General features: G+C 65.9%; 31 protein-coding genes and 3 pseudogenes (2 of these 34 running past the window's edge). 22 read left to right on the forward strand and 12 right to left on the reverse strand.

From position 1 onward, the window contains the following. The 3 genes in view from AB0J29_RS03295 to AB0J29_RS03305 are tightly spaced (at most 5 nt apart) and all read left to right on the forward strand, a layout consistent with a single transcriptional unit that may run on beyond the window. Positions 1 to 755, forward strand: the 3' portion of a protein-coding gene (locus tag AB0J29_RS03295) for a polyprenyl synthetase family protein (protein WP_364778400.1). 262 nt of this gene lie to the left of the window's left edge; the window shows 755 of its 1,017 coding nt (coding positions 263-1,017); its start codon lies off the left edge, out of view; its stop codon occupies positions 753 to 755. Next, entirely contained in the window at positions 752 to 2,128 is a 1,377-nt protein-coding gene (locus tag AB0J29_RS03300; RefSeq protein ID WP_364778403.1) for a cytochrome P450, read from the forward strand. Before AB0J29_RS03295 ends, AB0J29_RS03300 begins: the two co-directional genes overlap by 4 nt. Positions 2,129 to 2,133: 5 nt before the next feature. Continuing rightward, positions 2,134 to 3,042, forward strand: coding sequence for a UbiA family prenyltransferase (locus AB0J29_RS03305; RefSeq protein WP_364778406.1), 909 nt, complete (start codon positions 2,134 to 2,136; stop codon positions 3,040 to 3,042). A 121-nt stretch (positions 3,043 to 3,163) separates the two neighbouring features. Here the strand turns inward: AB0J29_RS03305 and AB0J29_RS03310 are convergent, their stop codons facing one another. Then, positions 3,164 to 4,426 carry a hypothetical protein gene (locus tag AB0J29_RS03310; RefSeq protein ID WP_364778409.1) on the reverse strand — a complete coding sequence of 421 codons (1,263 nt, stop codon included), beginning with the start codon at positions 4,424 to 4,426 and terminating at the stop codon, positions 3,164 to 3,166. Between the two features lie 1,630 nt (positions 4,427 to 6,056). Here AB0J29_RS03310 and AB0J29_RS03315 point away from each other — a divergent pair. The 5 genes and pseudogenes from AB0J29_RS03315 to AB0J29_RS03335 form a co-directional block, all read left to right on the forward strand. Continuing rightward, positions 6,057 to 6,195: pseudogene (locus AB0J29_RS03315) on the forward strand (helix-turn-helix domain-containing protein); the annotation flags it as partial. Between the two features lie 86 nt (positions 6,196 to 6,281). Next, positions 6,282 to 6,455: pseudogene (locus AB0J29_RS03320) on the forward strand (hypothetical protein); the annotation flags it as partial. A 144-nt stretch (positions 6,456 to 6,599) separates the two neighbouring features. Further along, positions 6,600 to 8,027: an aspartate ammonia-lyase gene (locus AB0J29_RS03325; RefSeq protein ID WP_364778412.1), complete on the forward strand. Its 1,428-nt coding sequence runs from the start codon at positions 6,600 to 6,602 to the stop codon at positions 8,025 to 8,027. A 677-nt stretch (positions 8,028 to 8,704) separates the two neighbouring features. Beyond that, positions 8,705 to 9,619, forward strand: a complete 915-nt coding sequence (locus tag AB0J29_RS03330) for an undecaprenyl-diphosphate phosphatase (protein WP_364778415.1) — start codon at positions 8,705 to 8,707, stop codon at positions 9,617 to 9,619. A gap of 95 nt (positions 9,620 to 9,714) precedes the next feature. After that, positions 9,715 to 9,843, forward strand: coding sequence for a hypothetical protein (locus tag AB0J29_RS03335; RefSeq protein ID WP_364778418.1), 129 nt, complete (start codon positions 9,715 to 9,717; stop codon positions 9,841 to 9,843). A 10-nt stretch (positions 9,844 to 9,853) separates the two neighbouring features. Here the strand turns inward: AB0J29_RS03335 and AB0J29_RS03340 are convergent, their stop codons facing one another. Together AB0J29_RS03340 and AB0J29_RS03345 are read right to left on the reverse strand one after the other, a co-directional pair. Further along, positions 9,854 to 10,819 (reverse strand): serine/threonine-protein kinase, encoded by a 966-nt coding sequence (locus AB0J29_RS03340; protein WP_364778421.1) that lies wholly within the window; start codon positions 10,817 to 10,819, stop codon positions 9,854 to 9,856. A 127-nt stretch (positions 10,820 to 10,946) separates the two neighbouring features. Then, on the reverse strand, positions 10,947 to 12,164 hold the full coding sequence (locus AB0J29_RS03345) for an MFS transporter (protein ID WP_364778424.1): 1,218 nt from the start codon (positions 12,162 to 12,164) through the stop codon (positions 10,947 to 10,949). A 20-nt stretch (positions 12,165 to 12,184) separates the two neighbouring features. Between AB0J29_RS03345 and AB0J29_RS03350 the strand changes: the two genes are divergently transcribed. Both AB0J29_RS03350 and AB0J29_RS03355 read left to right on the forward strand, forming a co-directional pair. After that, positions 12,185 to 12,583, forward strand: coding sequence for a MerR family transcriptional regulator (locus AB0J29_RS03350; protein WP_364778427.1), 399 nt, complete (start codon positions 12,185 to 12,187; stop codon positions 12,581 to 12,583). 547 nt (positions 12,584 to 13,130) lie between these two features. Continuing rightward, a complete protein-coding gene (locus AB0J29_RS03355; RefSeq protein WP_364778431.1) occupies positions 13,131 to 14,285 on the forward strand; it encodes a serine hydrolase domain-containing protein in 1,155 nt (384 codons plus the stop codon). Between the two features lie 155 nt (positions 14,286 to 14,440). On the opposite strand, the gene AB0J29_RS03360 is transcribed toward AB0J29_RS03355, so the two are convergent. Together AB0J29_RS03360 and AB0J29_RS03365 are read right to left on the reverse strand one after the other, a co-directional pair. Beyond that, positions 14,441 to 14,599 (reverse strand): hypothetical protein, encoded by a 159-nt coding sequence (locus AB0J29_RS03360; protein WP_364778434.1) that lies wholly within the window; start codon positions 14,597 to 14,599, stop codon positions 14,441 to 14,443. A gap of 111 nt (positions 14,600 to 14,710) precedes the next feature. After that, the gene (locus AB0J29_RS03365; protein WP_364778945.1) at positions 14,711 to 16,162 is read right to left on the reverse strand and encodes an FAD-dependent monooxygenase; all 1,452 of its coding nucleotides are present in this window, start codon (positions 16,160 to 16,162) and stop codon (positions 14,711 to 14,713) included. A 341-nt stretch (positions 16,163 to 16,503) separates the two neighbouring features. On the opposite strand from AB0J29_RS03365, the gene AB0J29_RS03370 reads away from it, so the two are divergent. Then, positions 16,504 to 16,920, forward strand: a complete 417-nt coding sequence (locus tag AB0J29_RS03370) for a Rid family hydrolase (RefSeq protein ID WP_364778438.1) — start codon at positions 16,504 to 16,506, stop codon at positions 16,918 to 16,920. A 327-nt stretch (positions 16,921 to 17,247) separates the two neighbouring features. On the opposite strand, the gene AB0J29_RS03375 is transcribed toward AB0J29_RS03370, so the two are convergent. Continuing rightward, positions 17,248 to 18,060 (reverse strand): ParA family protein, encoded by an 813-nt coding sequence (locus tag AB0J29_RS03375; RefSeq protein ID WP_364778441.1) that lies wholly within the window; start codon positions 18,058 to 18,060, stop codon positions 17,248 to 17,250. Positions 18,061 to 18,488: 428 nt separating this feature from the next. Between AB0J29_RS03375 and AB0J29_RS03380 the strand changes: the two genes are divergently transcribed. Next, positions 18,489 to 18,824, forward strand: a complete 336-nt coding sequence (locus AB0J29_RS03380) for an Lsr2 family protein (protein ID WP_364502784.1) — start codon at positions 18,489 to 18,491, stop codon at positions 18,822 to 18,824. 494 nt (positions 18,825 to 19,318) lie between these two features. Here AB0J29_RS03380 and AB0J29_RS03385 read toward each other — a convergent pair whose 3' ends face one another. Continuing rightward, on the reverse strand, positions 19,319 to 20,785 hold the full coding sequence (locus tag AB0J29_RS03385; protein WP_364778444.1) for an MDR family MFS transporter: 1,467 nt from the start codon (positions 20,783 to 20,785) through the stop codon (positions 19,319 to 19,321). Positions 20,786 to 21,210: 425 nt separating this feature from the next. Between AB0J29_RS03385 and AB0J29_RS03390 the strand changes: the two genes are divergently transcribed. From AB0J29_RS03390 to AB0J29_RS03410, 5 genes are all read left to right on the forward strand, one after another. Next, positions 21,211 to 22,032 (forward strand): hypothetical protein, encoded by an 822-nt coding sequence (locus AB0J29_RS03390; protein WP_364778447.1) that lies wholly within the window; start codon positions 21,211 to 21,213, stop codon positions 22,030 to 22,032. Between the two features lie 385 nt (positions 22,033 to 22,417). Beyond that, positions 22,418 to 23,602, forward strand: coding sequence for an FAD-dependent oxidoreductase (locus AB0J29_RS03395; protein WP_364778450.1), 1,185 nt, complete (start codon positions 22,418 to 22,420; stop codon positions 23,600 to 23,602). After that, a complete protein-coding gene (sigJ, locus tag AB0J29_RS03400) occupies positions 23,599 to 24,495 on the forward strand; it encodes an RNA polymerase sigma factor SigJ (RefSeq protein ID WP_364778453.1) in 897 nt (298 codons plus the stop codon). The genes AB0J29_RS03395 and sigJ overlap by 4 nt, the downstream gene beginning before the upstream one ends. 24 nt (positions 24,496 to 24,519) lie before the next feature. Beyond that, a complete protein-coding gene (locus AB0J29_RS03405) occupies positions 24,520 to 24,954 on the forward strand; it encodes an ester cyclase (protein ID WP_364778456.1) in 435 nt (144 codons plus the stop codon). A 314-nt stretch (positions 24,955 to 25,268) separates the two neighbouring features. Continuing rightward, complete coding sequence (locus tag AB0J29_RS03410; RefSeq protein ID WP_364778459.1) at positions 25,269 to 26,372, forward strand: CapA family protein; 1,104 nt, start codon at positions 25,269 to 25,271, stop codon at positions 26,370 to 26,372. On the opposite strand, the pseudogene AB0J29_RS03415 reads toward AB0J29_RS03410, so the two are convergent. The 3 genes and pseudogenes from AB0J29_RS03415 to AB0J29_RS03425 all read right to left on the reverse strand — a co-directional run. Continuing rightward, positions 26,353 to 26,949: pseudogene (locus AB0J29_RS03415) on the reverse strand (phosphoribosyltransferase); the annotation flags it as partial. The gene AB0J29_RS03410 and the pseudogene AB0J29_RS03415 overlap by 20 nt on opposite strands. Positions 26,950 to 27,286: 337 nt before the next feature. Next, positions 27,287 to 27,931 (reverse strand): cutinase family protein, encoded by a 645-nt coding sequence (locus tag AB0J29_RS03420; protein ID WP_364778462.1) that lies wholly within the window; start codon positions 27,929 to 27,931, stop codon positions 27,287 to 27,289. 188 nt (positions 27,932 to 28,119) lie between these two features. Further along, positions 28,120 to 33,582 carry a carboxyl transferase domain-containing protein gene (locus AB0J29_RS03425; RefSeq protein ID WP_364778465.1) on the reverse strand — a complete coding sequence of 1,821 codons (5,463 nt, stop codon included), beginning with the start codon at positions 33,580 to 33,582 and terminating at the stop codon, positions 28,120 to 28,122. A 225-nt stretch (positions 33,583 to 33,807) separates the two neighbouring features. On the opposite strand from AB0J29_RS03425, the gene AB0J29_RS03430 reads away from it, so the two are divergent. Then, positions 33,808 to 34,287, forward strand: a complete 480-nt coding sequence (locus tag AB0J29_RS03430) for a hypothetical protein (RefSeq protein WP_364778468.1) — start codon at positions 33,808 to 33,810, stop codon at positions 34,285 to 34,287. 17 nt (positions 34,288 to 34,304) lie between these two features. Here the strand turns inward: AB0J29_RS03430 and AB0J29_RS03435 are convergent, their stop codons facing one another. After that, positions 34,305 to 34,607 (reverse strand): hypothetical protein, encoded by a 303-nt coding sequence (locus tag AB0J29_RS03435; protein WP_364778471.1) that lies wholly within the window; start codon positions 34,605 to 34,607, stop codon positions 34,305 to 34,307. Positions 34,608 to 34,921: 314 nt separating this feature from the next. Further along, the gene (locus AB0J29_RS03440) at positions 34,922 to 35,101 is read right to left on the reverse strand and encodes a hypothetical protein (protein WP_364778474.1); all 180 of its coding nucleotides are present in this window, start codon (positions 35,099 to 35,101) and stop codon (positions 34,922 to 34,924) included. 160 nt (positions 35,102 to 35,261) lie between these two features. Between AB0J29_RS03440 and AB0J29_RS03445 the strand changes: the two genes are divergently transcribed. The 4 genes from AB0J29_RS03445 to AB0J29_RS03460 form a co-directional block, all read left to right on the forward strand. Next, the gene (locus AB0J29_RS03445; protein WP_364778477.1) at positions 35,262 to 36,695 is read left to right on the forward strand and encodes a CYTH and CHAD domain-containing protein; all 1,434 of its coding nucleotides are present in this window, start codon (positions 35,262 to 35,264) and stop codon (positions 36,693 to 36,695) included. Positions 36,696 to 37,208: 513 nt separating this feature from the next. Then, the gene (locus AB0J29_RS03450; RefSeq protein ID WP_364778480.1) at positions 37,209 to 53,690 is read left to right on the forward strand and encodes an amino acid adenylation domain-containing protein; all 16,482 of its coding nucleotides are present in this window, start codon (positions 37,209 to 37,211) and stop codon (positions 53,688 to 53,690) included. 1,695 nt (positions 53,691 to 55,385) lie between these two features. Further along, on the forward strand, positions 55,386 to 57,173 hold the full coding sequence (locus AB0J29_RS03455; protein WP_364778483.1) for a hypothetical protein: 1,788 nt from the start codon (positions 55,386 to 55,388) through the stop codon (positions 57,171 to 57,173). A 262-nt stretch (positions 57,174 to 57,435) separates the two neighbouring features. Then, positions 57,436 to 57,671, forward strand: partial view of a cytochrome P450 gene (locus AB0J29_RS03460; RefSeq protein WP_364778486.1) — the start only. Its footprint extends 1,000 nt past the window's final position; the window shows 236 of its 1,236 coding nt (coding positions 1-236); the start codon lies at positions 57,436 to 57,438; its stop codon lies off the right edge, out of view.

Genomic DNA, 57,671 nt, shown 5'->3' on the forward strand with positions numbered 1-57,671 from the left:
CCGTCGCGGTCGAACTCATACACGATTTTTCCTTGCTGCACGACGATGTGGTGGGCGGCGACGAGCAGTGGTGCAACCGCCGATCGGCCTGGTCGGTCTTCGGCGAACGCGGCGCCCAACTCGCGGGAGATGCGCTACTCGCCATGGCGATCAACGAGATGACCGACCGCCCCGGCATCACGCTCCTGTCGAAAGCCCTTGCCGCCCTGTGCAATGGACCGTCCGCGGCGATCGAGTCCGAACACGGCGAGCCCGTCGGGCTCGACGAATCGTTGGCCACGATCGAGTCGAAGACCGCCGCGTTGTTGTCCTGTGCCTGCGAGATGGGCGCGATCGCGGGTGGAGCCGACCCCGAACAAGCCAGAGCGCTGTCCGAATTCGGACGCCATCTCGGCATCGCCTTCCAATTGATCAATGACGTACTCGGCATCTGGGGCAATCCGAGCGTGACCGGCAAACCGCTCTACCCCGATCTCGCCAGCCGCAAAAAGTCCCCGCCGATCGCGCGCGCGCTGGATTCGACCGGTCCCACCGCGGATCTGCTGCGCGAGTTGTATCGCGATGTCGGACGAGATCACGAAACGCTGCACCGGATCGCCTGTCTGATCGAACTCACCGGAGCACGCGGGTGGGCCGAACGGGAAGCCGATCGGCAGCTCGATGCCGCGCTGGACTGCCTGACGAGCGTATCCGCCGACGAAGCCACCGAGGATCTTCGACTACTTGCCGCGATGATGACGAGCAGGACCGCATGAAAAACCCGATCGAGTCGATCCCGCTAGCTCCTGACGCTGTACCGCTTCTCGGTCACGGCCTGCGTTTTCTCACCGACCCGATCGGATTTCTGTCGACACTGCCCCGCCATGGGCGCCTCAACCGAGTCCAATTGGGTCCGCTGCCGGTCGTGGTGGTCTGCGATCCCGAATTGGCCCGGGTGGTACTTCTCGACGATCGCACCTTCGACCGCGGCGGACCACTCTACGATCGCTCCCGCGAGGTCGCGGGCGACGGCATCGGAACCTGCCCGCACAGCAGACACCGCCGCCAACGCCGCCTGAGCCAACCCGCATTCCAACCGGGACGTTTGCCCGGATACGCCGAGGCCATGATCGACTCGATCGAAGACGTCGTCGGTTCCTGGCAGGACGGACAGCGGATCCAGCTCGGCGCGGAAATGTCGAAACTGACTGTCCGGGTGGCGGTTCGGACAATGTTCTCCGCATCGTTTCCGGAGGACTCGGTTCAGCAGGTCGCCGATGATTTCGCGACCATCGCCGAAAACATATTCCGGCGGATGGTGCTGCCACCGGTTGTCAATCGGCTGCCGACACCGGCGAACCGGCGCTACTACCAGGCCCGGAACCGGCTGCGGACGGTGGCCGCCCAACTCATCGAACAGCGGCGGACCGACAATCGTGACCACGGTGACCTGCTGTCCTCGCTGATGCGTGCCCGCGATCCGGACTCCACCGGCGCGCAGGTGGCGATGAACGACGAGGAACTGATCGACCAGGTATTCACATTTCTGTTCGCGGGTGCGGAAACCACCGCGAGCACCTTGACGTGGGCACTGTATCTACTCGGACGAAATCCGGACATGCTCGAGCAGGTTCAGCACGAAGTCGATACCGTGCTGAGCGATGACACGGCCCGCTACCAGGACCTGCCGAATCTGCCGGTCGTCAATCGGGTGGTGACCGAAACGCTGCGGTTGTATCCGGCCGGATGGTTGCTCACCCGGGTGGTTTCGGCGGATACCACCCTTGACGGCGTCCGGCTCCCGGCGGGCACAACCGTGGCGGTCAGTCCGCACGTTATTCATCGGCGCGCGGAAATCTACGAGCGCGCAGACGAATTCAGGCCCGATCGATGGATCGGCGCGGAGCCGGACCGAATGCTGTTCATCCCCTTCGGCGCTGGTGCCCGTCGCTGCATCGGTGACCAATTCGGACTGGTCGAGGCCAGTTTGGCATTGGCGACGATCGCGGCGCGTTGGCGCGTCGCTCCGCTGTCGACTCGGCCCGTATCCGTATCGCTCGCGCAGCTGCCCGCACCGACGAAACTCGGCATGCGGGTGTGGCGTCGAGATCCGGCGGCCTTCGAAGCCGCGACGTCGAAGCCAGGGTAGCGGACATGGCCGCCCCCGCCGACGCGCCTGCGTGCCGCAGGGTCGGCGAGCTGACCAGTGGCTTACTGCGTGAACTCCACATCTGCTGGTCGTTCAGCGCAGGTGATCTCACGGCGACCGTCGTGCCCGCGACGACCTTCGCCGTCGCGGCTTGGACGAGCACTCATGCGAGTGTCGCGTCACTACCGCGGATGTTGGCCGAATGTCTGACCTATTTCTGGCTTTACATCTACACCTTCAACCTGTCCAACCAATTGACCGGGATCGAGGAGGATCGCCGCAACAAGCCGCACCGCCCGCTCGTCGTCGGACTCGTCACCCCGCGAGGTGCCAAGTGGCGGCTCGTCTGGGCCACTGCCGCCTTCCTCGCGCTGGGTGCGGTGCTGCGGGTCCTGGAATGGACGGTGCTCTGGATAGTGGCGTGGGCCTTCCACAATCTCTTCGGCGGTGCCCGCACACTGTGGGGCAAGAATGCCGCAATGGTCGCGGGTACGATCGCCCAGCTCGCGGCCGCCTGGCAAATCGTGACTCCCCTGACGCCTGCGGCCTGGACCTGGATCGCGGCGATCGCCATACCACTGAGCGTGCTCGTATCCCTGCAAGATCTGCGCGATATCGACGGGGATATGGCAGTCGGAAGACGCACCGCCGCAGTGGTTTTCGGCGAGATAGCCTGCCGGCGGTTCTTCGGGGCCGCCTTCGCTAGCTATCCGATCGCCATGTATTTTCTCGTCTATCAGAACGCACCGGCCCCCGCCGCGTTGCTCGGTCTGGTTGCGGCGCTGCTCTCCTACGTCATCGCCTACCGCGTGCTGCGGTGCCGGGATCGCCGCGCCGATCACACCACCTACCTCCTCTACACCTACTGGTACTGCCTGACTTTGGCCAGTGCGGTCTTCGCCTTCGGAACGTGACCCGTCTGCCGAATCCAGAGCATCGACAGTTCAGCGCGACTCCATCAACACACAAGCCGACCGGCACCATCTTGTGAACCGGCCCGAGTTGGGGCGGCGGGTGCTCACCCCGTGACCCCGATCAGGCCGACAGATCGGTCGACTCGGCTCGCGCCATTTTCACCAGCATGTCGTGCAACTCCTTTGCCAACTTTCCCGCACGATCCCCGTGCAGCGCGACATCGGTGAAGGCATCGAGCAGGGCAAGACTCGGATCCAGCGGGTTGTAGGCGAGATTCGCACTGCCAAGCAAGGATTCGGTTATCAGTCGGCGCTGCGCCTCGTGCCGGGCACGAAAGTCGCCCGCGACATCGAGCGCACAACCGAATTCGCGCACGACCGCGGCATACACCGGCCGGTCGGCATTGCGCCGGCGGCGCAGCCATCTCCGTGGCCGCGCGCTCTCGGCCGACGAAACCAGGGTCGCCAAGGCCCCGCCATCGAGCACCATCCAAATCGCCGAAGCATCCGATTGCGGTAGCGCCGGACACGACCCGCGCACCGCGGGCGCACTATCGTCCGGATCGGCAATCCGTATGCCACGCAAGGCGATCGGATACCTGGTCAGCATGTCGTCGACCGCTGCGGTGATCTCCCGAACTACATACGTATCCACATTCGGCCCATCGAACCCGACAATGTCCAGCCCGTGCTGTGCCGCCAACTCGACAGCCGTCCGAGGTGTCACCGAATCGGCGGAATCCCCACGAGAGCGCGGCATCTCCCGATCGGGGAACCCCGGAGGTTGTACGGTCTCGGATTCCTGAACGTATACCGGCAGCGGTACCGTCTCCGGCTCCAGTTCCTCCGCCGACGGCCCCACCACTGCGGGTTCTCGAACATAGCCGGGCAGCGGTACCGACTCGGGTCGGCGCACGTAGACCAGCCCCGACGCCGGCTCAGGCTGTTGCGCATAAACCGGCGGCGGAGCCGCCTCGAACTCTTCGACATCCGCCGGCACCGGCACTGCCTCCGGCACCCGAACATCTTCCGGTAGCGGCACCGCCTCGCGCGCTCCAACATCCACCGGCAGGTGTAGCAACCCGATGCCGTCCATGTAGACCGACACCGACGCCAACCCAGGCTGTTGCGCAGAAACCGACAGCGGAGCCGCATCGAACTCCTCGACATCCGCCGGCACCGCCCTTGCCTCCGGCACCCGAACATCTTCCGGTAGCGGCACCGCCTCGCGCGCTCCAACATCCACCAGCGGGCGCGCCGTATCCGGCGAAGCGTGGGCCGGGAGCGGCACTGCCTCCGGCTTCGGAAGATCGACCGGCAGCGCCGCGGCTTCCCGAACATCCGCCTCCGCTTCGGGCTCCGCACCATCCGCCGATACCGACACCCTTACATCCATCGACAGTTGCATTGCCTCGGGTTCGCGAGCATCCCCCGGTTGCGACACTGCCTCCGGCTCGAGGACATTCACCGGCGGCGACAGTTCCCCCGGCTCCCGAACATCTGCCGTTAACGGCACTGCCCGCGGCTCACGAGCATCTGCCGGTGGTGCCACCGCCATGGGCTCCGCAGCATCCGCTGGCAACGGCACCGCCGCAGGCGGCTCCGGATCCACTGGCGCACTTGCCGTCTCGGGTTGTGGAACATCGGCGGATTGCCGGCCCGCCGCCGGCTCCCGCAGAGCCATCGGCAGCGGCTTACCCTCCGGCTCACCAACACCCACGGGCTGCTGCCGTGCCATGTCGGATTCCCGAACATCGGCCGGCGGAGGTGGAGTCGGACGTGGCCCAACATCTATCGGCACCGCGATGTGCTCCGCAACATCTGCCGACAGCGGCAGAGGAGGATCTGGTGGCCGAACATCCACTGGTGGCGAAACTACCTTGGGCGCTTCAATATTTGTCGTCTGTCGGATCGTTTCCGGCTTCGTGATCTTGCCCAGTGGACCATTCGGTGCCGACACTACGGCGTCGGGTCCCGCGAAGACCGGGGTAGCTTGGCGCGGTGCGGTCGGTTGAGCAACCGGTGCGGCTGGCAATGGAATCGCTTGCGGTGCAGGGAATGCGGAGACTTCGGTGGACACGTTCGGCCGCGCCGGGCGCGGCCGGACCGTACGTTGTGACCACGGAGTGTCCACCACCCTACGACGGGACCACGGGGTCGGTGCGGGCTCGCGCACGGGCGGGTGGTGGCTTCTTGCCTCTGCCGCCGGTTGACCTGACACGATATCCGGCCGCACCACTGCAGATGTGACATCCAACTGCACCGCCGCGGCTGCCACGTGTGACCGGGCCGCCGCAGCTGCCCCGATCGACTGCGCCCTCGGAGCTGCGCCGACCGAATGCACCCCCGCAGATCCGACGACCGAATGCACTTCCGTGGATGCGCCAACCGAATGCGCCGCTCCGGATGTCACGTCGGAGGGCGTCTCCACGGATACCAGGTCCGACGGCACCTCCACGGATACCGCGTCCGAACCCAGCTCTCCGGGTACCGCGACCGAATGCACCTCCGCAAATTCGATCGCGGCCTTCAGCTCCATGACGGTTCGGTTCGCTTCGGCGATGACGCGTTCCAGCCTCGTGACCATCGCCCGCAGTTCGCCCGGGTCGAGCCGCGACCGCTGATTCACCGAGGTCTCCTGCTGTGTCGTTACCGCGGTCAAGTGCAACCGGGTGTGCTGCCCCGTAACCACGGTCCGCGTCGCATGGCCCGCGACGGACAGTGGCACAGTCAATCTTCACTCAAATCGTCAAACCTCTCGAGATTGGGAAGTCCGCACCTTGCTCGGCTCGAACGATTCGTGCAGGCTTTTCATCGATCGACTCTGAAGACCGCTTTGCGCTGTCGATCCTGATCGAGGCATCTGTCGTCGGCCAGTAGATCGGCCACTTGCACCGCACTCTCGAACTGATGAGCAACGGCACGGCGCGGGTGAGGTTCGACGGATCCACCGGAATCGCCTTGCTCCCAGCCCGTAACCGACTGGCCGAGCGCATCACCCGACTGCTGACCAACCCCATCTGCCGGAGGCGTTGGAAGCACATCTGCACCACGGCTCCGACCGCAAAGCCGGCGGCCGCAGGACTTCATGTGCACCCCAACACCTTCAGCTATCGACTGCGCCGCATCACCGAACTCGCCGGCATCGATCCCACCATCGCGGCCCGGGGCGCGACCATGGTGACCCGAACAACTCGCGCCTGCTCGCCGCATCACTCACCATCGAGCGCACGCTACCACTGCATGGTTCGGCAACGGTCGAGGCCATCCGTGCGGCGACCGCACGTGGGACAACCGTGGTCGTCATCACCCACTGCGCCAGCGGCACAATCGATCTCGACCGTCATCAACCCGGCCGGGCAATGCGCGCTGCCGGTGTCATCGGTGGCACCGATATGATCGGGGAGGCCGCGCTCGCGAAAACTCGGCTACCTAGTCGACACCGGCCTGCCCGGTGGCGAGCCGCGCCGGTGGATGACCACGAACCTACTCGGCTAACTCTCGAATCACCCCGCGACACAGCCGATCCCGCATGCACCCAATTGAACAGGAATCCGATGACCGAAAGCACTCGCACCGAACGCGATTCCCTCGGCACCCGCGCGGTACCACGCGCGGCCTACTGGGGCGTCCACACCGCCCGCGCGCTGGACAATTTCGCCATCACGGGCGACCGCATAGGCAATTACCCGGCCCTGATCTCCGCGATCGCCGCGGTCAAACAGGCCGCCTGCCGCGCCAACCGGGACCTCGGCCTGCTCGATACACACCGTGCCGACGCCATCGATGCGGCCTGCGACGAGATCCGCGGCGGCGCATTGCACGACCAGTTCCCCATCGATCCGGTCCAGGGCGGGGCCGGTACCTCGACGAATATGAATGCCAACGAGGTCATCGCCAACCGCGCACTGGAGTTGCTGGGCCACGATCGCGGCGACTACACCGAACTGGACCCGCTCGACCAGGTAAATCTGGGTCAATCCACCAACGACGTGTATCCGACCGCCGTGAAACTCGCCATCGTGCACCACATCCACGATCTGGTCGCCGCACTGGGTCGACTGGCGACCGAATTCGACAGCAAAGCAATCGAATTCGGTGACGTCATCAAGATGGGCCGCACCCAGCTCCAAGACGCCGTGCCCATGACACTCGGGCAGGAGTTCGGCACTTTCGCGATCATGGTGCGCGAGGACTGCGCCCGCCTCGACGAGGGCACCGCACTACTGCGCGAATGCAATCTCGGTGGCACCGCGATCGGCACCAGGATCAACGGCCATCCGGATTATCCGGCGCTGGCCTGCACCCACCTCGCCGATATCACTGGGATTCCGGTGATCTCGGCCGCCGACCTCATCGAAGCCACCCAGGACTGTGGGGCGTTCGTGCAGATCTCCGGCATCGTCAAACGCGTCGCGGTCAAACTGTCCAAGATCTGCAACGACCTGCGGCTCATGTCCTCGGGGCCGACGACCGGTCTGGGGGAAATCTCCCTTCCCCCAGTGCAAGCCGGATCATCCATCATGCCCGGCAAAGTCAATCCGGTCATCCCGGAGGTCGTCAACCAGGTCGCTTTCGCGGCCATCGGTAACGATATGACCGTGACCATGGCCGCCGAGGCGGGCCAACTCCAGCTCAATGCCTTCGAGCCGATCATCGCCTACAGCCTGCTGCGCACCACCGCCCACCTCACCGCCGCCATCGACACCCTGGCAACCAGATGCGTCGCGGGGATCACCCCCCACCGCGACCACCTGGAACAGGGTGTGCGCCGCTCCATCGGCATCGTCACCGCGCTCACCCCCCACATCGGTTACGCCGCCAGCGCCCAAATCGCCAAGCAGGCCTTGCACACCGGCCGCCCCGTCGAGGAAATCGCCACCGAACTCGGCCTGCTACCCGCCGAAACGGTGAAATCCCTACTGGCACCGCACCGGCTCGCGGGACTGCCCGCCCCGGAAGCCGAACCTGCTGCGGCGCAGTAGTTACCGCGGACTGTCGGCTTCCTACCTCGGGGTAGGCGGGCTGGTCCAGCAGCACAGAGGCCGTCCACTATTTGCATCAACCACAGGCCCACCTCGGCTAGTGCGTCACCCCAGCCGATCTACGCTTCGATTACCCCGCAGTCGGCGTGGCTACCCGGCATTTGCGGGCCGGTTGGGCTAGCATGGCAGCGCTGCGCGACGTGGCGGCGTATGCGCAGCGAACGGGGAAGGGACCTGCCCGGCGAGACACGGTGTCGCCGGGCAGGTCAACAAATCCCCCACCGCATGGCCCCTGTTCCCGATCCAGTGGCGCACTGCGAAATCACCGCATTCCTCCCGGACATCGGTAATTCGAAACCTTCTCCGCTCGAGGACACCTCGCGGAATGAACCAGTGAGCGGAGTTCGCCCGACGCTCGCCGACGAATTGCTGAGCACCGCAGGACTTTCCGTGCCCGATGTCCCCGGCGGGCTTCGCCGGCACGACACAGCGGGTCTCCAGTCGGGCCGACCACCGATGGAGCAGCGCAGAGCCGGGCGACCGCCAGACGGCGATGTCGCACGGGTGATTCAGCAGAAGCCACTCCCGAAAGATGCTGCGGCAAAGGGGATTCGGACAAATCGGCACATGCTACTCCCGGCCGGAAGGACAGTCGCGCACGTGCAACAATCGTCGCGATGATCACCTACCTCGAAGCGACTGTCATCGGTGTGGTGCAAGGGGTCACCGAGCTGTTCCCGATCTCCAGCCTCGGTCACTCCGTGCTGATCGCCGCATGGGTAGGCGGTGATTGGCGGAAGTTGTTGGTCCAGAACGACTCCGGCGCGGGCAATCCCTACCTGGCGTTCGTGGTCGCGCTACACGTGGCGACAGCCGTGGCGTTGCTCGGGTATTACTGGCGCGACTGGTGCGCGATTGTCGTCGGTTTCGTCACAACGCTGCGCACCAGGCGGCTCGATACCGTACCGCAGCGATTGGCGTGGCTGATCGTGATCGCATCCACACCGGTCGCCATCCTCGGACCGCTGCTCGTCCATCCGCTGCATGCACTGTTCGAGGGCCCCATCGATGCGGCCGTCTTCCTGACTCTCAATGGCGTCGTATTGGTAATCGGCGAAGGGTTGCGTCGACGCAACGAGCCCACGCTGGCGGAATACGGACGACGTTTCGCCCTCAGCGCCGCATCGCATCCGTCGCGCCAACCCGACCGGCCGCTCGCCGCGCTCGGGGCGCGCGACGCGGTCGGCATCGGATTCACCCAGGCCGGCGCCCTGCTGACCGGGTTCAGCCGTGCGGGCCTGACCATGGTCGGCGGATTGTGGCGCGGTCTCGAACACACGCACGCGGCCAAATTCGCCTTCCTGCTTGCGACTCCGGCGATCCTGGGCGCGGGGATCGTGGAGATACCGGAATTGTTCGGACCGGAAACCGACGGCATCCGAGGGCCGGTACTCGTCGGCGCCATCGTGTCCGGGACATCGTCCTGGTTGGCCGTGCGCTACTTGGAGCGGCACTTCCGAACTCGCACCCTGCTACCGTTCGCAATGTACTCGCTGATCGTCGGACTGCTGTCGATCATCCACTTCAGCTGAAATCTTCGACAAACAGGGTTTCGATCTCGGATGACAATACCGGTCTATGAGGAATTCGGACTGTTCGCCGAGAAATGCAGCCGAGGCCGGTCGACGTGGTCCGGTCCGCCACAGGTGCCGACACACAGGTCGCGGTCGTCGACGGCGCCGGACACTCGGTCCAAGGCGACCGCGCCCTCGATCTCACCGCACTCATCCGTGGCTTCGCCGCCCAACCCGAATGATCGAATGGCGCTAGTGCCGATCAATTCCGCGGAAATCGTGACCGGAGGTATTGCGCCCGAAGGTGGTTCGCAGTAGCGGCGATCGAGTGAACGCAGCGTTCAAACGCTTCAGGAAGGGAGCGTGCGCGTGCGGGTCGGCGTCGTGTAGGGCCTCGGTGAGTAGGGCGACGGGTTCGGTGCAGGTGGTGTAGCGAGCGCTCGGATCCTTTGCGAGTGCACGGTGCAGGATCGTGTCGACCTCGGGTGGGATCCAGTGTCGGCGTGCGGAGATTTCCGGGGGCGGGTCGTGCAGCTGCGCCTGCGCGGTGGCCATGAGATTTCCGCGGGGGAACGGCGGGCGACCGGTGAGCAGTTCGATGGCAGTGGAGATCAGCGCGTACTGGTCTGTCGCCGGGCATACCGCGCCGGCCTGGAGCAACTCGGGCGCGGCATACGGCACCGAAACGACGACGAAACCGTTGGTGGCCAAGGGCGGTTCGGGCCGATGCAGCCATCGGGCTTGATCGAAATCCGAAAGCTTCACCGTCACGGGGTCGTCCGCACCCACCAAGAGATTCGCCGGTTTGACGTCGAGATGGACTATGTCGTTGGCGTGCACGAAATCCAAACCCGCCGCGACCCGGGCCAACACGTGCAGCACCCGCCGCAGGTCCGGATCTCGGTGCGGAGCCGGCACCAAGGTCGCCCCCGTTGCACCAGCCACGTACTCGTGCACCGACCACAGCCTGCCGTCGGTTTCACCGTGCGTGTACATCCGCACGATATTGGGATGCCGCAGCACAGACAGGATGTCGAACTCGTGCACGAATCGCGCACGCGCCTCGGGTGACCGGCTGTCGTCGGGCCCGAGAATCTTCAGCGATACCTGCCGTGCCCGTTCCGGATCCTCGGCCAGATACACATCACTGCTACCGCCATGACCAAGCCGAGCCTGCACAACGAATCCAGCAAACCGGTCATTCGGTTCCAGTACCACCGCCACACCGTAGTTCGCCGACGCCCGGCATCGGTGGCGCAAACTTCTCGCTGCTGGGAAATCGGCGGTCGATGCGAACAGCGCGCAGCACAGATCTCCTGTCACAGAAGTTGACGAGTCGTGCGGTTCACGCGGCAGAAACGAGTTCCGGCTCTGCGATTTTCGCTGTCGCGCGCGGCACGGCCAGATAGGACAGGCCCAGCCCGGCCAGGCTCAGCAGCGCGGCGACGAAGCCGGTCCAGCGCAGCCCACCCGCAGCGACGATCGCGCCGCCGAGCATCGATCCGGCGGCGGCACCGAGGTTGAACGCACCCACGTTCACCGCGACCGCCAATGTCGGTGCACCACCAGCGTGCTGGAGGATCACCCCTTGCAACGGCGCGATCATCGCGGTGGCCAGCAATCCCAGCGCCAGCACCGCCAGCACTGCCGAGGGCCGCCAGACGATCGCGATCGGGAACATCGCCAGCACCCCGATCAACCCGCCGAACACCCCGCGCACCGTCGCGCTCAGCGACCGATCGGTCAGCCGCCCCGCGGCCAGGTTCCCAACGAAGCTGCCCGCACCGTAGGCCAGCAGCAGCACCGACACCAGCCACGCGGAGAACCCGCCGACCTCGGTCAGTAGCGGCGCGATATAGGTGAATACCGTGGCCACACCGGCGAATCCGACCGCTGTGGTCGCCGCCGTCAACAGCACCGGCCGCCGGGTCACCACTCGCAGTTCGTCTCGGATGCTGGCTTGCGGGGCCGGCTGCTTCGGGAACACCATCACCAGCAGCGCGGTCGCCGCGACCGCCAGCACCGTCAACACGAGAAACGGTGTCCGCCACCCGGCGCGCTCACCTAGCAACGCGCCCAACGGAACACCCAACAGCGTCGCCACGGTGAAACCCGAAGCCACCGTCGCGATCGCGCGCCCGATCCGCTCGGGCGGCACCACCTGGGTGGCGGTCACCAACGCGACCGCCAGGAACGCCGCATGACTCAGCGACGACACCACCCGGCCCACCAGCAGCACCGAAAACGCCGGAGCCCACGCGCTGATCGCGCTGCCGGCGGCGAACAACAGCATCAACCCCAACGCCAAGCCCTTGCGAGGCAGTCGCGCGGTCGTCATCGCCATCAACGGACCACCGATCACCACCCCCAGTGCGTATGCGGTCACGGCCTGACCGGCGGTGCCAACCGAAACACCCAGCGAAGCACCCACTTGCGGCAGCAAACCGGCGATCAAATACTCGGAGGTGCCGACAACGAACACCCCAGCGCACAACGCCGCCAGGATCAGGTAACTCTTCCTCATGACCAGGACGCTAAACTCTGACATGAATGTCAGAGTCAAGGTCGGATGATCGAGGTCACATGCGAATCGGTGAACTGTCCCGTCGCACCGGAGTGCACGAACGACTATTGCGCTACTACGAACAACAAGGACTCCTCCACCCCGAACGCCGCCCCAGCGGCTATCGCGAATACACCGACACCGACATCGCCACCGTCCGCCGGATCCGCAACCTACTCGCCGCCGGTCTCAACACCACCACCATCGCCACGGTCCTGCCCTGCCTCCGCGAAGACGACCAACGCCTCGTCCCCACCTGCTCGGACCTCGTCACCGAACTCTGCCAAGAACGCGACCGCATCACGACAGCCATCAACGAACTCCAAACCTCACGCGCCATGCTCGACACCGTCATCGCCGCCGCCCCCAACGACGTCGCCATGCGCGCCCGCAACAACCTCGCCGCACCACAGAACTGATCCCGCCACGGAAGCCGACCACCCCGAGCCGGGGAAATCTGTTGTCCGTCAGTGTGTTGAGTCACGTGTCTGCCGCAGGGGAGATTCACCTATCCACTAACAGAATATGTACTCATGGATGGACAATCCCGCCGCGTAGACGACATCGGGCTGGTCCTGACACATCGCACGGCGTGTAGCTACTACTCATACTGCCTGTTTATCGGCTCTGATATTTCAGGCGGCGGCAACGGCAGCGCGGCCGGCTCGAGCAGGCCACCACGTTATGGTCCCGCCGGACACCTCGAACCGTCGTTGCACGCCACGCGCGGACGCACTGTGGAAGCCGGTGCCGAAGACCGAATCGAATGCCATGCCGCCGACATACGTTAGGCGGCAGGCGATCTGCGCGATCGGCAATACGACATCGCCCTCCTACACAACCTCGTGTTCCGAGTCGGACCTGGAGTGGCCAGACGGAAGCGCTCAACGACTACGGACCGCGCCAAATGCTGCTCCGTCATCAGCACCCTACCGTCAAAAACTAGAACGTGTTCTAATTTGTGGCGTGGTAGATCAGGTATCGGGTCGGGTCGACTCTGCATTTCGAGCAGTTCGAGATCGTTTCGAGGCGAGCTTTGCGGACGGGCAGAATCTGGGTGCCGGTGTTGCCGTCTACGTGGGCGGGCGACTGGTGGTCGATCTGTGGGGTGGGACGGCCGACGCGACGACTGGGCGTGCATGGGAACGTGAAACGCCGTGTGTCACGTTCTCCTGCACCAAGGCGGTAACGGCAACGGCGGCGCTGCGGGTCGGTGCCCATGCCGGCGTGTCGATGAATGCCCCTGTTGCTTCCTGGTGGCCCGAGTATGCCTGTGCCGGTAAAGAATCCACGACCACCGCGGACCTGCTCGCACACACGGCCGGGCTACCGGCCTTCGATCGGCCGATCTCCCCGCGCGAGGCTGCCGATCCGGAACTGATGGCATCCATCCTTGCCACCCAGACCGCGGTCTGGGAACCGGGCACCCGGCACGGCTACCACGCCCTCACCTTCGGCTGGCTCGCCGGCGAATTCGTCCGCCGCCACGCCGGAACGACGGTCGGCGAGTACACCCGCCGCCATCTCAACGCGGACCTCCACATCGGCCCGGCCGGGCCCGTCTTGGAACAGACCGCCCGTCTGGCATCCCCACCGGCAGTCGAAGCGAAATGGACCGGAGACTCCGCACCTATCGACAGCGAGACGGTGACACGGATGGCGCGCGCATACGCAGACCCCAATTCGCTCATCATGCGCTCCACCACGAATCCCCGCGGCTCCTACAACAAGCCGGAGGTCCTCACCGGGGGATGGCCGGCCGCCGGACTGGTCACCACGGCCGGCGCCTTCGCCAGCTTCTATCGTGACCTGATCGCCGGTGCACTGCTACCGCCACACATCCTCGATGACGCGATCAGCGAACGCGTCCGCGGCCGCGACGAGGTGCTCCTGCTCGAATCGGCCTACGGTCTCGGGTATGCCCGCGCGTCCCAGAACATGCCCCTGCCGCCCGCCGCCCGGGAAACTGCCTTCGGCCATCCGGGGGCGGGCGGCTCGATCGCGATCGGTGACATCGACCATCAGGTGGCCTTCGCCTTCGTCCCGAACCTCCGCCGAGATTGGCTGTCGGGCGACCGCCGCGCATACCGGCTGATCGAGGCGGTATACGCAGCCCTGTGAGGGGCCAGCGAATAAGACCGCATGTCGGCCCTGTGCGCATTCCGCTGGCATCGGCTCGCATCTCGCCGAATTGCTACGTGCCCCTTGTTCTGACTCTAACGTGTTCCGCTCCTGGGGTTTTCGAGCTGGCGGGCCGACATCCCGTGCCGGCACCCTCAGCCGGTCGAGGTGCCGAGCGCGGACGCCACGATCTGCATGCCGATTCCGTACTCCTCATGTGCGCCTTCGCGCCCTGGTCGGCCGGACAACTGTCCCAGGTCGCCGTGGGGCCCATGGAGACCGGGGACAGTGCAGGTGCTCGTGCGATGCCGCATGGCAGCGCTCGTTCCTCTTCGCTACGCATACAACACGTTTCGTGCAGGGATTTGGTCGTGATGTCGCGCTGCGGTTCGTGAACGCGCAACTGCCGCACGTCGGCAAGCGCTCTAACGGCTCGCCGTGCCGCACCAGGTGGTCAGCGCCTCGGTGAGCCCCTCAGCTGAGTCCTCGCCGACCCACGCCACGTGGCCGTCGGGGCGCACCAGGACGGCCGTGGGCGCGGCCACCTCGCCCACCACCGGCAGCTCCCACGCGCCGCTGTAGGTCGCCGACACGTGCTGGACCCGGTCGGTCCAGGCCGCGTCCAGCCGCGGCCCGCCGAACTCCAGCAGCACCGGCCGGGCCTGGTGCGACAGCTCGAACACGCGCACAGGGCCATCGGGGGTGATGATGTCGAGGTCCGGCATCCGGCGTCCGAGCAGCGGGTGTCCCACACCCAGGTCGTAGGCCACGTCAAGCCCGGTGATCAGCGCCGCGACCAGTGTGCCCGCGCCGTCGTCGCGGCCGAGTACCTCGTCGAGCAGATCGCGCAACGCCTCCTGCCTCGGGTCGGCCTTTTGGAACAGCGACTGCGCCATCGTGTACTTCAGCGCCCGCGCCCCGGCCGGGTGCCGCTCCGCGTGATAGGTGTCGAGCAGTTTCTCGCCAGAGACGCCTCGCACTACTTGCCCAAGCTTCCAGCCGAGGTTGACGGCGTCTTGCACCCCGAGGCCGATACCGAGTCCGCCCGTGGGCGAGTGCACGTGCGCTGCGTCGCCGGCCAGCAGCACCCGGCCCTCGCGATAGGACGCTGCCTGCCGCGTGGCGTCGGTGAACCGCGACAACCACGTGGGGCTGTGCACGCCGAAGTCTGTGCCGAACACCCCGATCAACCCTCGCCGCAGCTCTTCCAGCGTCGGCTCCGTAGTCGGACCCAGCTCGGCCTCGGTCAGCACCACCCGCACCGTGCCGTCGCCCATCGGGTGCAGCCCGTGGATGCCGCGCTCGTCGACCTTCCCGGTCTGCGGCAGCTCCTCGGTCACCTCCACCTCGGCGATCAGGCTGCTGCGCGTCGCGTCCGGGCCCACGAACTCGATGCCGGCCTCGCGCCGCACGACGCTGCGCCCACCGTCCGCGCCCACCACATACCGAGCCCGTAGCGATCCGCTGGAGGCAAGCTGAACGTCGACGCCCTCGTCGTCCGGCACGATGCCGGTGACCTCCGTGCTGCGCCGGATCGGCACCCCCAGCTCCTCGACCCACCGGAGCAGCAGCCGCTCGATGTGGTTCTGGAACAGCGCCAGTGTGTACGGATGGCGCGTGGGCAGGCCGCTCAGATCGAGCCTCGTGCCGCCGAACGTGGCCGCGTGCATCGTTGTGCCCTCGGCGAGGAACCGGTCGGCGATTCCGCGCTGGTCGAGCAGCTCAATCGTGCGGGCGTGGATTCCGCCACCGCGCGAGCCCGCCAGGCCCTGCGACTCGCGCCGCTCGAGAACGACGACGTCCACCCCCGCCAGCCGTAGCTCGCCAGCCAGCATCATCCCCGTCGGCCCACTCCCGACGATTACCACATCGTGCATCTCGACCTCGCTCACTTCGGCACCGGACGGGCAGTATGAGGCACGTGGGGGGCCTTGCCGCAAGCCCCCCTCTGGGCTGTACGTTGGAAGTGGCAAGGAGATGCATGGCCCTTGCGAGAGAGGCTCGGGCCCAAGGTATTTCCCCCGCTCGGACGAGAACGTCAGCCACGGTCACCAACGGTTGTGCCACACCGAAGCAACCGGGTGGCCCACAGCGTTGGAGCCGACACGGGTGGAGGTAACTTGCGTGCGGTTCCTGCGCAAGATCGGTGGGCGCATCTCTGCATCGCCGCAGCTTCCGCTGTTCGGCGAGGACCAACCACTGAAAGGTCGTGCGCGCTATGCCGCGGGCAGTAACCCTGATCCGATCGAATGCGTTGTCCGATGTGGCCGAGTACGCCTATGCTGCCACGGCCCCCGCCGACTCGAGGTTGATCTTCCTCGCCGGCGCCTGCCCGCTGAACGCCGACGGCACGACCGCAGCGATCGGCGACTTCGCCGGGCAAGCCAGCAAGGCGGTCGAGAACATGCGCATCGCTCTAGCGGAAGCAGGTGCCTCCCTCGAGGATGTGATCAGCACCCGCGTTCTGGTGGCCTCGGCGGCCCAGGCGGATCTCGTATCGGCCTGGGAGGTCGTGCGAGATGCCTTCGGCGCGCACGATGTTCCGAGCACACTACTCGGTGTGACCGTACTCGGCTACGATGACCAGCTCGTCGAGATCGAGGCCGTAGCCGCTGTCCGCGATACCCGGGACTGAGCAGCCCGCCGCGGCCCCACACCATCGATCCCTGGTGGATAGTGCTGGCCTGCAACAACTCGTTCGGTCGATGTTCCCCGACATCGAAGAGGCAGATGATCGGTTCCCGGTATGACTGTTCGGTCCCATCGCACAGTCGGTCCTCGCCGATCGGCCGACAGAAGCCGCGTGCTTCGTCGCGTACATCAAGCCCGCATTCGACCGCTACCGAGACTCCCCACCAGCCCACCATCTGATGCGACAATCAGGACGGCACAAGGCATTCCAGAGCCTGTGGACCTCGAGCATCCACGTCACCTACGTCGCATGCACCTCGTAGCAGTGGCCTCAGCGGCCGGACCGATGGATGACCTCGCGGGCCAAAGCCCGGTATTGCTCGGCGCCGGCGGATCGGGGTGCCCAGGTGGTGATGGGTTCACCGGCAACGCTGGCGTCGGGAAAGCGGACCGTCCGCGAGATCACCGTGTCGTAGACCCGGTCGCCGAAAACCTGGGCGACCCGGGCCAATACCTGACGCGAGTGCAGCAGGCGCTGATCGAACATCGTGACGACGATTCCGAACAGGCTCAGCCGCGGGTTCAGCCGGTCCCGAACCTTGTCCATGGTGTCGGTGAGCAATGCGACCCCGCGCAGCGAGAAGAACTCGCACTCCATCGGGACGATCACTCCGTCCGCGCAGGCCAGCGCGTTCACGGTGAGCAGGCTCAAAGACGGCTGACAGTCGATGAGTATGTAGTCGTAGCGGTCCCGAATCGGGTCGAGTACCCGCCGCAGCGAATGTTCCCGGCCGACCTCGTGTACCAACCGAATCTCCGCCGCGGACAAGTCGATATTGCTCGGCAAGAGATCGACGTTGTCGACGCGAGTCTTGATCAGCACCTCGTCGATCTGCGATGCCGACCCTCCGAGCAGGTCATATACCGTCGATCGCAAGTCATTCAGCACCGCGCCCAACCCTGCGGACAACGCGCCCTGTGGATCGAGGTCGACCAGCAGCACCCGCCGCCCGCATTCCGCGAGCGCAGCACCCAGATTGATGGTCGAGGTGGTTTTGCCGACGCCGCCTTTCTGATTGCACAGGGCAATGATCTGTGCTTCAGTGCGGGGCGCCGAGGGTTCGAAGGCGTTGACCGCACTCACGATTGGCAAACGCTTCGGCTTGTCTCCACCCCGGAGCCACTCCGATTGCCAGGCAGGTCAACTCGCCGCAGGTCGTTTGCCACCATGTCGCCAGGCTAGCGGTTTCGGCGGGTATTGAGCAATAAACCCCGAATGATCCCTCGCTCACCAGCGATCAAGATGTGGATCGCTGACAATTCACTGAACCGACCGTTTGGTCGAAACCGTTTCGTCTGGAACGAATCCCGACAAGTGCGCACATTCGGGTTGGGCAGTTTGTCCGCTACCGCCGGGACACCATGCCGCACCGACACCACCGCGACGCATCCGAACAACCGGTTGCGATCGCCGATTCGGGGCAGCGTCGATCGTTGTGCGGACGCTCGTTATGATCACGATCCTCTGCTCACAATCCTCTGCCCGCTGTCCACTCACGAAAAGGAATGCCCATGGCACGCAAGGTCGTTGTGACGCTCGTCGATGACTACGACGGCAAATCCCCTGCCGAGGAAACAGTGACCTTCGCCCTCGACGGCGTCGAATACGAAATCGACCTATCCACCGACAATGCCGGCCAACTGCGCGACATCTTCGAGCCATGGACCTCGAACGCGCGCAAAATCGGCCGCGCGGCTCGGGGCAAGAGCCAGCCCGCGCGCACGGCGAACGACCGCGCCCGCACCGTCGCCATCCGCGACTGGGCCCGCGCGAAAGGCATCGCGGTATCGGCCCGCGGCCGGATTTCAGCAGAAGTAGCCCAGGCGTACGAGAAGGCCAACGCCTAGGAAGGCGTCTGAGCACCTTGTCGGTGCCCGCTGGCAGGCTACCGTCTATTCGGGGCACTGCCTCGGGTCCGGGGCCCTGAGCGCGGCCCCGGTAACCAATGTCCGTGGACGCCAACGGCACTGGCCGGAAACCCAGGTGCGCACTCTCGTGGTGCGCACGGAGGACATCCGAGAAGGCTGGTGCCCGGGAATGCTGAATGGGTTTTCAGGCACGTTGTAACCGCGTCCGCGACGCCGGAAGGTGAGGCCTCGCACCGCTCGTCGAGCACTGCCAGCGAATCGGGTTGCCGCGAGCAACAACCGGCTTCCGCGTCTGTGGGCTGTATTCCGAACCGAACTCAACTGCGGAAATCGTGCATGCATCGTCGTGCCGGTTCAGATACCGCCAAACCAGGGCGACGAGCGGATTGGCGAGAACCGATCGGCGTTCGTTCAGAGACACCAAACCCCTGGCCCCGCGAATGCAGCCAGGGGTTCGTCGTGCCGAATTGTGGTCAGCTCTTGACCAATTCGGGGATTGCGGTGTCGAGTTCGTCGGTCTCCTCCGGAACGGCGGGCGCCCGGCTCGGCAGGAGCACCGCCGCGGCGATCACGATCAGTGCCAGGGCAGCGGAGACCAGGAAGGCCAGGCGCATGCCGTCGAGGTGCGCGGTGATCGGGTCGATGCCGTCGGCAACGAGTCCGGAGCTGCGGGCCGACATCACCGTCACCACCAGGGCGGTGCCGAACGCTGCCGCGACCTGCTGCAGGGTGCCGAGCATGGAGCTGCCGTGCGAGTACAGCTGCCGCGGGAGCGCACCGAGGCCGAGGGTGAAGACCGGGGTGAAGGTCGTGGCCAGCGACACCATCAGCAGGATATGCAGGGCAAGCAGCTGCCAGTACGGCATGGACATCGAGATCTGGGTGAATCCGGCCAGCGCCGCGGCGATCCCGACCGATCCGGGAATCACCAGTACGCGCCCGCCGAACCGGTCGAACAGGCGGCCGACCATCGGTCCGAGCAGACCCATCGCCAACCCACCCGGCATCACCAGCAGGCCGGTCTGCAACGGGTTCAGACCACGGATGTTCTGCAGGTACAGCGGCAACAGCATCATCGAACCGAGCATCGACATGAACGCGATCGACATCAACACCAGCGCCTTCGCGTAGGTGCCGGACAGCAAGACCCGCAGATCCAGCAGCGGGGTGCCGTTGCGCTGCAGGCGCAGCTGACGGAATACGAACAGCGCGATGAGGGCCGAACCCGCCCCGGCGATCAGGGCCGGGCTGGTGAGGTCGTCGCTCTCGAACCGGCTGAGCCCGAACACCAGCCCACCGAATCCGAGCGCGGCCAGTATCACACTCGACCAGTCGATCGCCCCGGCTTGCGGTTCACCGATATTCTCCAGCCGACGCAGGCCCAGCCAGGTGACGCCCGCCGTGATCGGCAGTACCAGCACGAAAAGCCAACGCCACGAACCGATCTGCAGCACCATCCCGGAGACCACCGGGCCGAGGGCGGGCGCGACCGAAATGGCCAGGGTGACGTTGCCCATCACCCGGCCGCGATCCTGCTCGGGCACCACGGTCATGAGTGTGGTCATCAGCAGCGGCATCATTACCGCGGTGCCGCCGGCCTGGATGATCCGTCCGAGCAGCAGCACGGCAAACGACGGTGCGACGGCCGACAGTGCGGTACCGGCCAGGAAGACCCCCATCGCCACGGCATAGGCCCGTCTGGTCGAAACCCGTTGCAGGAACCAGCCGGTGGTTGGAATCACTGCGGCCATCGTCAACATGAATGCGGTGGAGACCCACTGTGCCGCCCGCTCGGTGACCTCGAGATCCGCCATCAGACGCGGGATCGCATTGATCATGATGGTCTCGTTCAGGATCACCACGAAGGTGGCGAGTACCAGTACCCGGATGACGGTCGGCGTCCGCCCTCCCGAAGCGGGGGCGGATAGTTCGGCTGACATCGGGTATACCTCCAGAGTATGTCGACAGGAATAGGTGCGGCACGTTGTCAAGTCATCGGATCGCGCCACAGTGATTCAGACGGGACCGGCGGCTCGAATTCATCGGCACGTGACAGTATTGCGGACGCCACCGACAAGTTCGGCCGCTCTTCCCCCCATCGACATGCGCCCACCGCACGCGCACCGAAGAGAACATGCCTCTCATGAAGAAGAATGGTTCTTCTGATGCTGCGCAAACGGTGCACCACCGGCCGCGGACGAGCCCCGAACCGCTGGTCGGCACCACCGCATCGATCAGCGCCAACCGGATCGTCCGGGATTTCTTCCAGGCCCATCCATGTACCGGCCCCCTCCGATGAATTTCATCGTGCGGCGATGCACGCGTTCGGACCGCTTCGGAGAACAACCTGGTTCGCGGTGCCTTGATGAAGTACGGTCAGGCCATGTCCGAGGACTGTGTAGAGCGATCCGAGGTAGCGCAATCCAACACCTATAGCTGGGAGATTGTCGGCAGCGGTCCAGCCGGGGAATCCATTGTCGACTCCGGTGACGGCGAATTCGGAACTCCCGATGACTGCACCGGCCGCACATGCAGTAACCACGTCGAGGTCGGTACCGCGGTGCTCGACCGGGTCGTCGCCGACATCATGATCGAATACCGAAACGCGGTGCTCGACGCCCGGCTCGAGGACGAACCCGACCCTGCCCCGCCGCTGGACCAGGTCACCATGCAGGTCCGTGACGGCAACGGCACCGAAAAGCTCTCGGCGACAGCAACGTTGACCTTTCCCCTAGTCACCGTCGCGGACACCGAAACCTACCGTGACCAAGTGGCGTTGGCCGAGAAACGGGAGCGGCGGCGGCGCGAACGCCGCGATAAGGCCATCGCCGCGGGCACCGCTGCCCCACGGTCGGGACCGGCCGATCCCCGACTGGCCGGACTCATCCTCAACCTGCGCGTCGAAGCCGACACCGTGCGCGAGGAAGTCCCCGACGCCGACCACTGCCGCGAACAATTGGCCTTGGCCCAGAACACCGTCCAAGCCGCCACCGAGGCAGCGGCGCGTGCACGAATAAGCGGCACCCGGGGCGAGTTCGAACATGCCCACGCCTTCATCCAACGCTGGACGCCACGCATCAACCGGTGGGCCGCATTCCTCGAGCTGACCACCGAGGCGTACGCCGACGCGGACGCCGTCGACGCCCTCGCTGACCGCATCAGCCTGCAACCCCCCGCCGACACGTAGCTACTCGGCACGGAGCACACGGATATCGACGGCGGGCGAAAAGACGCGAGTCCCTGTGCTCATGTTGTCGCCCAACATGTCCGGCATCACCATCGCACCGGGAGTAATCCCGATCCCGATGGGGACCTCGCGGTCGAATACCCTGCCGAAGCACTGAGGCACGGCACCCCGGCCGGACGATCCGGCCGCCCCCGACACCATCGCGGCCGCCGCCACCTACCTCGCCTCCGACGATGCGGACTCGTCCATGGAACGGTCATCGATGTCAACGGCGGCCGCACCGGGGTCGCCGACATCGCTGATACTGGGTCATTCCACCAGCAGCCAGTGACGCACGTCACGTCGTATCGTGTCATATTTCGGCGAGCAGCGGTGTCTTGAGGGCATGACCGAACACCACACGCGCCACAGAGTCGTAGTCATCGGCGGTGGTTACGCTGGCACACTCGCGGCCAACCATCTGCGGATGCGCACCGATATCGACATCACGCTGGTCAATCCCCGCCCGAATTTCATCGATCGAATCCGGTTGCACCAGTTCGTCGCCGGCACCGGCGACGCGATGGTCGACTACGACACGCTGCTCGGCGAGGGCATCCAGTTGCTCGTCGACAGTGCCACCCGCATCGACACCGCGACCCGTAGGGTGCGGCTGGCGTCGGGTCGCACACTGGATTACGACCATGTCATCTACGCGGTCGGCAGCACCGCGGCGATACCATCCGTGCCCGGCGCGGCCGAGTTCGCCTTCCCCATCGCCGAATTCGAGTCCGCGCAGCGGCTGCGCGCCCGGCTGGATGAGTTGCCCCTCGATGCTCCGGTCACCGTGGTCGGCGGCGGACCGACCGGCATCGAGACCGCCGCCGAACTGGCCGAACAAGGACGAACGGTCACGCTGGTGTGCGGCGCAACCCTGATGCCGTCACTCAGCACGCCGGGACGCAAGTACGTCGCCACATGGCTGTCCCGGCACGGTGTTGCCGTGTTCGAGAGCGATGTGGTGACCGAGGTCCGGTCGGACGCGATCGTCCTCGCCGCCGGTAGGGTGCGTCCGAGCGCACTCACCGTCTGGACAACAGGTTTCGGCGTACCGCGATTGGCCGCCGAGAGCGGGCTGCGGACCGACGTGCTCGGCCGGCTACTCACCGACGAGACCCTGACCAGTATCGACGACGACCGCATCGTGGCGACGGGCGACGCTGCCGCGCCGTCGGGACAGCCGCTGCGGATGAGTAGTCAGGCCGCCGGGGCACTCGGGGCTCAGGCTGCCAACACCGTGCTCAGCCACATCGCAGGGACCGAACCCGCAGTGATCAACCTTGCCATCATCGGGTCGTGCATCAGCCTCGGTCGGCGTGTCGGCATCCGACAGCTCGCCCGCAAAGACGACACTTCGGTCAACGTCTATATCGGCGGCCGCATGGGCGCGCGGATCAAGGAGGTGACCTGCAAGATCGGGTTAGGAAAGATCCGCCGCGAGGCCCGCAAGCCGGGTTCCCTGATCTGGCCCAAGGGCGGCCCGCGCCCCGCGCAGCCGACCTCCGCGACACCGGTGGTCACGGCCACATGACGACCGACGAGCATGCCGACCGGTTCACCGTCCTGCGACCGCCTCTGTTCACCATCGTCTACGAAATCCTCGGCTCGGCAACCGAATCCGACGACGTGCTGCAGGACAGCTATCTGCGGTGGGCCGAGGTGGACCTGACGACGGTGCGCGATACCAAGTCGTATCTGGCCCGGCTGGTGACCCGTCAGGCGCTCAACACAGCGCGGGCCGGCGCGCGCCGGCGCGAGGACTACATCGGCCCGTGGCTGCCCGAGCCGCTGCTGATCGACGAGCACGACGCGTCGGCTGACGTCGTGCTCGCCGAATCGGTGTCGATGGCGATGCTCGTGCTGCTGGAAACACTCACTCCCGACGAGCGTGCGGTATTCGTGCTGCGCGAGGTGTTCGGCTTCGACTACGCCGATATCGCCGCAGCGGTGGGCAAATCCGTGATGACGGTGCGTCAGGTGGCGCACCGTGCCCGCGAGCACGTGCAGGCGCGGCGTAGACGCTTCGAGCCCGTCGACGCGCCGAAGATCACGCAGATCACCGAGCAGTTCATGACAGCGGCGGCCACCGGTGACACGGAGGGATTGCTCTCGCTCCTCGCTCCGAACGCCACCTGGACCGCCGACAGCGGCGGCAAGGCCGTCGCGGTGCGCCGGCCGGTGGTGGGCGCGGAGAACGTGGCCCGATGCGTCATAGAGCTGTTCCACAAGGCGAGCAGGACGCCGAACCTGCGGACCGAGATGGTCAACTGCAACAACACGCCCGCGATGGCCGTCTACGGCGGCGACCAGCTGGCAGGCGTCTTCCTGATCGAAATCAGCGACGACAAGATCACCAACTTCTACGCCATCCGCAACCCGGACAAACTCGTCACGGTGGCGGTTCCGCGCCGGATCAGCAGGTAGATCGACAGGTAGAGGAGAAATCACATGTCAACGGATCCAGCAACAAGCAACAAAGCGGCGTTCAGCCGCATCCACGATGCCGTCAACAGCGGCGATGCGGAGGTCATCGCGAGGACGATCGACGAGGTCGTCGAGCCGGACTTCCTGTTCCACGCACCAGTGCCGATGGGCGCGACGGGGGCACAGGCATTGAAGAATGTGTGGGCGGTGCTCCTTCGCGCCTTCCCCGACATCCACGTCACGGTCGAGGATGTGATCGCCGAGGGCGACAAGGTCGTCTTCCGAAACACGGTCACCGGAACCCACCAGGGCGAGTACCGCGGCCTGTCACCGACCGGCAAATCCGTCACCTACAACGAGATCTTCATCGTCCGCTTCGCCAACAGTCGAATCGCCGAGATCTGGGGCGTCGTCGACGTCTTCGCACAGCTGAAACAGCTCGGCGCCATCCCCACCTAGTCGGCGCGGCCGATTCGTGCGGGTCTCCAACTCGACAGCGGCCACGGTCGCAGGACGAAATGTGCTGAGCTGCGGGATAATTCGCGTCTATCACGGCACGGACAGTGGCGCGAAATTCTGGGTGACAGTCCTGCGTGCCCATCGGCCTGCAGTACCTGTTGGACGGTGAAAGCGTCGGTCGGGCGTGCGGCTTGCGCACCGTCCGCCGACGCGACCTGCGGCGTCCAGCGGCACACCCCGCCCGTTGCAGCCACACCACAGAAGTGCGACGCCACACAGTCAACGATGTGGCGGAAATGATCGACAATGGGTGTATGGCGACACTGCTGCTGGGCGGCGACGTCATGCTCGGCCGGGGTGTGGATCAGATCCTCCCGCACCCCGGTGATCCGACGCTGCACGAACGGTATGTCGAAGATGCGCGGACGTATGCGGAGCTCGCGGAGCGAATGAACGGTGAATTCACCCGTCCGGTGGACTTCCGTCATCCGTGGGGCGAGGTCCTGCCGATTCTTGCTCAGCTCGCTCCGCAGGTGCGACTGATCAATCTGGAAACCGCGATCACCGCCGATGGCGCGTTCGCGCCCGGCAAGGGCATCCACTACCGCATGCACCCGGACAATGTGCCGGTGTTGACCGCGATCGCGCCGGTCGTCTGCGCGCTGGCCAATAATCACGTTCTCGATTTCGGTATCCAGGGGCTGGCCGACACCGTGACAGCACTCGATACCGCGGGCATCCAGCGTGCCGGGGCAGGCGCGGATTTCGACGACGCCCGAGCCTCGGCGATATCGGAACTCGATGACGGACGGCGAGTGGTCATCGTCTCGGTCGGTGCGGGATCGAGTGGGGTTCCACATCATTGGGCGGCTCGCCACGATCGGCCGGGGCTCTGGTGGATCGGCGATGCACCGAATATTCGCGCCGCCGACGAGGTGGCCGCAGAAGTACTGGCGCACAAGCGCACTGACGATATCGCGATCGTCTCCGTGCACTGGGGGCCCAACTGGGGCTACAGCGTGCCGCTGAGCGAAAGGCAATTCGCACATCGACTGATCGACGCCGGAATCGACCTCGTGCACGGACATTCCGCACACCATCCGCGGCCGATCGAGATCTATCGGGACAAACCGATTCTGTACGGGTGCGGGGACGTCATCGATGATTATGAGGGCATTCGCGGCTATGAGCGGTACCGCCCGGATCTTCGCCTGCTATATCTGGTGTCCATCGAACCCGGCGCGATGCGGACGCGACTGATTCCACTGCGGATCCGGCATATGCGTCTGGAATCGGCCGCGCGCAACGAATCTCGATGGCTATGCGAAATGATCGAGCACACCAGTCAGGACTTCGGTACCCGGGTCGCACCGCAGCCCGACGACCTGCCGGTGGTGTTCAAGACCGCACAACGCTGAGATGGCGCAGGAACCAGTCGCGGGCCAGATCCGCCACTTGCTCGAGCGCACCGGGCTCCTCGAACAGGTGCGTCGCACCGGGCACGACATCGATCTCGCTCGGACACGGCATCCGCAGCTGGGCCGCGCGATTGAGCTCCAGCACCTGCCGATCGTTACCGCCGACAATGAGCAGCGTCGGCGCGCGGACGTGCGCCAACCGCGGACCGGCCAGATCGGGGCGGCCGCCACGGGAGACGATGGCCGCGATCTCGGTGCCGGGTTCGGTCGCCGCCCACAGTGCGGCACCGGCACCGGTGCTGGCCCCGAAGTATCCGGTCGGAAGCCCGCTCAGCGCCGATCGCGTGCGCAGCCCGCGGGTCACCGCGACGAGACGATCGGCGAGCAGCTCGATATCGAAAACGCGGGCGCGGTCACCCTCCTCGGCGGCGTCCAGCAGATCGACCAGCATGGTCGCGAGTCCCGCCCGATTCAGTACATCGGCGACCAGCCGATTCCGCGGACTGTGTCGGCCGCTACCGCTGCCATGCGCGAAGACGACCAGACCGCTGGAGGTCTCCGGGACGGCCAGTATCCCCGTCAGCCGGATGGACTCCGACGACACGATAGTCTCTTCTGTCCGCATCAAGGGATCGGATGCGGAGGCCGACATCGAACACCTCCTGATATCCGGAGTACCCGCCCGCTCGGTCATGTGCAAGCGCCGGTCAGGCCGGTGCTCCGTTGAGCACTTCCACTCGCCGGTGTCGAGGTTGCGGGAGGCGCTCCTGCTATCGAATTCGGAAACGGTCCCGTTGGCAAGGTCGACGCCGACTTCCTTTCCGGGCCAACGCCGGTCGCACCATTCGTCACCCCATCGGCGGAACTCGCAACCGAGAAGGCCGAATTCGCCGCCACGCGGGCTCGGCGCTGGTTCAAGACACATGCTCGGCGCTGAATCCCACTGCGGCACTGATGAAATCATCGTATCGAGCGTGGGCACTCGGATTGATTCCGCCGCCACAAACCGGGTCACCGGCCGCGCAGAAATCGGCGGTGCGGGCCAGGTACTGGTCGGGAACACGCCACCCGATCGAGCGCAGCGGGTCACCGAAGAGCAGGACGACGGCCACTCGGTCGGCAAGATCGCCCGGCAATTGCACCATGCCCGGCAGTCCGGCGACGATACCGGTGCCGAGTGCGGCGTGTACCACACCCGCGCCCAGCGAGTAGCCGGCCAGGATGAACTCTTCGTCCGGACAGGCCGCGGCCTGAGCAGCGACGTGTGCGACCAGATCAGCGCTACCCGTACCCACATCCGTGAGATTCGCAGGGTAGTTCACCGGATACGCTTGCACGCTCATCGGCAATGCGTGCCGCATCGCGTCGTACAGCGGATCACCGACGAAGGTTCCGAGGTACCCGGGTTCCTGGGTCCCCCTGGCCACCACCAGATCCACCGCGGCGCATGATTGTGCCGTCGCATGCGGACCGAGCACGGCACTCGCCACGATCAGCAAGACCGCGAATGCCGATACGATCGGCCACCTTGTGCGCAGAACCACCTTTCGGTCGCCCATTTCCTCACCTCTCACGCCGTTGTGAGAAGTGCTTCCTCAGCCCTCACGTCATTGTGAGGCGTCGAGTGACACTTGTCAGAGACAAGTTTCAATGGTACTCCGCCACCGAGGCACGGGGGCAATGAAAATCGGCCGTCTCGGGGCCCGATAGGCGCCGAGACGGCCGATTATTTCAGCAATCCAGAGGGTCAGCCGGGCAGGCCGGCCTCGATGGCTTCGATGATGCGGGGGCGCAGTTCGGCGGCACGGACGATGGCATCGACCGAACCGACCTCGACGGCCCGCTGGATATTGTGCACGCGGTCGAATTCCGCTGCGACCTCGCCGAGTTTCTCCGTGCGAACCGACGACCGGACCTCGTCACGTTCCGCGGTCAGTGCCGCACGGTCGGCGCCGACCGCAGTCGCGGCGAGCGCCTCGAGATCCCGCACCCGCGGATCGGCCGCCGTACGCGCGTCGACCTCACCGGAGAACACCACCGCGGCCGCAGGGGCGCCGCCGAGCACCGAGGCGAACGAGCCCTCCAGCGCGAGCACGGTCATATTCGGGTTGAGCAGCTTCGAGAACACCACGAACGCACCACCGTGATACCGCGAGATCACGCAGAACACGATGGGGCCCTCGAAATTCACGATCGCCCTGCCGATCTCGGCACCGTATTCGAGCTGCAACTTCCGCATCGATTCCGGCGAGCCGTCGAAGCCCGACAGGTTCGCCAGCACGACGAGCGGCCGGTTGCCGCTGGCCCCATTGATCGCCCGCGCGGCCTTCTTCGAGGACTGCGGGAACAACGTGCCTGCCGTGTAGGTGTCCGGGCCGTCGGTGGACGGATAGCCGCGGCGCGGCACTCCCCTGGACTCGATACCAAGCAGGCACACCGGGATACCACCGAGCCGCGCATCCTGCACAACGGCGGTCTCGGCGTCGGCCATCCCCGCCCAGCGTTCCAGCACCGGATGGTCCTGATCGGCCACCGCCCGCATCACCGTCCGGATGTCGAACGGCTTCTTGCGGTCCGGATTGGCGGTGGCGGAGAAGATCTCGCCGACCGTGGTGAAGTCACTGCCCGCCACGACATGCGGGAAATCGGAGATGTCGCGATCGACCGGGTCGCTGGTACCCGAGCGTCGCGGCGACTGCTCACCGGGCGCCACATAGGTGTGGTCGTAGTGCGACATCAACACGTCCCGCGCGGCCAGCAGGTTCGGCGCCCAGTACTGCGCCTGCCCGTTCGGGCCCATCACCCGGTCGTAACCGCCGATACCGAAGTTGTCCTCGGCCGACACGCCACCGGAGAAGTCCAGTGCCTGCTTGCCGGTGAGCACCATCGCCGAATCCGGCGTCATCACCAGCACGCCCTTGGTGTGCATGAGCATGGTGGCCTCGGCGTTCCAGTACGGCTGCGCACCGACATTGATGCCCGAGACCACGATATTGATCTCGCCGCCGTCCTGGGTGAATTCGACGATCCGCTTCAGCGCCGCCGCCACCCAGTCCATGTTCTCCGTGCCCGACTGCATCGAGATCCGGGCGCCGGAGGACAGCGCGTACCACTCGAGTGGCACCTGCATCCGTTCGGCCAGGTCCAGCGCGGCGATTACCCGACGGCACTCCGGTTCCGAGAGCGCGCCGAGGGATTTCGTCGGATCACCGAGCAGCACCACCCTGGTGACACCGTCCGGATACTGCTCGGTCGGTGTGGTGACCACGCCCGCGACGATCGCGGCCTTATTACGTCCCTTCGGCCGGTCGACCGGTACGAGCGTGTGGCCAGCGTCGAGGTCGTACTCGGCGAACTCACCGAGCAGACCGGTCAGCTCGTAGGGGTACACGGTGTTGCGGCTGCTGGCCCGCAGCACCTTCTGCCGGTACTCGTCGAGCGGCTCGACCACCTCGTCGGACCGCTCGCCGATGGTCACCTCGGTGCCGCCGGTGGCGTCGAAGGCGATACGCACGGCGACCTTGATCAGCTCACCGGTCTTCCGGTCCCGGTGGCGTGCGATGAGCAGGATCTCCTCCAGCCCCGCGCCCGCGGTCGTCGGCCGCACCCGATCGACGATCATCTCCAGTTCGGCGCGGGTCATCTCGACCGGCGGCCAGATGTACATCACGATCCGGTTGGTGTGGAACCGCTTGGCCGACGGCCGCTGCGACTGTGCCCGGCGGATCGAGTCGAGGCAGGTGGCGATGGTGCTCTCGGCCGTCGGCAGCGCCAGCAACCGGCCGTCGTGCTCACGCAGCGCGGCCAGGTCACGCACCTGCGCGAACGCGACCAGACGCTCGTCGGACGCGTTCTCCTTCGCGATGCAGCGGAACAGGTAGATCTCCTCATCCGAGGACGGGAGCCGAGTGAGATCGAACTTGCGCAACCGCTTCATCTGCATCCGCTCCGCGATGTACGGATGCAGGCCGCGGATCAACCGCTCCTCGACCATGCCGGTGGCGGATGGGCGGAAAGTGAAGTGATGGTGCATCACCGCACCGCCGCTGCCCGCGACGGTCGCGGTGATGCGGTGGATCTGGTTCGGCAACCGCCGCGCACCGAGCCGTTCCTGCAACGCCGCCGCCATCGCGTCGAAGTCCTCCGGCTGTTTCTCCCAGCTCAGGTAGATATCGACCTCGATGGACGCGGCCACACTCGCCAGTTCGGTGAGACCACGCAGCACGGTGTCGAGCGCATCGAAACTCACCGCCGCCGACACCAGGCTCAGGCCCCGGCGCTCAGCGATCACAAAGGTGCACCCACCGGCCTCCCGGGTGTGCACACCGGTCAGACCCTTGTTTCCGTAGTACCGACGGGTCAGCACCTCGAGCATGGCGGTGTTGTCCGCACGGCCGCGCACCAGCCGCTGACCGAGCAGCCGCACCAGCGGCTCGGTGCTGCGCACCATCTCGGAGATGCGATCGGCGCGATCGGGCGTTTCCGGATGTGCGTCGAGGTGGCTCAGCTGCTTACGGACATTGGTGTAGACACGGGCACGGTTGCGCCGCAGCAGCGGCTGGCCGAACCAGGAATACACCAGGCCGCGGGTGAGATCGGCGATCACGGGGAATCGCACCTGCGTCGCGGCCACCAGCCGCTCCAGCGCCAGACCGACCGGCTCGCGCAGCGCCCGGTCCGGCACCGGCTCGCGCAGCCACTCGCGCAGCAGGGTGGTGATGACCGTGACGGTGTCGGACGGCCGCTGCTGGGCGAGGAAGATCCGGAAGACCGCTGCCTCGAGCTCAGGGGAACGATCCAGCTCGGCGACACCGTAATGCCCGAGCGCCTTTGCGAGTTTGGCCTGATACGACTCCGGCAGACCCGCCCGCTCGACATCGAGGCTCTGCAGGTAGGTGTGGAAGTACTCGCGGGCGCTGTGGACATGGCCCTGGCTGCCGTCCTCGTCCGAGGAGCGGTTGTGGCTCAGTTCGGACAGGTCGGAGAACACCTGCACGAGTTCGATTTCGTCGGCGAGCGGGCGGCGGTTGTCCGCCATGGCCGCCCGGCGCACGGCGAGGTAGTGGTCGAGCACTCGGCGCTCGTCATGCGGGTCGACGTCGAAGCCGAGCAGCAAACTGCGCAGGTCCTGCAGGCTGCGGGCCGGACCCTCGTGCGGCCGGACCGGTGCGGGCTCGCCCGGCAGGTCCAGCTCGACAGACTCGACCGCCGCGGCGTCCTCGGCCTCGTCGTCCTCGGCCAGCGGTTCCAGCCGCATCAGCGGCGCGCCGGTCTCGACCTGAGTGCCGACCGAAACGGCGCATTCCTTCAACCGAGCCCGGAACGGCGCGCGCAGCACCGTTTCCATCTTCATGCTCTCCAGCACCAGAACCGGCGCGCCCGCCTCGACCTCGGCACCGACCTCCAGTGGCGTGGCAACGACCAGCGCGGGCGCGGGCGAGCGGACGACACCGCCCTCATCCCGGCTGATCCGATGCGTCACACCGTCGACATCGACCAGATGAATCGGCCCGTGCGTGCCAGTGATCACGCGGTAGCGGGTGCCGTTGACCACGATCTGCCCGGTATGGCGGTCGAAGCGCTCGAGATCGACATCGGCCGCGCGCATATCGCCGCCCGCCTCGATGCCGATGCGGAACCGATGCGCACCGATCCGCGCGACACGGACCCGGTAGCCGACGCCGCGCAACTTGAGCTCGTGCGGTCGGCCGCTCTCGTGCTGCACCTGGGGACGGCCACCGGCCGCCGTGGAAAGCAGCCGGTGCCGCTCGACGCGCTCCTCCTCTTCATAGGCATCGATGGCGGCGACAGCCACCGCGATCGCGGAGTGGCGATGCGATACCAGGCGCCCCTCAGCGCGAACGCGGTCGATCCAGCCGGTGTCGGCGCTGGCGTCGATCACCTCGGGCTGGTTCAGCAGGTCGAGCACGAAGCTCTTGTTGGTCGCGCCGCCCTCGATGACGACCCTGGTCTGCGCCACTGCCCGGCGCAGCCGGCCCAGCGCTTCGTCGCGGTCGCGACCGTAGGCGATGATCTTGGCGATCATCGAGTCGAAGTCGGCGGGAATCGTGTCGCCCTCGCTGACGCCGGTGTCGACTCGAATGCCCGGCCCGGCGGGCAGATCCAGCCGCGCGATGCGGCCCGGCGCGGGCGCGAAGTCGCGGTCCGGATCCTCGGCGTTGAGCCTGGCCTCGATCGCGTGTCCGCGCTCGGCCGGCGGTTCACCCTCGAGCTTGCCGCCCGATGCCACCAGCAACTGCGCCCGAACCAGGTCGAAACCGGTGGTGTACTCGGTGATCGGGTGTTCGACCTGCAGACGGGTGTTGACCTCGAGGAAGGCGAACAGCTCGTCGCCCGGGTGGTACAGGAACTCGACAGTCGCGGCGCCGCGATACTCGACCGCGATCGCCAACCGCTCGGCCGACGCCTTGAGTTCGGCCGTCTGCTCGGGACGCAGCACGGGTGACGCCGACTCCTCGATGACCTTCTGATTGCGCCGTTGCACCGAGCAGTCGCGGACGCCGAGCGCCCATGCGGTCCCCTGGCCGTCCGCGATCACCTGGACCTCGACATGGCGGGCGCCGGTGACCAGCCGTTCCAGGAAGACCACGCCACTGCCGAAGGCGCGCGCGGCCTCCTGACGGGTGCGCTCATAAGCATCGACGAGCTCGGCCTCGTTCGTGATCACCCGGATACCCCGGCCACCACCACCTGCGGTCGCCTTCAGCATCAGCGGGTAGCCGATCTCGGCGGCGGCCGCGCGGGCCGCGTCCACGGTTTCGACCGCGCCGCGGCTCCACGGCGCGACGGGCACGCCGACTTCCTCCGCGATCAGCTTCGCACCGATCTTGTCACCGAGTTTGCGCATGGCCTCCGGGCTCGGGCCGATGAAGGTGACGCCGATCTCCTCGCAGAGTTCCGCGAACGCCGGATCCTCCGCGACGAAACCCCAACCGACCCATGCGGCATCAGCCTTGGTCGTCACCAGAGCGAGCTCGAGCGCCTTCAGATCCAGATACGGGCGCGCGGACGCCGGACCGAGGTCGTACGCGATATCGGCCTCGCGCACGAATGTCGCGTTCCGATCGACGTCGGTGTGCAACGCGACGGTTTCGATCGGTCGCCCGGTCTCCGCGGCCAGATCTCGGACGGCATGGATGAGCCGCATAGCGGCCTCTCCCCGGTTCACGATGGCGATGCGGCTGAACACTCGCCCAACTCCTTCCACTCCATAGCACTGGCCCGGTCGGGCGACGGTTTGCGACTGCCGGTCCCGCGTAGTCTGCACCTCGATCGCGCGTAGGTACACAACGTCAGGTGGTTACCCGCGCGTATCGTGGGAAATTCCTTCTCTGCGCCTATGACACTAGTGGCGGAATTCCTCGGTGGGCCGGCTTCCAGTACCGTACCCATGATCGGGTCGTAGTCGACTTGCGTGTCGATCAAAACAATCGAACGAGCGGGAGCGTCGATTCGCGTCCGATCCCTGCCGGATGCGTTGACCTGCAACCTTTCTCTTGTTTCGGGCGCGGTGTGGGAGGTGATCCGGGTGGCCGACATTCTCGATGTACTGCACGCGCGCTGCGCCGAGGTCGCTGGCGAGGCGATCCTCTCCGGCGAGCAGCACCCGACCCTCACCCTGACCACCCGTGAGGTCGCCGACCTGCTCAACCACGTCGCCGACCTACGCCGCCGCTGCCACGACATCGACCTCGCTTACCGCGAACTCGACCACCGGCACGCCGTGCTCCGCCGAGCTACCAGCGATGCCACCGCATCGCTGGATCGGATCCGGGCCACGCTGGAGCAGCGCACCGCACACCCGGAAGCTCACACCCGCCAGGCCTGCACTATCGCCCGTTTCGCCGCCGAGCACCTCACCGCCGCGCGCCGGAACACCGAGCAGGCGAATTGAGAAGCTGACAGGTCGAGCTACGACAGCAGACGTCCGGCTGCGTCGACGACGGGCGTTTCAGCCGCCGCAGGTCGCAGTAGCTCGTCCGCACTGTGCAGCCACGGTTTGGTTGCGCTGAAGAAGATCGAGGTGTTGATGACCACCAGCAGCAGGCACAGCGGCGGAACGACGGCTATGGCTGTTTTCACGGCCAGCGAAGGCTCGGCGGGATCCGTTGCGTTGAAAGCGTTTCCGAAGACACCGGCGGCGACGCCGCCCAGCAGCAGAACCCCGAAGTACGGTCGGACGATTCCGGTCCGGTACGGCAATGTTCCAACCATCACGTAGCAGTACGCGATCTGAAAGACGGTGCAGCCCAGACAATCGGCCAGAGCCATGCGATGGCCGAGGGCGTTCCGGCCAACCGTGCCAGATGGTGTCCGAATATGAAGGACGCGACCGCCGCAAGTGCCATCAGGACCGAGGCGGACGCGACAGCGACTCTGTTGACGGACAGCCGCGCGGTCCATGGATTCATCCGTTCCTCCAGTGTGCGAAAGCTCGAGAACAGCCAGGCGGATCGTGCGCAGGTAGCGAGTATCTATCGATGGCGCACGGCTGGGGCTACCAGTCACGGGTCGGCGCCGAACCGTGCTCACGAGCGGTGGTGCGCGGCTTCGAAAGTGTCAGAGCACTCGCTCCGGCCGCTGGGCCACCCGTGCTCGGCGAGCTGTGTCAATAGCTGCGCGCGTTGAATTTTCGACGCGTCTGCCGCCGCATGGATGTGGCGTTGTTCGGCGATTTCGGCAACACGAGCGACGAACACGCTGGTCACGACGGCCCCTTCGGGTCTTGTCTTTCTCGGTGCAGCTATGGCCCGACCAGTATGCCCTCGGCTTCGAACCGACACGCGGAATAACGGGTGCGATTGCCCGGCAACTGCCTCGGGGTGATGCCCGCTGTTTCAGGTGCGGTGGGCCGGGAACGCGCAATACATGGAGGAAGCACTGGAACGCGAGACAAAATGGGAGGTCGACGAGGTTTTTACGCTTCCGGCATTGGAAAACCTCGTCTCCGGCAGTCGGATCGAAAAGACGTCGGTCGAATTGACCAGCACCTATTTCGACACCCCCGAGCTGGATCTGCTCGCTCACAATCTCACCCTGCGCCGCCGGGAAGGAACCGACGAATCCGGTTGGCAGTTGAAAGTTCCCCATCCGAGCGGTCGCACCGAATTGCATGCCCCGCTCTCGGCGGAACTGCCGCACGAGTTCGTCGAGGTAGTCGTCGGCGCGGCGCTGGGTAAACAACTGCACGCGGTCGCCACGATTCGCACGCTGCGCCATCGCCACCGCGTACTCGGGCCGGACGGCGAATTGATAGTCGAAGTCGACGACGACATCGTCGACACGACAGCGGCGGACGGAAGTTCCGCCGCCTGGCACGAGGTCGAGGTCGAACTCGGCCCGCGGATCGACGCGGTCCCCGCGGCGCTGGTGGACAGCCTCGCCGAGGCGGGTGCACGCCGGTCGGAGTTTGCCTCCAAGCTGTCTCGCGTGCTACCCGCGCAGCCCGAGCCGGTCACGGAGACCGCGGCGGAACGCGCCATCCGCGCATACCTGTCCCCGCAGATCGACATGATCTTCGCCGGTGACGTCGCTCTGCGTCGCGGCGAGGATCCGATCCACGACACTCGGGTCGCGACGCGGCGCCTGCGTAGCACGCTGCGCGTATTCGGAAAGCTGTTGGACCGCTGCGCCATCAGTGCTGTCGAGGACGAATTGCAGTGGTACGCAGGGGCGCTCGGCGATGTGCGCGACTGCCACGTCCAACATCGCCGTCTGGCCGACCAGATGAACAAACTGCCACCCGAACTCGTCCTCGGTCCGGTCGCCGCGCGCATCGACGCGACGCTCCTGGCCCGACAGGTGCCCAGCCGCAACGCACTCACCGAGGCCATGGACTCGACTCGTTACCTGGGGTTGCTCGCGACCCTGCATACCTGGCAATCGCACCCGCCGTTCAACGGGCGACTTCGCAGACGTGAACTCGTGCAGCGGGCTCGCGCGGCCGCGCGCAAAGCCGATCGTCGGCTCGCGACCGCGCTACACGACCAACGACACGAGTCATTGCACCGCGCCCGCAAGGCCGCCAAACGAGCCCGCTACGCCGCCGAACTACTCGAGCTCGCCGGAAAGCGCAGGCAAGCGAAGCCGAACATCAAGTACTACAAGAAGATTCAACGCGTGCTCGGCGACTACAACGACGGCATCGTATCGTCACGATTCCTGTGGCGCACCGCGACGACCGCGGGCACCGCAGCGGGCGAGAACGGCTTCACCTACGGCCTGCTGTACGCAAACGAACGGCATGCCGCCGACGACGCCCGCCGTAAGGCCGCCGCAATCGCCGCGAACCGATACTCGTGACCCACACCCCGGCGTTGACCGATGCGATCGCGACAATGCGACGACTGCGCACCTCCGAATAGCGGAGCTGTGCGGTATCGACCGCCTGCGCCGCCGCACTGCACCTGATCGCGCGGACGGGGCGCGTACTCGATGCACTGTCCGTCGACGGGGGCAAGCCAGCTATCTTCCCAGACTTCGGGAAGTACGTACCCCAGTGGCGCGTGCGGCGGTTCCGACGGACTCAGCTATTGATCCAGCAACCTGTGAGCGTCCCGCGTCGGCTGGAAGATGTGACACGTCATTATTCCGGCAGCTGTGCTTTGATAGGGCGAAAATGCTCAGAAATCGATTCCTTCTCGCTTAGTTCGACACTGGTCCACCCAACGGTGTGCCGGGATCCAGCCGGGTTCGTGGGTTTCGGCAACACCTGTGGGCTCGACGCGAGAGGACTGTAGTACTCGAATGGATAGGGTTCGTCGTACCGTTCGGGGTCGAAATCGCCGCAGATCGAGTAGCCCGCTCTTCATACAGTTGCTGGCCGCAGCGGTCGAATCCGCAGCCGACTCGATCGCGATCAGCTACAACCCGACCGGCGAACCGAATGATCAGCGCGAACTCACCTACACGGAGCTGGACGAGTCGTCATCGCGACTGGCACGGGAACTGATCGAACAGGGCGTGGGCCCTGGCGACATCGTCGCCGTCGGCTTCACCCGCTCGATCGAATCGGTGCTGGCCGTATGGGCCATTGCCAAGACCGGTGCGGCCTACGTGCCGGTCGATCCCACCCTTCCGCCGGAGCGCATCGCATATATCGTCACCGACTCCCGGGCGGTGCTGGGACTCACCGACTCGACGCATCGCTCGCGGCTCGGCACCGAGATCCACTGGCTCGACATCGATGATCCGCGGCATCGGGAGCGGATCGCGGCACGACCCGCACATCCGATCTCCTACGTCGATCGGGTGGGCACACCGACCGAACAGCATGCGGCCTACGTCATCTACACCTCCGGCTCCACCGGTCGCCCGAAGGGCGTCGTGGTGACCCACGCGGGTCTTGCGATGCTGGTCAACGCGCAGCGGGAGCGCTACGCGGTCGATGGCGATTCGCGAGTACTGCACGTTTGTTCGCCCAACTTCGACGTATCGGTGCTCGAGCTGCTGCTCGCCTTCAGTTCCGGCGCGACGCTTGTGGTATCCCCGCCAACGGTGTTCGGCGGCAACGAACTCGCCGACCTGTTACGTCGTGAGCGTGTCACGCACATGCTGATCACGCCCGCGGCGCTGGAGTCGGTCGATCCGGTCGGACTCGACGCGTTGCGGGTCGTGGTCGTCGCGGGTGACGCGTTCGGTCCCGGGCTGGTCGAGCGGTGGGCTGTCGCCGGGCGGTCTTTCTACAACGCGTACGGGCCGACCGAGGTCACCATTCTCGCCACGGGTAGCGCCGAGTTGGTGCCTCGGCAGCCGATCACCATCGGTACCGCCCTGCCGGGTGTCGGCGCGGTGGTGTTGGATTCGCGGTTGCGGCCGGTACCAGCCGACGTGATCGGCGAACTCTACCTTTCCGGTCCCGCGCTGGCGCAGGGCTACCTGGGGCGGGCGGCGCTCACAGCGGAGCGATTCGTGGCGAATCCGTTCGGTGCGGAAGCCGGTACCCCGGGCACGCGGATGTATCGCACCGGCGATCTGGTGCGGCGCCGCGTGGCCGATGGCGCAATCGAGTATGTGGGCCGCTCGGATTTCCAGGTCAAGATCCGCGGCTTCCGTATCGAGCTCGGTGAGATCGACGCCGCACTGACCGATCACCCCGATATCGAATACGCCGCGACTCTCGGCAAGGTCGCACCATCGGGCGCGACCTTACTTGTCTCCTATGTGCTGCCGCGGACCGGCATTTCCATCGATACCGGAGAACTCCTGGGCTTCGTGGGAACCTCATTGCCCGGCCACATGGTGCCCACGGCGATTGTTGTACTCGACGCGATCCCCTTGTCCGCCAACGGAAAGCTCGATCGGCAGGCGTTACCCGAGCCGGTGTTCGATGCGGCGGTGTCGCGTGCCCCGGTAGGCGCCGTGGAGTCTCGACTCGCCGAGTTGTATGCCCAAGTACTCGGTGTGCAGGTCGGGGCGGAGGACTCGTTCTTCGCCGCCGGTGGCGACAGCATCCTGTCGATCCAGCTGGTGTCGCGAGCCCGTGCGGCCGGGATTGTGTTCACCCCCCAGGATGTGTTCGAGCAGCGCACGGTGGCCGGGTTGGCGCGGGTCGCGGTGGTCGATGCCGAGCCGGTGCCGAGGCTCGCGGAATTGCCCGGCGGGGGCGTCGGGGAGATTCCGCTGACACCGGTGCTGGCCGCGCACCTCGTCGGCGGGAGGTCGTTCGGCCGGTTCACCCAGCAGATGGTGCTGGCCCTACCCGAGCACATCGATCGGGCGGGTTTGGTGGCCACACTCACCGCGGTACTGGACCACCACGACATGCTGCGCGCCCGGGTGTGGGCTGCCGACGGGCGATGGCAGCTGGAAACTCTTGCGCCGGGTGCGGTGAACGCGGACGCGCTGCTCACGCGTATCGACGTGCCCGCGGGTCTGGACATCGATGAACTGCGCGGAACCGCCAGTGCGGCAATGGATTCCGCCCTCGACACGCTCGACCCCGCGGCAGCCCGGATGATCGCCTGCACCTGGTTGTCACGACCGGACGGCCCGGACGCGTTGATCATCGCCGCCAACCACTACGTGATCGATGGCGTATCGTGGCGCATTCTGATCTCGGACTTGGTGACCGCGTGGGCGCAACGCGATGCTGGGCACCGGATCGCCCTGCCCGGCGTCGGCACGTCGTTCCGGCGATGGGCGCACGGTCTGGCCGAGGCGGCGACCACCGCGGACCATGCCAGCGAGCTGCCGTACTGGCGGCAGGTTCTGACCGTCGCTGATCCGCTATTGGGCGCGCGGGCACTCGACCCGGTCGTCGACACCACGGCAACGGTGCGGCATTTCACCGTCGCAGTGCCTGCCGAGGTCACCCATGCGGTATTGACCGAGTTGCCGACGCTCTATCGGAGCGGGGTCAACGACGGTCTGCTCGCGGCGTTGGCACTGGCGGTGCGCTCGTGGCGGGCGAAAAGAGGGGTCGATGTCGCGGCAACGCGAATCCGGCTCGAGGGGCACGGTCGTGAAGAAAACACCGTCGCCGGTGCCGACCTGAACCGCACTGTCGGCTGGTTCACCAGCATGTATCCGGTGGTGCTCGACCTGTCCGGCATCGACGTCGATGCGGTGTGGCACAAGGCCGATGCGACCGCGTCGATGCTCAAGACGGTGAAGGAGCAACTGCTCGCGGTGCCGGATAAGGGCATCGGTTTCGGCATCCTGCGTTATCTCGACACCGATTCCGCGGGCGAACTCGGCGGTGCGCTCGGCCAGATCGGCTTCAACTATCTCGGTCGGGTTTCCGCGGGCGACGTGCCGGAGGGGCTCACGGATCGGAGTTGGCTGCCGACCACCGACTGGGGCGCCCCGCAGGCCGACCAAGATCGCGCGATGCCCGCGGCCGCCGTGGTGGATATCAACGCGATCGTGACCGATACCGACGCGGGCGCCCAACTGAATGCGTCGTTCGCGTACGCGTCCGAGATCCTCGACGATGCCTGTGTGCGGGAGCTGGCCGAGTACTGGGTGGCCGCACTGACCATGCTCGCCGGACATGTACACGATCCGGCGGCCGGCGGCCTGACTCCGGCGGATGTCCCGCTTGTGCGGATCACCCAGGGTGAACTCGATATCTGGCAGCGCGAGCATCCGGGTCTGGTCGATGTCCTGCCGCTGGCGCCCTTGCAGCTCGGATTGCTTTTCCTGGCACAGCTTTCGGACGATTCGGCAGATCCGTATCTGTTGCAGTCGGCGGTGGAATTGTCCGGCGCGATAGATCTGGATCGCCTGCGGCGGGCGGCGCAGGCGGTGCTGGGTCGGCATATGATCCTGCGGGCCGCGTTCCGAACTTCGGCCGAGGGCACCCCGGTTCAGATCATTGCCGAGGGGCTGGCGGTCCCGTGGCGGATCGTCGACACATCGGACAACGATCCGGCGTCGCTGCTGGCCGCCGAAGCGCGCCTCGGATTCGATCCGACGGTGGCGCCACTGCTGCGATTCACGGTGTACCGCACGGACTCCGGACGCGTACATCTGGTGTTGACCGCACATCACATCCTGTTGGACGGCTGGTCGATGCCGTTGCTGATGAAGGAACTGCTGATTTCCTATGCGGCCGACGGCGATTCGGCGGCGCTACCGCGAGTCAGGCCGTATCGGGACTATCTCGCCTGGTTGGCGCGGTACGACCGGGACGCAACCAGACAGATGTGGCGTGAAGCGCTGGCCGGTCCGACGCCGACTCGGCTGGCCGCGACCCTGCCGCCGCCCGGGACGGCCGCGGACGGCCATGGGGTTTGCGGTGCCGATCTGTCACCCGATGAGACAGCGGAGCTGCTGACATTCGCCGCCGCAACCGAGGTCACCGTCAATACGGTGGTTCAGGCAGCGTGGGGTCTGGTGCTCGCGGCCTGTGCCGAAGCCGATGATGTCGTATTCGGCGCGGTGGTTTCCGGGCGACCGCCGCAGGTCGACGGGGTCGACGAAATGGTCGGCCTGTTCGCGAACACCGTCCCGGTTCGAGTTCGGTTCGACTCCGATGCGCCGGTGCGGCATCTGCTGATTCGGCTTCAGTCCGAACAGGTTTCGCTGCTCGATTGTCATCACCTCGGGTTGGCCGATATTCAGCGCGCCGTTGGTGCGGGTGAGTTGTTCGATTCTCTTGTGGCCTTCGAGTCGTACCCCGTCGACACCGATGGTTTGCGACAGGCCCACGGGACGATCGACGGGTTGGAAGTCGTCGATCTCCAAGGTCGCAACTTCACCCACTATCCGGTGGCTGTCCAGGTCGAGTTGGGCACCCAACTGCATGTGCAGGTGCTGCACCGGCGCGACATGATCAGCACGGCGACCGCGCAGGCGCTCGCCGACCGGTTGCGGGTGCTGATCGGTGCATTCGTTGCGACGCCGGAGCGCACGCCGGCGGAAATCAATCGAATCCTCGATGAACGCGGCGATCTGATTTCGCAGATGCGCTACTGGCGCACCGCGCTCCAGGGGCTGCCGGATGAGCTGAACCTGCCAACGGATCATCCACGGCCTGCGGTGTCCTCTCTTGCGGAAGCCTGCGTAGAGTTCGAGATCGGTGCGGATCTGCAGCACCGGCTACACCAGGTCGCGCGGACCCGCGACACGACGGTGTTCACCGTTGTCCACGCGACTTTCGCGGTACTGCTCGCGCGACTGTCAGGTACCGATGACATCGCGATCGGCACTCCCGCCGAAACAGGTGGATCGGTCAACACGGTGGTACTGCGCACCAGGGTGTCGGGCGAAATCTCTTTCGACGACCTGCTTGTGCAGGCGAAAGATGTTGCCCTACAGGCATTCACACGAGCCGACCTGCCCTTCGACGGATTGGTGGCATTGCTGGATCCGGCCCGGTCGCTGGTACACGTGATGTTGTCCGCCGGCGCTCAGGCCCCCGTCGCGCGCAGAGCGTTCGATCTGTCCCTGCACATTCGGGAGAGCCGAGACAGCGCGGGCATCGCCGCGAACCTCTCTTTCACGCCCGATCTGTTCGACCGGCGCACCGTGGAGGTCTTCGCCGAGCGATTCCTCCGGCTGTTGGCGGCCGCGATGGACCGCCCCGAGGCCCCGATCGGTGACCTACCGCTGCTCGGCGACGCCGAACTGGCCTTGTTGACCCAAGTCCACGACGATGACATGCGGGCAACCCGGTTGCTGCCAGATCTGCTGACCCGTGGCGTCGCCCTGGGGCGGGATCGGGTCGCGGTGCGCTATCAGGGTCGGTCGATCAGCTATGGCGAACTCGACGAACAGTCCTCGCGGTTGGCGAGGGTCTTGATCGATCGACGTCTCGGTCCCGAACGGCCGGTCGCGGTGGCACTGCCGCGTTCCTACGACATGGTGCTTGCGGCAATCGCGATCGCCAAGGCCGGTGCTGCGTACCTGCCGGTCGACCCCACGTATCCCGCGGATCGAGTGCGGCACATGGTGACGGACTCCGGTGCGGCCCTGGGCATTACCGGGTCCGACTATGTCGACCGGCTACCCGATGGGGTGGATTGGCTGACGCTCGATGCACCGACGACCGCGCTGTTGTGCGCCGGCAAATCCGCCGACACGGTAACCGACGCCGACCGGATTGCGCCGTTACGGACGCGACATCCGGCCTACGTGATCTACACCTCGGGCTCGACGGGCCTGCCCAAGGGGGTCGCCGTAACCCACGGCGGGTTGCGCGATTTGGTCGATCATTCGGTTGGCCAGTACCGCCTGGAGCCGCACCACCGGTACCTGCATATCTGTTCGCCGAGTTTCGACCCGTCGGTGATGGAATGGATGTGCGCGTTCTCGGTCGGAGCGACGTTGGTGATCGTGCCGTCGACTGTCATGGGCGGAGCGGAACTCGGCGAGTTGCTACGGACCGAGGAGGTGACGCACACGATCATCACTCCGGCCGTGCTCGGCACGGTGGATCCGGCCGGTGTGGACCGGTTGGAAGCGCTGTTCGTGGGTGGGGACGTCCTGACCCCGGAGCTATTGGCCACGTGGCAGCCGGGCCGCCGGTTGTTCAACGCGTACGGTCCGACCGAGGCGACGGTCATGTCGTCGAATGTGGAACTGGTTGCGGGGCAGCACATCACGATCGGTAAGCCGATTCCGGGTAGTTCGGCGTTCGTGCTGGATTCGCGGTTGCATCCGGTACCGCCCGGTGTTACGGGTGAGCTGTATCTGGCCGGCGCCGCATTGGCGCGCGGGTACTGGAACCGTGCCGGGTTGTCGGCGCAGCGGTTTGTCGCCAATCCCTGGGGTGGGCCGGGTTCGCGAATGTACCGCACCGGCGACCTCGTGCGCTGGTACGCGGCGCCGGAGGATCGGGCGGGCGATATCGCCCTTTCCTCGGCGGATTGGCAGCTCGACTATGTCGGTCGCGCTGACTTCCAGGTGAAGGTCCGTGGTTTCCGTATCGAGCTCGGCGAGATCGATACGGTGCTCCGGCGACATGGTGATATCGATTTCGTGGTCACGCTGGGCCGTGAAATGCCCGGTGGTGCAACGGCATTGGCATCGTATGTACGCGCGGCGCCGGGGCGGGTCGTGGATCCGGTCGGGCTGCGGGAGTATGCGACCGGGATCCTGCCGTCGCATATGGTGCCCGCGGCGATTGTGGTGCTGGACCGGATTCCGTTGACTTCGAATGGAAAGCTGGACCGTAACGCGTTGCCGGAGCCGGTGTTCCCGACGACGGTGTCACGTGCCCCGGTCGGCGCGATGGAGTCGCGGATTGCCGAACTCTTCGCGCAGGTGCTGGGTGTGGAGCGGGTCGGGGTGGACGATTCGTTCTTCGCGGTCGGTGGTGACAGCATCATGTCGATCCAGTTGGTGTCGCGGGCCAAGGCGGCGGGGATCATCTTCACCACGCGAGATGTGTTCGAACAGAAGACAGTCGCGAGGTTGGCTCGTGTCGCCGTCGTCGGTGACGAGTCGACAGCGGCGGGTTTGGCGGAGTTGCCCGGCGGTGGTGTCGGCACCGCACCGCTGACCCCCGTACTTGCTTGGTTCCTCGCCAACGGTTCGTTCAATCGGTTCGCCCAGAGCATGGTGCTCGGGTTGCCGGAGGGCATCGATCGCGCGGATGTGGTGGCCACCCTCGGCGCGGTGCTCGATCATCACGATGTGCTGCGCTCGCGGGTGTGGCAGGTGGACGGGTCGTGGCGGTTCGAGGTGTTGGGGCGTGCCGCCGTCGAGGTCGACGCGCTGGTGGCCGAGATCGAAGTGCCCACTGGTGTCGACCAGTCCGAGCTGAAGCGGATTGCCGACGCGGCAATGGATTCCGCGCTGGCCAGGTTGGATCCCGCTGCGGGCCGGATGATCACGTTCACCTGGCTGCGCAGACCCGATGCGCTCGACGCTATCGCCGTCGCGGTCCATCACTACGTCATCGATGGTGTGTCCTGGCGGATTCTGATCCCGGATCTGGTGCTGGCATGGGCACAGCGCACCGCCGGGCAGCCGGTGGCACTGCCCACGGTCGGCACCTCCTTCCGGCGTTGGGCGCACGGTTTGGTCGAGGCGGCCGCCAACGCGGACCGTGCCGCGGAGATCGGGTATTGGCAGCGGGTATTGGCCACGCCGGATCCGCTGCTCGGCGCGCGTGCCCTCGACCCGTTCGCCGATACCTTCGAGACCAGGGGCGGGTTCGACATCCGGATTCCGGTCGAGGTCGCCGACGCGGTGCTCACGACGGTTCCCGCGCTGTACCAGGGCAGTGCCAACGACAGTCTGCTCGCGGCGCTCGCGATGGCGGTGCGTGCCTGGCGGGCGCGGCGCGGTACCGATGCTCCGGTCACGCGGCTCCGGCTCGAGGGGCACGGTCGCGAGGAAGACGCCGTGCCCGGCGCCGACCTGACCCGCACCGTAGGTTGGTTCACCAGCATCAGCCCAGTGGCCATCGACCTGTCGGGGATCGACACCGAGGCCGCCCTCGCCGGTGGCGAGGCGACCGCCGCGGTACTGAAATCAGTGAAGGAGCAACTGCTTTCCGTGCCGGATCGCGGCATCGGTTTCGGACTGCTTCGGCATCTGAATCCGGATACCGCCGACGCGCTGGCCGGTGATCTCGGGCAGATCAGCTTCAACTACCTCGGCCGCGTCTCCGCGGGGGCGGTGCCCGACGGTCTGTCGAATGCGGGCTGGTTGCCGACCGCGGAACTGGGAGCCGTTGCCGCGGAGCCGAATCCGGACCTTCCGCTGTCCGCGGTGATCGATATCAACACGATTGTCAGCGATACCGCGGATGGGCCGCGGATGGTGGCGTCGTTCGCTTTCGCCGCGTCGATTCTCGACGAGGCGGCGGTGCGGGATTTGGCCGAGGACTGGCTGACCGCGCTCACCACGATCGCCGACCACTCGAAGGATCCGGCCGCTGGCGGTCTGACTCCATCGGATGTGCCGCTGGTGCGGGTCTCGCAGGTCGAGCTGGACCAGTGGCGGCGGAACTATCCCGGGATGTCGGATGTGCTGCCGCTGTCACCGCTGCAGGGCTCACTGCGGGTGCTCATCGAGCTCCTGGATGGTTCGGTCGACGCCTACATCATCCAGCTGGCGGCGCGGCTGACGGGCGAGGTGGATATGGACCGGTTGCGCCGAGCCGCGCAGATGATTCTGGACCGGCACGCGAACCTGCGGTCGGCCTTCGTACCCACGGTCGACGGGACGTCGGTGCAGCTGGTGGTGGACGGCGTCGAGGTGCCGTGGCAGGTTGTCGACGGTGTGTCCGATGCCGAGCTGCCGGAACTACTGCTTGCCGAGCGGCGACGCGGATTCGATCCGGCAGTGGCACCGCTGCTGCGATTCACGGTGTACACCAACGACTCCGGGCACCCGGGGACGGCAGACCGCAGCGGTAAGCACAGCCACCTCGTGTTGACCGGACACCACATCCTGCTCGACGGCTGGTCGATGCCGCTGTTGATGAAGGAACTCCTGGTCCTGTACGCGACCGGCGGCGACACCGCACTGCTCGCACCGGTCCGGCCCTATCGCGACTATCTGCGGTGGCTCGCGCAACAAGACCGGGAGGCCGCGATACGCGCGTGGTCGGACATGTTGTCCGGCGCCACCGCGACCATGCTCGCCCCTGAACTGGCATGGCCCGCCGCCGTCGGCGACGGGTTCGGCGTTTGTGAATTCGAACTGTCGACCGCACAGACCTCGGCGCTCACCGCGTACGCGGCCACGGCCGAGGTCACCGCCAATACGGTGCTACAGGCGGCGTGGGGTCTGGTCGTCGCCGGTAGCACCGGACGCGATGACATCGTATTCGGCGCGACCGTGTCCGGCAGACCACCGCAACTCGACGGTATCGGCGACATGATCGGCCTGTTCGTGGATGCCATCCCGGTGCGGATCCGGTTCGATCGCGACACGACGATGCGGACACTGCTAGCGGGATTGCAGGCCGAGCAAGCGTCGCTGTTGGACCACCACCATCTCGGGCTCGCCGCGATCCAGCGCGTCGCCGGGATGTCCGAATCCACATCGGCTGCCATCCCGCTGCATTCACCCACCCCGCCGACTACGCAAGCTCCGTCGGCTGCCATCCCCCACGGCGAACTGTTCGACACGATGCTGGTTTTCGAGTCCTACCCCGTCGACGCCGAAGGGCTGCAGCAGGCCAGCGGCGCCATCGACGGGTTGCGGATCGAGCAGATGCGCGGGGCCGACTTCACGCACTATCCGATCACCGTTGTGGTCTTCCTGGATACCCGGACGCTGGTGCAGGTGAAGTACCGGCGCGATATCGTCGCCGACGCGACGGCGCAGGCGGTGGCCGATCGGCTGCGCCGCGTGCTCGGCGATCTGCTGACGACACCGGACCGTACCGCGGCCGATACCGCGCTGCTGCTCGACGCCGAATCGGACGACCCGATCTCGAGGTCTCGGTACTGGCGCACCACATTGGCGGGCCTGCCCGATCGACTGGAGCTGCCAACGGACCGGCGGCGCAGCGCGGTGCGATCGGATGTCCGTGGGCGGGTGGAGTTCTCGGTGCCGAACGAGGTGCACCTGGGTCTACGACGGCTCGCGTGCACAACGGGCGTGACATGGACCGCGGTGGTGCGCACGGCATTGGCGGTAGTGCTCGCGCGACTGTCGGGCTCCGACGATATCGCGATCGGGACACCGATGCCGGGTAGCCGCCGCGCCGAAGTGGTGCTGCGTACCCGTGTGGATCGGAGCGCGCGCTTCGTCGACCTGCTGCCGGACGCACACCAGCGTGAACTGCAAGGGTTCGCGCACACCGGTATTCCGTTCGACGAGTTGGTCGCTCTTGTGGGAGCGCGGCGGTCGCCGGGGCGGCATCCCCTGTTCCAGGTGGCTCTGTCGTTCCAGAGTCCGCCGGACGCGGTCGGGGATCTGGCACTGGCCATCTCGTCCGAGGACGGTCACTCGGCCCGGATGAGCGGCGAGATGTCTTTCCTGCGTGATCTTTTCGATGACGGTACGGCGGAGATGCTTGCCCGGCGGTTCGTACGGGTGCTCACGACGGTCGTGGACGAGCCGGCGGCGCGGGTGAGCGACCTGCCACTGTTGGTCGACGACGAGTACACGTGGCTGACCGGAATGGGCGGCGGCGCCCCGGTTTCCGTCGGGATGCTGCCGGATCTGCTGGCGCGGGGAGTCGGTTTCGGGCGTGATCGAGTCGCGGTGCGCGACGCCGGGCGGGCGTACACCTACGGTGAACTCGACGAGCTGTCGTCGCGTCTGGCGCGCGTACTGATCGATCGAGGTGTCGCGTCGGAGACAGTGGTGGCACTGGCTATGCGCCGTTCGTACGAGATGATCGCCGCGGTATGGGCGGTCGCCAAGGCGGGTGGCGCGTATCTGCCGGTCGATCCGACCTATCCGGTGGACCGGGTGCGGCATATGGTGATCGATTCCGGTGCGGTGGTGGGCATTACGGTCGCTCAGCAGGCCGGTCTACCCGACACGGTGGATTGGCTTGTGCTCGACGATCCCGCGGTGCTCGCTCGCTGCGCCGCGCACTCGGCGGCCGCGGTGACCGATGCGGATCGGCGTGCGCCGCTGCGCATGTCGCATCCCGCCTATGTGATCTACACGTCGGGGTCGACCGGATTGCCCAAGGGCGTCGCCGTCACCCACGCCGGGCTCGGTGGACTCATCGGGCACACCGTCGACATGCTCGGACTCGGTCCGCACCATCGGATGCTGCATGTCTGCTCGCCGAGTTTCGACCAATCGGTCGAGGAGTGGACCAGTGCCTTCTACAGCGGCGCGACCCTGGTGATCGCCGCACCGGATATCGTCGGCGGCACCGAACTGCATGACCTGCTGCGGGTCGAGCGGGTGACGCATACGATCATCACCCCGGCGCTGCTCGGCACCGTCGATCCCTGTGGTCTGCCCGACCTGGCGGTGGTGTCCGCGGGTGGCGAGGCCACCACTGCCGAACTGCTGGCCACATGGCAGCCGGGACGTCGCTTCATCAACGGATACGGTCCGACCGAGGCGACGATCGGCGCCACCTATGCGACTCTGCTTGCGGGACAACGGATAACGATCGGCCGTCCGGTACCCGGCGGATGGGCAGCGGTGCTCGACGAGCGGTTGCAGCCAGTGCCCGCGGGTGTCACCGGTGAGCTGTATCTGGCAGGCCCGGCACTCGCCCGCGGCTATCACCGGCGTACCGGCTCGACGGCGGAACGGTTCGTTGCCAATCCGTGGGGCGCGCCAGGCGACCGGATGTACCGGACCGGCGATCTGGTCCGATGGGTACCGGATGCCACAGCTGCCGACTGGGAGTTGGAGTACCTGGGCCGCACGGACTTCCAGGTGAAGATCCGTGGCTTCCGTATCGAGCTCGGCGAGATCGACGCGGTGCTGACCACGCACCCCGACGTGGACTACGCGGTGACCCTCGGGCGTGAAAACCTCAGCGGGGCTACGATTCTGGTGTCGTATGTGATGGGCAGGGCGCTGGATTCGGAGCAACTGGCGCGGTGGGCAGCGCGGAGCCTGCCATCGCATATGGTTCCCGCGTCGGTCGTGGTGCTCGACGCGATTCCGTTGACGGCGGTCGGCAAGCTCGACCGAAATGCACTCCCCCAACCACAGTTCGGGGCGCGCACCTATCGGGAACCGTCGACAGTTGCGGAACAAGTCGTAGCCGGTGTCTTCGCCGAGGTGCTCGGCATCGAACGCATCGGCGCCGACGACAATTTCTTCGAGCTGGGCGGCAATTCGCTGCTCGCCACTCGGGTGACAGCCCGCCTCGGCGTGGCGGTGGATGCCCGCATTCCGGTGCGGGTACTGTTCGCCGCGCCCACCGTCGCGGGTTGTGCGCGGGAGGTGGCCGAACTCACCGGCACCGGGAGTCGTCGCGCCCTGATAGCGGGTCCACGGCCGGAACATATTCCGCTGTCGCCCGCACAGCAGCGGATGTGGTTCCTCAACAGGTTCGATACCGAATCGACCGCATACAACATCCCGGTCGCGATCCGCTTGACCGGCGATCTGGATATCGCAGCGCTCGGGCAGGCGTTCACCGATGTCGTTGTGCGCCATGAGATCCTGCGAACCATCTACCCACAGCCGGGGATGGGTGACTCGAGCGCCGCGGATCCGGTGCAGGTCATCCTGCCGCCCGGACACTCCGATGTGCCGCGGCTGGAGGTCCGGACCATCGGTGCCGCCGAGGTGGAATCGGCTGTGCTGGAACTGGTGTCGACGACGTTCGATGTGACTGCCGAGGTGCCCGTCCGCGCCGTGCTGTTCCGGGTCGAGGACGGCGAATTCGTGCTGGCCATGGTCGTCCATCACATCTCGGGTGATGGCTACTCCGGCGGCCCGCTTACTCGTGACCTGACGTCGGCGTACGCGGCTCGGGCGCTCGGGCAGGCCCCGGAGTGGTCGCCGTTGGCCGTGCAGTACGCGGATTACACGGTGTGGCAACGTGCGTTGCTCGGCAGTGCGGACCAGCCGGGGTCGATGGCGGCAGCACAGATCGCCTTCTGGCGGCGGGCCCTTGCCGACCTGCCGGATGAGCTGGAGTTGCCGAGAGATCGGCCGCGCCCGCCGGTGCAGTCGTTCGCGGGCGGCCAAGTGGAGCTGCGCATCGATGCGCGGGCGCATGCGGCGCTGACGGAGCTGGCACGGGCTGAGGGCGCGACGCTGTTCATGGTTGTGCATACCGCGCTGGCGATGTTGCTTGCCCGATTGTCGGGTACCGACGATATTGCGATCGGCACACCCATAGCGGGTCGAGGTGAGGCGGTGCTCGACGATCTGATCGGTATGTTCGTCAACACCCTGGTGTTCCGTACCCGGGTGGATGCGAACGCTGGTTTTACAGAATTACTTGCGCGGCAACGCGATATCGACGTCCAAGCGTTCGCCCATGCCGACGTGCCGTTCGAGCAGTTGGTCGAAGTGCTGAATCCGGTGCGCTCGACGGCGCGGCATCCGCTGTTCCAGGTGGGGCTGTCGTTCCAGAACCTGGCGCCGGCCGCGATGGAGTTGCCGGGCTTGACCGTCACCGAGTTGGCAACCGATCGAGGGCTGTCGCAGTTCGATCTGCATGTGATCATGGCCGACAGCTACGACGTGGACGGTGTGCCGACGGGTATCGGCGGCTTCTTCACCTACGCCGCGGATCTGTTCGACGAGTCGACGGTGCGGAGTTTCGTGGACCGGTTCGTGCGGATGCTCGATGCCGTCATCGTGGATCCACGGGTGCCGGTCGGTGCGATCGATCTGCTCGCGAGCGACGAACGTGCACGCATCCTCACCACGTGGAACGACACCGGACACCAGCTGAATACCGCCACCACTTTGGTGTCGCTGCTGGACGAGACCGTCGCTGCCGCACCGGAGTCGACAGCGCTGGTCGCCGCCGATGGTACTCGGATCACCTACGGTGAACTGGATGTACGCGTGAACAGACTTGCGCGGTACTTGATTTCGTTGGGGATTGGCCCGGAGTCGCGGGTGGCGTTGGCTATTCGGCGTTCGGTGGATCTGGTCGTCGCGATGTATGCCGTGAGCAAGGCCGGCGGTGCGTACGTGCCGGTCGATCCGGATCAACCCGCGCGGCGGACCGACTCCATGCTGGAGACCGCGGCGCCGGTTTGTGTGCTGACGAATGCCGATGCGGGTTTCGGAACCTGCGCCGCGCCGCTGGTGCCGATGGACAGGCTGGACCTGTCCGCCGTGAACGCGGCCCCGATCACCGACGACGAGCGGATCGCGCCGTTGCGCGCCGAGCACGCGGCCTATGTGATCTTCACATCGGGTTCGACAGGTCGCCCCAAGGGGGTCGCGGTCTCACACGACGCGATTGTCAATCAGTTGCTTTGGAAGACAGCGCAATTCGGATTGACCGTCGATGATGCCGTGCTGTTGAAGACGGCAGCGACGTTCGATTTGTCGGTGTGGGAATTCTGGACGGCGGTGGTCTGCGGCGGCCGCCTGGTGATCGCCGCGCCGGATGGCCATCGCGACCCGGAGTACCTGAACGGACTGATGACCCGTGCGGGCGTGACCACGCTGCACGCGGTGCCATCGATGCTGGACGCATTGTTGACGGTTCGGCTACCGAACTCGTTGCGCCGGGTGCTGGCCATCGGCGAGACCCTGCCCGCCGCGCTGGCGCGCCGGTTCGCGGCGGCGGCGCCCGAGACGACGCTGTACAACCTGTACGGCCCGACCGAGGCGGCGGTGTCGATCACCAGCCATCAGGTGGGCCGGCGTGACGAATTGGCCGTACCGATCGGCAGACCGGCGTGGAACAGTCAGTTGTACGTATTGGATTCGCGGTTGCGGCCGGTCCCTGCCGGTGTCGCGGGCGAATTGTACTTGGCCGGAGTGCAGTTGGCGCGGGGCTACTTCGGTCGCGCCGACCTGACGGCGGATCGCTTCGTCGCCAATCCGTTCCAGCCGGGTGCCCGGATGTATCGCACCGGCGATCTGGTGGCCTGGAATGCCGATGGCGAGATCGACTATCGGGGCCGCACCGACTTCCAGGTGAAGATCCGTGGCTTCCGAATCGAACTCGGCGAGATCGACGCGATTCTGGCCGCCCATGCGGACGTGGCTTTCGCCGTAACGGTCGGCAGGGAGAATTCCACTGGGGCAACGATTCTTGTGTCGTACGTGGTGGCCGCCCCGGACCGGGTGATCGATCCGGATCGGCTGATCCACTGGGCCGCACGCACTTTACCTTCGCATATGCTGCCCGCAGCGGTCGTGGTCCTCGACAATGTTCCCTTGACCCAGGTCGGCAAACTCGACCGTGCGGCGCTGCCCGAACCGGAGCTGCGAACCTGCGCCTATCGCGCACCGACAACGGCGCTCGAGACCATGGTCTGCGAGATCTTCGCGGAAGTACTGTGTCTCGATCGCATCGGATTGGCTGACAACTTCTTCGAGCTCGGCGGAAATTCGCTCATCGCGACCAAGCTGACGGCTCGGTTGAGTGCGGCGCTGGCCGAAACGATTCCGGTGATGTGGGTGTTCAGCGCGCCCACCCCGGCGGGCATCATCGCGGAGTTGCGTGCGCGCGGCGCAGAGGGCGCCGGTGCCGACGCGGCATTCGATGTGCTGCTGCCGCTGCGAACCTCTGGCAATGCCGAGCCGCTGTTCTGCATCCATCCGATCGGGGGCATCGCGTGGTCGTTCGCCGGGTTGGCCGCCCACCTCGATGCGGATCGGCCGATCTACGGACTGCAGTCACCGGTGCTGAGTTCGGCGGCCCCACTGCCGGATTCGATCGAGGATTGGGCGCGGCTCTACGTCAAACATGTTCGTGCGGTGCAACCGGAGGGTCCCTACCACCTGCTCGGCTGGTCACTCGGCGGTGTGCTCGCGCATGCCATGGCCGTCCAACTCCACAGCGAGGGCGCACAGGTGGCGCTGCTGGGAATGATGGATAGTCGACTACTCGACACCGACGCCGAACCCTGCCTCGGTGGGATCGAAGTAGCGGTACCGGAGCTGCTCGGTGGACTGCTCGGCGACCAGGCCGCAGCATTCGGCCTGGACGAAACCGTGGAATTGACCCAGCTGGCCCAGCGTTTGAGCATGCTGCCCGAGCCGTTCGCATCCTTCGGGGCCGCGCGGATCGAACGGGTCGTGGCCGCGGCGATCGACTCGACCGCTCTCGACTCGGCATATCGTGCGCGGTCGTTCGACGGGGACCTCGTCTACTTCACCGCGACCCACGACGATCCGACCTGTTCCATCGGCGCGGCGACCTGGACTGCCGCGGTGACAGGTTCGGTGCACAATCACCCGGTGGCGACCACCCACTGGCGGATGACCACCGATGCGGCGCTCCGGCAGATCGCGGAGGTCCTGCACGACTGGTTGTGACGCGACGAACCAGACGACAGCTCACCACACGGTTTCGGTCCCGATTGCCCGCGCCGGACCATCCGGCAGTACTGGCCCGCTGTTGTTCACGATTCCTCTTCGCAACCGGCGCGGCCCGCGACGCTGGTATCCAGGCATTACGAACAGTGATCAAGCCCCCTACGGCCGATCACTGTTCGCGCCTTTCATTGATCCGCCAGCGACACCGACCTGCGAGGCCACAGCTGCGCCGGAGATGTCGTGGCGACATACGTTGGCGGCCAAGCATTCTCACCGTTGACAGGTTGTAGTTGTTCACCGCACTCGTGTTGACCGCCCGTGACTGGTATCGGCCCTCTTCAAGCCGGAGTCCCGCATAGTACTGGCCAGTGCGGGCTGCGAGCCCTGGTGTCGGCGGGTATGATAGGGCGGTTTGATCGCGCTGAAACTTACTGCGGTTGAATGCCTTTGACTTTGCCGGTCGGGTGGTCCGTCCGTTGGAGCTCGGCGATCATGCCGATCACTGGCCGGACGAGTAGGGAGTGCACAGCATGTCGAGATCGCACTGGGGCGTGCAGATCCCTCGCAGTGTTTCGTCGGCTGGATCCTCCGGGTCCATTTGATTTCTAGTGTCCACATGACCGGTTGTCGATCCACAGTCACCACCGCCTTCGGCGCGAGACAAGCCGTGCTGAGGGTCGGATCGGTCTCGAACTCCTCCAGAGACTGCCTGTCACGCTCATCGCGGAGGTCGCGCTGCGACTCCGCCCAATACTCGCCTTTTCTCGGAAGCCGCGCGTGGCCGAGCGCACTGTTTAGCGGCGGGTGGCCACGTGGCGTGCGAAAATGTCTCCGCCACAACGAGACCGGCTCCGCATGGACTACCAATTGCGAGCCCGACTGGACTGGTGTAGCACTCGGGTCGAGACGCTTTTGCGCGCCCCGGCGCATACGCTCCCCTGGTCACCGGTGCCGATCCCTGTGATACACCTATGCCACGGGGCCGAGCCGTCCGCGCCAAGCTTCCCAGTGTGCGTTGGTGCTTTACAGCTACCAGCGCCTGAGATGTAGTTGAGCGTTGAATGATTCGGGCCGGGACGCCTCCTGCGCCAGGAGAGGTGGGTGATGACGAGACGGCACCGACCATTCCTGCCCGCGGTCGGCGGGCCACGTCCTTGGCTGCGGCGTCCCTGCCCGGCTAAATATCTTCTCCTGCACCAGATTCTGCGCTATCGGTGACCATACCCATTGGAGTCCAACATTTCGGGTTGGTGAGGTCCACTCTCTGCATGACTCAGATGCGGGTAATTTGGCGATCGTTGCCGCATCTTTTGATAAACGCCGAAATGCGTTCTCCCAGTTGAGAACTCACGAACAACGGCTACACTCGGAGACGTGCAAATTGAGCTTTTCGCTTGGGTGGCGGCCGTTACCCGTGCCTGCGATTCCCCCAGGGCCAGATCGGCGCGCGCCAACTTTGCGGCGCGGTGTCCGAAACTTGTTGGCCAGGTAGCGGAACGAAACCTCACGTGAAGTTGCATGGTGCATTGAGCTTTTGACAGGTCATCGTCCGGCTCCCTTGTCCCGGTCCCGACGGTATCCGCGTGAGTGTGGGTAACGGCTGGCTCCGGTGCGTCGAAGTTCGGCAGCGATGGTCCCGGTATGCCCAACGGTGGACGAGTAGCCGCTGGGATCGGAAATGAGTAGGAGGCGGTTATGGTTACGCAGGGGTATAGGCAACACACAGCACTGGCCGAGCTTCTTCGGCACGGCAACCTGGAGTTCCACCAGCAGCTGCAGCAGGTTCTGAGCAACCCAGACTTCGCCGTTACTGAGAAGCAGAGCCAGGAGCGGCGGCGGGAGAACGCGTATGATCACTTGCGATATCTGGTCAAGGAGATCGGCGGTACTCGCGATGTCGCGACCGATCTACCGGAGCTGTTCGCGGTGTTCGACTGGTCCGCCGTGCTGGCGACGGACCTGATCCCGCTGATCTCCGGCCACTTCAACTTGGCCTCGGGCAGCCTGGCCACCCTGACCGATTCCGACGCCGCCGCGCCGTACCTTCATGACCTGGATGACGCTTCCAGCGTCGGCGTCATGCTGCTGACCGAGTACGGGTGCGGCTCCAACATCGGATTCATGCAGACCACCGCGACATGGGACGGTGACGGGTTCGTGCTCAACACCCCGAACCCGCGGGCGCGGAAATTCATGCCCAGCGTTGGCATCCCGGTTGCTCGGGTCTGCGTCATCGGTGCACGGTTCATCGACGCGGCGGGCGTCGATCAGGGCGTGCACCTGTTCACGGCGCGACTACGCGACGCCAACGGCGAACCGTGCCCTGGTGTGACGATCACCCAGCTCGACCACCAGCCGCTGGTCATCATGGACAACTCGGTCATCAGCTTCGATAATCTCCGGGTCGAGCGCAGTGCCTGGCTGAGCAACGACCTGGCCACTATCGATGATGAGGGTGTGCTGACCTGGCGCGATGAGACAAGCCAGAAGCGGTCGTTCGCATCGGCGATCAGCCAACTGACCGTCGGGCGTTTGGCGCTCTCGTCGTGCCTCAACGCCTCGGCCCGCGCCTCGCTCTACATCGCTTTGCGTTACGCCGCCAAGCGGGTAGTGCCGTTGACGCCGGTCGACACCACAATCATGTTCGATATCCCGCATGTGCGCGACACCCTGCTCACCGATCTGGCCGGCACTGTCGCCCGGACCATCTACGGGAACGCGATCAAGACCTTCCTCGCGAGCGCTGATCTCACCGCCCGCGACACCGTCGTATCGGTGATGTTGGCCAAATATTTCATCCAGAAGCATGCCTTGGAGACAGTCACCGACTGTCGCATCAAAATGGCTGCGCAAGGCATGTTCAGCGCCAACCGGGTCGCCAACTACCTCGGAGTCAATCATGCCGCTATCACCGGCGAGGGCGACATCTACGTCCTCGGGTCCGTCGCCGGTCGCGTGCTGGCCAAACAGCTCGTTAGCACGCCGCCACTCGAACCCGCTCTCCACGATCCCGCCGACCCCGGCGACCGGTCGCGCTTGCTCCGCGCCCGCACACTGACGATCGCGCAAGAGATTCAACCGCTCCTTGGCGATCCAGCGCTACAAGCTCGGCTGGACGTCATCCCGGACGCGCTCGAGCTCGCCGATGCCTACTGCGCAGAGCAGGCCCTGCGACTGCTCGACGAACACGCCGAACACCATCCCGAGATCGCCGCCCTGCGTGACGTTTTCGCTCTGGAGCAGATCAACAAACAGTCTGCGTGGTATCTCACCCACGGTCTACTCGACATCGCTGCCATAAAGGCCGTGAAGCAGCAACTCCGCGGTGGGCTCCTTCCGCAGGCCATCGACGCTCTCGCCGACCACCTGCCCGCGCTACTGGACGCGTTCGGCTTGGACGACGAGATCCTCGGCGCACCAGTGCTGTCCGAGGATCTGCCCGCCGCATGGGACTCCCGCTGCAACGACCCAAGCCGCAACTGATCCTGCCAAGGCAGTCCGGGTAGGGCGCCCCCAACGGAGGCGCCCTACCCGGACTTTCGTAGTGCAACGCGTCAACGAGTACTGCAGCGGCCTCCGCCGGATCGAAGATTCCCCAGGTAGGCGGGTGCAGAGGGCGATGTGGGGCCGAAACCAATCTCGACGGCGGAATCCTGTTGGCAGGGAACAACATAGCGACCCGACAGTTATCGCTCGACCCTCGCCCTGGGTACTATGCTGCCGCAACCGATCTCAAGGAGACTATGTGTATCCGCAGCAGGGTACTACCGCCGACCCAATGTCGTCGATCGAGTTCAAAGGCCCTCGAATCCAGATCTACAGTAAAGAATTTGCGGCCGATCCCCACGGCTTCTACCGCCAGATGCGTCGAGACTTCGGTCCGCTGGTACCAGTCGAGATGTGGCCAGGAGTGCCCGCAACCCTCGTTATCAACTATCGCACCGCCGTACGCATTCTCAACGACCCCGACCATTTTCCAGC

Source organism: Nocardia sp. NPDC049707 (genome assembly GCF_040674855.1).
Classification (GTDB): domain Bacteria; phylum Actinomycetota; class Actinomycetes; order Mycobacteriales; family Mycobacteriaceae; genus Nocardia.

Bases quoted from the DNA above. Each gene is read 5' to 3' on its own strand.
- AB0J29_RS03395 (WP_364778450.1), top strand. From the start codon at position 22,418: ATGACCGAACACCACACGCGCCACAGAGTCGTAGTCATCGGCGGTGGT.
- AB0J29_RS03405 (WP_364778456.1), top strand. From the start codon at position 24,520: ATGTCAACGGATCCAGCAACAAGCAACAAAGCGGCGTTCAGCCGCATC.
- AB0J29_RS03455 (WP_364778483.1), top strand. From the start codon at position 55,386: ATGGTTACGCAGGGGTATAGGCAACACACAGCACTGGCCGAGCTTCTT.
- AB0J29_RS03410 (WP_364778459.1), top strand. From the start codon at position 25,269: ATGGCGACACTGCTGCTGGGCGGCGACGTCATGCTCGGCCGGGGTGTG.
- AB0J29_RS03420 (WP_364778462.1), bottom strand. From the start codon at position 27,931: ATGGGCGACCGAAAGGTGGTTCTGCGCACAAGGTGGCCGATCGTATCG.
- sigJ (WP_364778453.1), top strand. From the start codon at position 23,599: ATGACGACCGACGAGCATGCCGACCGGTTCACCGTCCTGCGACCGCCT.
- AB0J29_RS03385 (WP_364778444.1), bottom strand. From the start codon at position 20,785: ATGTCAGCCGAACTATCCGCCCCCGCTTCGGGAGGGCGGACGCCGACC.
- AB0J29_RS03370 (WP_364778438.1), top strand. From the start codon at position 16,504: ATGCCGCGGGCAGTAACCCTGATCCGATCGAATGCGTTGTCCGATGTG.
- AB0J29_RS03445 (WP_364778477.1), top strand. From the start codon at position 35,262: ATGGAGGAAGCACTGGAACGCGAGACAAAATGGGAGGTCGACGAGGTT.
- AB0J29_RS03350 (WP_364778427.1), top strand. From the start codon at position 12,185: ATGCGAATCGGTGAACTGTCCCGTCGCACCGGAGTGCACGAACGACTA.
- AB0J29_RS03435 (WP_364778471.1), bottom strand. From the start codon at position 34,607: ATGGTTGGAACATTGCCGTACCGGACCGGAATCGTCCGACCGTACTTC.
- AB0J29_RS03380 (WP_364502784.1), top strand. From the start codon at position 18,489: ATGGCACGCAAGGTCGTTGTGACGCTCGTCGATGACTACGACGGCAAA.
- AB0J29_RS03390 (WP_364778447.1), top strand. From the start codon at position 21,211: ATGAAGTACGGTCAGGCCATGTCCGAGGACTGTGTAGAGCGATCCGAG.
- AB0J29_RS03365 (WP_364778945.1), bottom strand. From the start codon at position 16,162: ATGCACGATGTGGTAATCGTCGGGAGTGGGCCGACGGGGATGATGCTG.
- AB0J29_RS03300 (WP_364778403.1), top strand. From the start codon at position 752: ATGAAAAACCCGATCGAGTCGATCCCGCTAGCTCCTGACGCTGTACCG.
- AB0J29_RS03325 (WP_364778412.1), top strand. From the start codon at position 6,600: ATGACCGAAAGCACTCGCACCGAACGCGATTCCCTCGGCACCCGCGCG.
- AB0J29_RS03330 (WP_364778415.1), top strand. From the start codon at position 8,705: ATGATCACCTACCTCGAAGCGACTGTCATCGGTGTGGTGCAAGGGGTC.
- AB0J29_RS03360 (WP_364778434.1), bottom strand. From the start codon at position 14,599: ATGCGGCATCGCACGAGCACCTGCACTGTCCCCGGTCTCCATGGGCCC.
- AB0J29_RS03305 (WP_364778406.1), top strand. From the start codon at position 2,134: ATGGCCGCCCCCGCCGACGCGCCTGCGTGCCGCAGGGTCGGCGAGCTG.